58 protein-coding genes (2 of these 58 only partly in view) are annotated in these 55188 nt (G+C 66.2%); 31 read left to right on the forward strand and 27 right to left on the reverse strand.

The genetic code is table 11. The features are described from left to right. Positions 1 to 1620: the 5' portion of a 5-methyltetrahydropteroyltriglutamate--homocysteine S-methyltransferase gene (gene metE / locus THPRO_RS05625; protein ID WP_038093773.1), read on the reverse strand. Its footprint begins 669 nt before the window's first position; the window shows 1620 of its 2289 coding nt (coding positions 1–1620); its start codon is at positions 1618 to 1620; its stop codon lies beyond the left edge, outside the window. A gap of 101 nt (positions 1621 to 1721) precedes the next feature. On the opposite strand from metE, the gene THPRO_RS05630 reads away from it, so the two are divergent. The 4 genes from THPRO_RS05630 to THPRO_RS16610 all read left to right on the forward strand — a co-directional run bounded on the left by THPRO_RS05630 (position 1722) and on the right by THPRO_RS16610 (position 7936). Next, positions 1722 to 2618, forward strand: a complete 897-nt coding sequence (locus THPRO_RS05630; RefSeq protein WP_038093770.1) for a LysR family transcriptional regulator — start codon at positions 1722 to 1724, stop codon at positions 2616 to 2618. A 343-nt stretch (positions 2619 to 2961) separates the two neighbouring features. Then, complete coding sequence (locus THPRO_RS05635; protein WP_065089330.1) at positions 2962 to 5811, forward strand: ribonucleoside-diphosphate reductase subunit alpha; 2850 nt, start codon at positions 2962 to 2964, stop codon at positions 5809 to 5811. 73 nt (positions 5812 to 5884) lie between these two features. Next, positions 5885 to 7024, forward strand: a complete 1140-nt coding sequence (locus THPRO_RS05640; protein WP_065089331.1) for a ribonucleotide-diphosphate reductase subunit beta — start codon at positions 5885 to 5887, stop codon at positions 7022 to 7024. Positions 7025 to 7216: 192 nt separating this feature from the next. Further along, positions 7217 to 7936 carry a hypothetical protein gene (locus THPRO_RS16610; RefSeq protein ID WP_145930705.1) on the forward strand — a complete coding sequence of 240 codons (720 nt, stop codon included), beginning with the start codon at positions 7217 to 7219 and terminating at the stop codon, positions 7934 to 7936. 766 nt (positions 7937 to 8702) lie between these two features. Here THPRO_RS16610 and THPRO_RS05645 read toward each other — a convergent pair. Beyond that, positions 8703 to 9170 (reverse strand): nuclear transport factor 2 family protein, encoded by a 468-nt coding sequence (locus tag THPRO_RS05645; protein WP_038088640.1) that lies wholly within the window; start codon positions 9168 to 9170, stop codon positions 8703 to 8705. Positions 9171 to 9247: 77 nt separating this feature from the next. Here THPRO_RS05645 and THPRO_RS05650 point away from each other — a divergent pair, with 77 nt between their 5' ends. Beyond that, positions 9248 to 9814: a TetR/AcrR family transcriptional regulator gene (locus THPRO_RS05650; RefSeq protein ID WP_038088262.1), complete on the forward strand. Its 567-nt coding sequence runs from the start codon at positions 9248 to 9250 to the stop codon at positions 9812 to 9814. Between the two features lie 306 nt (positions 9815 to 10120). Here THPRO_RS05650 and yjjJ read toward each other — a convergent pair whose 3' ends face one another. Further along, entirely contained in the window at positions 10121 to 11473 is a 1353-nt protein-coding gene (yjjJ, locus tag THPRO_RS05655) for a type II toxin-antitoxin system HipA family toxin YjjJ (protein WP_038088265.1), read from the reverse strand. A gap of 484 nt (positions 11474 to 11957) precedes the next feature. Continuing rightward, the gene (locus THPRO_RS05660; RefSeq protein WP_065089332.1) at positions 11958 to 12200 is read right to left on the reverse strand and encodes an SHOCT domain-containing protein; all 243 of its coding nucleotides are present in this window, start codon (positions 12198 to 12200) and stop codon (positions 11958 to 11960) included. A 175-nt stretch (positions 12201 to 12375) separates the two neighbouring features. Here THPRO_RS05660 and THPRO_RS05665 point away from each other — a divergent pair, with 175 nt between their 5' ends. Further along, positions 12376 to 12687 carry a DUF2288 domain-containing protein gene (locus THPRO_RS05665; RefSeq protein WP_065089333.1) on the forward strand — a complete coding sequence of 104 codons (312 nt, stop codon included), beginning with the start codon at positions 12376 to 12378 and terminating at the stop codon, positions 12685 to 12687. Positions 12688 to 12720: 33 nt separating this feature from the next. Here the strand turns inward: THPRO_RS05665 and THPRO_RS05670 are convergent, their stop codons facing one another. Both THPRO_RS05670 and THPRO_RS05675 read right to left on the reverse strand, forming a co-directional pair. Beyond that, complete coding sequence (locus THPRO_RS05670) at positions 12721 to 13401, reverse strand: class I SAM-dependent methyltransferase (RefSeq protein ID WP_065089334.1); 681 nt, start codon at positions 13399 to 13401, stop codon at positions 12721 to 12723. A gap of 131 nt (positions 13402 to 13532) precedes the next feature. Then, a complete protein-coding gene (locus THPRO_RS05675) occupies positions 13533 to 14483 on the reverse strand; it encodes a permease (RefSeq protein WP_052064158.1) in 951 nt (316 codons plus the stop codon). 158 nt (positions 14484 to 14641) lie between these two features. Between THPRO_RS05675 and THPRO_RS05680 the strand changes: the two genes are divergently transcribed. Next, positions 14642 to 15175: a hypothetical protein gene (locus THPRO_RS05680; RefSeq protein ID WP_038088271.1), complete on the forward strand. Its 534-nt coding sequence runs from the start codon at positions 14642 to 14644 to the stop codon at positions 15173 to 15175. 313 nt (positions 15176 to 15488) lie between these two features. Beyond that, positions 15489 to 16514 (forward strand): substrate-binding domain-containing protein, encoded by a 1026-nt coding sequence (locus THPRO_RS05685; RefSeq protein WP_082954463.1) that lies wholly within the window; start codon positions 15489 to 15491, stop codon positions 16512 to 16514. Between the two features lie 125 nt (positions 16515 to 16639). On the opposite strand, the gene THPRO_RS05690 is transcribed toward THPRO_RS05685, so the two are convergent. After that, positions 16640 to 16984: a DUF3579 domain-containing protein gene (locus tag THPRO_RS05690; RefSeq protein WP_082954464.1), complete on the reverse strand. Its 345-nt coding sequence runs from the start codon at positions 16982 to 16984 to the stop codon at positions 16640 to 16642. A 392-nt stretch (positions 16985 to 17376) separates the two neighbouring features. Here THPRO_RS05690 and THPRO_RS05695 point away from each other — a divergent pair, with 392 nt between their 5' ends. From THPRO_RS05695 to THPRO_RS05705, 3 genes are all read left to right on the forward strand, one after another. Then, positions 17377 to 18489 (forward strand): GGDEF domain-containing protein, encoded by a 1113-nt coding sequence (locus THPRO_RS05695; protein WP_065089335.1) that lies wholly within the window; start codon positions 17377 to 17379, stop codon positions 18487 to 18489. Positions 18490 to 18612: 123 nt separating this feature from the next. After that, positions 18613 to 19287, forward strand: coding sequence for a phosphoribosyltransferase (locus THPRO_RS05700; protein ID WP_065089336.1), 675 nt, complete (start codon positions 18613 to 18615; stop codon positions 19285 to 19287). A gap of 91 nt (positions 19288 to 19378) precedes the next feature. After that, complete coding sequence (locus tag THPRO_RS05705; protein ID WP_145930706.1) at positions 19379 to 19609, forward strand: hypothetical protein; 231 nt, start codon at positions 19379 to 19381, stop codon at positions 19607 to 19609. A 36-nt stretch (positions 19610 to 19645) separates the two neighbouring features. On the opposite strand, the gene THPRO_RS05710 is transcribed toward THPRO_RS05705, so the two are convergent. Both THPRO_RS05710 and THPRO_RS05715 read right to left on the reverse strand, forming a co-directional pair. After that, complete coding sequence (locus THPRO_RS05710) at positions 19646 to 20530, reverse strand: polysaccharide deacetylase family protein (RefSeq protein WP_038088288.1); 885 nt, start codon at positions 20528 to 20530, stop codon at positions 19646 to 19648. A 60-nt stretch (positions 20531 to 20590) separates the two neighbouring features. Further along, positions 20591 to 22066, reverse strand: a complete 1476-nt coding sequence (locus THPRO_RS05715) for an NCS1 family nucleobase:cation symporter-1 (protein ID WP_201786943.1) — start codon at positions 22064 to 22066, stop codon at positions 20591 to 20593. A gap of 291 nt (positions 22067 to 22357) precedes the next feature. Here THPRO_RS05715 and THPRO_RS05720 point away from each other — a divergent pair, with 291 nt between their 5' ends. Continuing rightward, on the forward strand, positions 22358 to 23653 hold the full coding sequence (locus THPRO_RS05720; RefSeq protein WP_065089337.1) for a GGDEF domain-containing protein: 1296 nt from the start codon (positions 22358 to 22360) through the stop codon (positions 23651 to 23653). 107 nt (positions 23654 to 23760) lie between these two features. Next, positions 23761 to 24453 carry an esterase gene (gene ypfH, locus THPRO_RS05725; protein WP_065089338.1) on the forward strand — a complete coding sequence of 231 codons (693 nt, stop codon included), beginning with the start codon at positions 23761 to 23763 and terminating at the stop codon, positions 24451 to 24453. Between the two features lie 20 nt (positions 24454 to 24473). Here ypfH and THPRO_RS05730 read toward each other — a convergent pair whose 3' ends face one another. The 3 genes from THPRO_RS05730 to THPRO_RS05740 form a co-directional block, all read right to left on the reverse strand. Continuing rightward, positions 24474 to 25217, reverse strand: coding sequence for an amino acid ABC transporter ATP-binding protein (locus tag THPRO_RS05730; protein WP_038088297.1), 744 nt, complete (start codon positions 25215 to 25217; stop codon positions 24474 to 24476). A gap of 23 nt (positions 25218 to 25240) precedes the next feature. Beyond that, positions 25241 to 26347 carry an amino acid ABC transporter permease gene (locus tag THPRO_RS05735; RefSeq protein ID WP_052064162.1) on the reverse strand — a complete coding sequence of 369 codons (1107 nt, stop codon included), beginning with the start codon at positions 26345 to 26347 and terminating at the stop codon, positions 25241 to 25243. Positions 26348 to 26502: 155 nt separating this feature from the next. Continuing rightward, on the reverse strand, positions 26503 to 27372 hold the full coding sequence (locus tag THPRO_RS05740) for an ABC transporter substrate-binding protein (protein ID WP_201786944.1): 870 nt from the start codon (positions 27370 to 27372) through the stop codon (positions 26503 to 26505). A gap of 368 nt (positions 27373 to 27740) precedes the next feature. Here THPRO_RS05740 and lgt point away from each other — a divergent pair, with 368 nt between their 5' ends. The 5 genes from lgt to THPRO_RS05765 all read left to right on the forward strand — a co-directional run bounded on the left by lgt (position 27741) and on the right by THPRO_RS05765 (position 30909). Continuing rightward, positions 27741 to 28607, forward strand: a complete 867-nt coding sequence (gene lgt, locus THPRO_RS05745; protein WP_038088655.1) for a prolipoprotein diacylglyceryl transferase — start codon at positions 27741 to 27743, stop codon at positions 28605 to 28607. Positions 28608 to 28683: 76 nt separating this feature from the next. Next, entirely contained in the window at positions 28684 to 29172 is a 489-nt protein-coding gene (locus THPRO_RS05750) for a GAF domain-containing protein (protein WP_038088300.1), read from the forward strand. Further along, positions 29169 to 29498, forward strand: coding sequence for a cupin domain-containing protein (locus tag THPRO_RS05755; RefSeq protein WP_038088303.1), 330 nt, complete (start codon positions 29169 to 29171; stop codon positions 29496 to 29498). The genes THPRO_RS05750 and THPRO_RS05755 overlap by 4 nt, the downstream gene beginning before the upstream one ends. A 5-nt stretch (positions 29499 to 29503) precedes the next feature. After that, entirely contained in the window at positions 29504 to 30265 is a 762-nt protein-coding gene (locus tag THPRO_RS05760; protein WP_038088306.1) for a sulfite exporter TauE/SafE family protein, read from the forward strand. A 71-nt stretch (positions 30266 to 30336) separates the two neighbouring features. Further along, positions 30337 to 30909: a TetR/AcrR family transcriptional regulator gene (locus THPRO_RS05765; RefSeq protein ID WP_065089339.1), complete on the forward strand. Its 573-nt coding sequence runs from the start codon at positions 30337 to 30339 to the stop codon at positions 30907 to 30909. A gap of 227 nt (positions 30910 to 31136) precedes the next feature. Here the strand turns inward: THPRO_RS05765 and THPRO_RS05770 are convergent, their stop codons facing one another. Continuing rightward, positions 31137 to 31616 (reverse strand): GNAT family N-acetyltransferase, encoded by a 480-nt coding sequence (locus tag THPRO_RS05770; RefSeq protein ID WP_236717256.1) that lies wholly within the window; start codon positions 31614 to 31616, stop codon positions 31137 to 31139. Between the two features lie 158 nt (positions 31617 to 31774). Between THPRO_RS05770 and THPRO_RS05775 the strand changes: the two genes are divergently transcribed. Continuing rightward, on the forward strand, positions 31775 to 32770 hold the full coding sequence (locus THPRO_RS05775; RefSeq protein WP_038088660.1) for an LLM class flavin-dependent oxidoreductase: 996 nt from the start codon (positions 31775 to 31777) through the stop codon (positions 32768 to 32770). Between the two features lie 9 nt (positions 32771 to 32779). Here the strand turns inward: THPRO_RS05775 and THPRO_RS05780 are convergent, their stop codons facing one another. Beyond that, a complete protein-coding gene (locus THPRO_RS05780; RefSeq protein WP_038088310.1) occupies positions 32780 to 33232 on the reverse strand; it encodes an arsenate reductase ArsC in 453 nt (150 codons plus the stop codon). A 102-nt stretch (positions 33233 to 33334) separates the two neighbouring features. Here THPRO_RS05780 and THPRO_RS05785 point away from each other — a divergent pair, with 102 nt between their 5' ends. From THPRO_RS05785 to THPRO_RS05795, 3 genes are all read left to right on the forward strand, one after another. After that, the gene (locus tag THPRO_RS05785) at positions 33335 to 33790 is read left to right on the forward strand and encodes an ArsI/CadI family heavy metal resistance metalloenzyme (protein WP_038088314.1); all 456 of its coding nucleotides are present in this window, start codon (positions 33335 to 33337) and stop codon (positions 33788 to 33790) included. Between the two features lie 126 nt (positions 33791 to 33916). Then, entirely contained in the window at positions 33917 to 34249 is a 333-nt protein-coding gene (locus THPRO_RS05790) for a hypothetical protein (RefSeq protein ID WP_038088317.1), read from the forward strand. A gap of 79 nt (positions 34250 to 34328) precedes the next feature. Beyond that, positions 34329 to 35210 carry a Dyp-type peroxidase gene (locus THPRO_RS05795; protein WP_065089340.1) on the forward strand — a complete coding sequence of 294 codons (882 nt, stop codon included), beginning with the start codon at positions 34329 to 34331 and terminating at the stop codon, positions 35208 to 35210. Positions 35211 to 35220: 10 nt separating this feature from the next. Here THPRO_RS05795 and THPRO_RS05800 read toward each other — a convergent pair whose 3' ends face one another. Continuing rightward, positions 35221 to 36786, reverse strand: a complete 1566-nt coding sequence (locus tag THPRO_RS05800) for a gamma-glutamyltransferase family protein (protein WP_038088320.1) — start codon at positions 36784 to 36786, stop codon at positions 35221 to 35223. A 58-nt stretch (positions 36787 to 36844) separates the two neighbouring features. Continuing rightward, positions 36845 to 38149, reverse strand: coding sequence for an ABC transporter substrate-binding protein (locus THPRO_RS05805; RefSeq protein ID WP_038088322.1), 1305 nt, complete (start codon positions 38147 to 38149; stop codon positions 36845 to 36847). A 310-nt stretch (positions 38150 to 38459) separates the two neighbouring features. On the opposite strand from THPRO_RS05805, the gene THPRO_RS05810 reads away from it, so the two are divergent. The 3 genes from THPRO_RS05810 to THPRO_RS05820 all read left to right on the forward strand — a co-directional run bounded on the left by THPRO_RS05810 (position 38460) and on the right by THPRO_RS05820 (position 43493). Beyond that, positions 38460 to 39671, forward strand: a complete 1212-nt coding sequence (locus tag THPRO_RS05810; RefSeq protein WP_161489934.1) for a GGDEF domain-containing protein — start codon at positions 38460 to 38462, stop codon at positions 39669 to 39671. 130 nt (positions 39672 to 39801) lie between these two features. After that, the gene (locus THPRO_RS05815) at positions 39802 to 40389 is read left to right on the forward strand and encodes an acetate uptake transporter (RefSeq protein WP_038088331.1); all 588 of its coding nucleotides are present in this window, start codon (positions 39802 to 39804) and stop codon (positions 40387 to 40389) included. A gap of 134 nt (positions 40390 to 40523) precedes the next feature. Continuing rightward, positions 40524 to 43493, forward strand: coding sequence for a bifunctional diguanylate cyclase/phosphodiesterase (locus THPRO_RS05820; RefSeq protein WP_065089342.1), 2970 nt, complete (start codon positions 40524 to 40526; stop codon positions 43491 to 43493). Between the two features lies 1 nt (position 43494). On the opposite strand, the gene THPRO_RS05825 is transcribed toward THPRO_RS05820, so the two are convergent. Beyond that, complete coding sequence (locus tag THPRO_RS05825) at positions 43495 to 44664, reverse strand: MalY/PatB family protein (RefSeq protein WP_065089343.1); 1170 nt, start codon at positions 44662 to 44664, stop codon at positions 43495 to 43497. 159 nt (positions 44665 to 44823) lie between these two features. Between THPRO_RS05825 and THPRO_RS16950 the strand changes: the two genes are divergently transcribed. Both THPRO_RS16950 and THPRO_RS05830 read left to right on the forward strand, forming a co-directional pair. Further along, positions 44824 to 44997, forward strand: coding sequence for a hypothetical protein (locus THPRO_RS16950; protein WP_161489935.1), 174 nt, complete (start codon positions 44824 to 44826; stop codon positions 44995 to 44997). 8 nt (positions 44998 to 45005) lie between these two features. After that, entirely contained in the window at positions 45006 to 45545 is a 540-nt protein-coding gene (locus tag THPRO_RS05830; protein WP_038088342.1) for a GNAT family N-acetyltransferase, read from the forward strand. Here THPRO_RS05830 and THPRO_RS05835 read toward each other — a convergent pair. The 3 genes from THPRO_RS05835 to THPRO_RS05845 form a co-directional block, all read right to left on the reverse strand. Beyond that, on the reverse strand, positions 45515 to 46246 hold the full coding sequence (locus tag THPRO_RS05835; RefSeq protein WP_038088345.1) for a class I SAM-dependent methyltransferase: 732 nt from the start codon (positions 46244 to 46246) through the stop codon (positions 45515 to 45517). The two genes, THPRO_RS05830 and THPRO_RS05835, sit on opposite strands and share 31 nt — an antisense overlap. Before the next feature lie 3 nt (positions 46247 to 46249). Further along, on the reverse strand, positions 46250 to 47446 hold the full coding sequence (locus THPRO_RS05840) for a DUF3419 family protein (protein ID WP_236717257.1): 1197 nt from the start codon (positions 47444 to 47446) through the stop codon (positions 46250 to 46252). Between the two features lie 114 nt (positions 47447 to 47560). After that, on the reverse strand, positions 47561 to 47818 hold the full coding sequence (locus THPRO_RS05845) for a hypothetical protein (protein ID WP_038088348.1): 258 nt from the start codon (positions 47816 to 47818) through the stop codon (positions 47561 to 47563). Between the two features lie 115 nt (positions 47819 to 47933). On the opposite strand from THPRO_RS05845, the gene THPRO_RS05850 reads away from it, so the two are divergent. Further along, complete coding sequence (locus THPRO_RS05850; RefSeq protein WP_038088351.1) at positions 47934 to 48986, forward strand: AI-2E family transporter; 1053 nt, start codon at positions 47934 to 47936, stop codon at positions 48984 to 48986. Between the two features lie 25 nt (positions 48987 to 49011). On the opposite strand, the gene THPRO_RS05855 is transcribed toward THPRO_RS05850, so the two are convergent. The 7 genes from THPRO_RS05855 to THPRO_RS05885 all read right to left on the reverse strand — a co-directional run bounded on the left by THPRO_RS05855 (position 49012) and on the right by THPRO_RS05885 (position 54126). After that, positions 49012 to 49644, reverse strand: coding sequence for a YbhB/YbcL family Raf kinase inhibitor-like protein (locus THPRO_RS05855; RefSeq protein WP_038088354.1), 633 nt, complete (start codon positions 49642 to 49644; stop codon positions 49012 to 49014). Then, positions 49644 to 50507, reverse strand: a complete 864-nt coding sequence (locus THPRO_RS05860) for a RibD family protein (RefSeq protein WP_082954467.1) — start codon at positions 50505 to 50507, stop codon at positions 49644 to 49646. The genes THPRO_RS05855 and THPRO_RS05860 overlap by 1 nt, the downstream gene beginning before the upstream one ends. 22 nt (positions 50508 to 50529) lie before the next feature. Further along, complete coding sequence (locus tag THPRO_RS05865; protein ID WP_038088358.1) at positions 50530 to 51111, reverse strand: hypothetical protein; 582 nt, start codon at positions 51109 to 51111, stop codon at positions 50530 to 50532. 121 nt (positions 51112 to 51232) lie between these two features. Then, positions 51233 to 52567, reverse strand: a complete 1335-nt coding sequence (locus THPRO_RS05870; protein WP_065089344.1) for an ATP-binding protein — start codon at positions 52565 to 52567, stop codon at positions 51233 to 51235. Next, positions 52554 to 53249, reverse strand: a complete 696-nt coding sequence (locus THPRO_RS05875; RefSeq protein WP_038088667.1) for a response regulator transcription factor — start codon at positions 53247 to 53249, stop codon at positions 52554 to 52556. Before THPRO_RS05875 ends, THPRO_RS05870 begins: the two co-directional genes overlap by 14 nt. A gap of 10 nt (positions 53250 to 53259) precedes the next feature. Beyond that, positions 53260 to 53547: a PepSY domain-containing protein gene (locus THPRO_RS05880; RefSeq protein ID WP_065089345.1), complete on the reverse strand. Its 288-nt coding sequence runs from the start codon at positions 53545 to 53547 to the stop codon at positions 53260 to 53262. Between the two features lie 27 nt (positions 53548 to 53574). Further along, entirely contained in the window at positions 53575 to 54126 is a 552-nt protein-coding gene (locus THPRO_RS05885; protein WP_052064166.1) for a glycine zipper 2TM domain-containing protein, read from the reverse strand. Between the two features lie 76 nt (positions 54127 to 54202). On the opposite strand from THPRO_RS05885, the gene THPRO_RS05890 reads away from it, so the two are divergent. The 3 genes from THPRO_RS05890 to THPRO_RS05900 form a co-directional block, all read left to right on the forward strand. After that, positions 54203 to 54727: a hypothetical protein gene (locus THPRO_RS05890; RefSeq protein WP_065089346.1), complete on the forward strand. Its 525-nt coding sequence runs from the start codon at positions 54203 to 54205 to the stop codon at positions 54725 to 54727. Positions 54728 to 54798: 71 nt separating this feature from the next. Continuing rightward, positions 54799 to 55122 carry a DUF4156 domain-containing protein gene (locus THPRO_RS05895; RefSeq protein WP_038088367.1) on the forward strand — a complete coding sequence of 108 codons (324 nt, stop codon included), beginning with the start codon at positions 54799 to 54801 and terminating at the stop codon, positions 55120 to 55122. A gap of 15 nt (positions 55123 to 55137) precedes the next feature. Further along, positions 55138 to 55188, forward strand: partial view of a DsbA family oxidoreductase gene (locus tag THPRO_RS05900; RefSeq protein ID WP_038088369.1) — the 5' portion only. It continues 594 nt past the right edge of the window; 51 of the gene's 645 nt are visible here — the first part of the coding sequence; it begins with the start codon at positions 55138 to 55140; the stop codon falls past the right edge of the window.

The raw sequence follows: 55188 nt of genomic DNA on the forward strand, positions 1-55188 counted from the left end.
CACGCTCCAGTCCACGGTCATCGGCCGCGGACGGCTCACGTCGCCCCAGATCACCGGCGGCTTCACGCAGCGCGAGCCATAGGATTGCACCCAGCCGTGCGCGGTCGCGGCGAAGCCGTCCAGGCGCTCGCCGAAATACTCCACCATGTCGGTGCGTTCCGGCTCGCCGTGCACCAGCACGTCCAGCCCATAGGCTTCCTGGGCGCGGATCACATGCTCGATCTCGGTACGCAGAAAGGCTTCATAACCGGCCTCGTCGAGGCGTCCGGCACGCCAGTCGCGGCGCGCCGTACGGATTTCGTCGGTCTGCGGGAAAGAGCCGATGGTCGTGGTCGGCAGCGGCGGCAGATGCAGCTTCTCGTGCTGCACCTGCGCACGCGCCTCGTAGAGGCTGGCGCGGCGCGCCGCATCGGGCGGCAGTGCGGCCAGCCGCGCCGCGACATCGGCGCGGTGCACGCGGGCGGAAGCGCGGCGCGCCGCCAAGGCGGCACTCGCCGCGGTCAGCGCCTCGCCGCCTTCGCCGGCCAGCGCCTGACGCAGCGCCACCACCTCGTCGAGCTTCTGGCGCGCGAAGGCCATCCACGCGCGCAGCTCGGGGTCGAGACCGCTCTCCTGCGACAGATCGACCGGCACGTGCAGCAGCGAGCAGGACGGCGCCAGCCACAGGCGATCCGCGCCGAGGCGCTCGGCCAGCGGCGCCAGGCGCTCGCACAATACGGCAAGGTCGGCACGCCACGGGCTGCGCCCGTCGATCACGCCGGCGGACAGTACCTTGTAGCCGGGCAGCCGGTCCGCCGCTAGCGCCAGTTCGTCCGCGCGCACCGCATCGAGGTGCAAGCCGTCGACCGGCAGGCCGCAGGCCAGCGCCAGATTCTCCGCCAGCGGGCCGAAATAGGTCGCCAGCAGACGCTTCGGGCCGCGCCCCTGCAGCCGGTTGTAGGCGGCCTCGCAGGCCGTGCGCCACGTCGGCGGCAGGTCCAGCGCCAGCGCCGGCTCGTCGATCTGCACCCAGTCGACGCCCAGGGCGCCCAGACGGTACAGAATCTGCCCGTACACCGGCAGCAGGTTGTCCAGCAGCGCGAGCCGGTCGTCGACGCCGCCCTTCATCTTGCCGAGCCACAGGTAGCTGATCGGCCCCAGAATCACCGGCTTGACGCGGTAGCCCTGGGCCTGCGCCGCCACCACCTCGTCGAACAGCCCCTCGCTGGCGATGCGGAACGCCTGATCGGGCGCGAACTCGGGGACGATGTAGTGGTAATTGGTGTCGAACCACTTGGTCATCTCGCAGGCGTCGGCCGGCGCGCCGCTCGGTGCACGCCCCCGCGCCATGCGGAAATAGGTATCGAGGTCGACCGGCTCGTCCGACGCGCCGAAGCGCGGCGGCACGCAGCCGAGCAGCGCGCTCATGTCCAGCACGTGGTCGTAGAGCGAGAAATCGCCCACCGGGATCAGGTCGAGGCCGGCATCGGCCTGGTCGCGCCAGCGTGCGTCGCGCACCGCCCGCGCCTCGGCGAGCAGCGCCTCGCGGTCGATGCGCCCGGCCCAGTAGGCCTCCAGCGCACGCTTGAGCTCGCGCCGCGGGCCGATCCTCGGGTAACCCAGGTTATGTACCGTCGTCATACGCCTCATCCTCGATCCGGTTGCGGAAAAACGGCAGTGTGCCCGGCGCAAAACATGAGTACAATTTCTAATATTTCACGTAAACATGAATTTATTTCATCATGAACCTCGAACTCAAGCATCTGCGCACCCTGCTCGCCCTGCACCGCACCGGCACCCTCGCCGCTGCGGCCGAGCGCCTCCATCTGACCCAGTCCGCACTCTCGCATCAGCTACGCGGGCTGGAGGAAACGCTGGGCGGGCCGCTGTTCGTGCGCAAGAGCCGCCCGCTGCGCCTGACCCGGATCGGCGAACGCCTGCTCGCCTCGGCCGTGCGCATCACGCGCGAGCTGGACGAGCTGACGCGCGACCTCAGTCAGTTCGCCGACGGCGGCGGCCGCCTGCATATCGCCATCGAGTGCCACAGCTGCTTCGCCTGGCTGACGCCGGCGATGGAGCGCTACCGCGAGGATTGGCCCGCCGTGGAGATGGATCTGACCCTCGCGCACAGCTTCGCGCCGCTGGCCGCGCTGATGCGCGACGAGGTCGATCTGGTGGTGACCTCGGACCCGGAGCCGCGCGCGGGCCTCGCCTACCACCGCCTGTTCGACTACGCCATGCGCCTGGTGGTGGCGCCCCAGCATCCGCTGGCGCAGCGCCCCTGGGTGAATCCCGAAGATCTGGCCGGCGAGACCCTGATCACCTACCCGGTGGCGCCGCAACGGCTCGACGTGTTCACCCGTTTTCTCGATCCCGCCGGCATCGCACCGGCGGCGGTGCGCACCTCCGAGCTGAGCGAAATGATCCTGCAGCTGGTGGCCAGCGGCCGCGGCGTGAGCGCGCTGCCGGACTGGGCCCTGCGCGACGTGCCCGCCGGCCGCCGGCTGGTCACGCTGCCGCTGGGACGGGAGGGGCTGCAATGCACGCTTTACGCCGGCATTCGCGAGTGCGATGCCGCGCGCCCTTATGTGCGCGACTTCGTCGAGGTGACGCGGCGGCTGGCGGGCGGCGTCGCGTAATCCGACGAACGGCGGGCCGCCGGCACGTCCCCGGTGCGACCGGCGGCCAAAAAGGTGCGTGGCGGGTGCCATACGCGCGGGGCCGAACCGCGCCGGGCCAGGCTCTGGGACGCCTGCGGACGCGCCGCGATCAGCGGTTTCGCACCCGCATTCGGCCTCGCCGCGCGCACCGTCGCGGTGCCCGCGCGGACGCATTCATGCACAGTTCTTGCACAGCTCATCCACAGGGCTATCCACAGCATCTTGTGTCATTGACCTGCCACAATCCACATCCTATAGTATCTCAATCGACTGGCACCACCGCCCGTCCACACACCGATTCCGCGCCACCCAGGGGGAACGCATGCGTACCGAAAGCCAGACAACGCCCGCCCAGGCCGCCCTTGCCGCCGAGGGCTACAGCGACGCCGCGCCCGCGCGCGCCGAAGCCGCCGGTCAGTACCGGGTGATCCGCCGCAACGGCAAGCAGACGCATTTCGACGCGGACAAGATCAAGGTCGCCATGACCAAGGCCTTCCTCGCCGTCGAGGGCGGCAGCGCGGCCGCCTCCAGCCGCATCCACGAGACCGTGAACGCCCTCACCCGCCAGATCGCCGAGGGCCTGTTCCGACGCATGCCCGACGGCGGCACCGTGCACATCGAGGACATCCAGGATTACGTCGAGCTGGCGCTGATGCGCGCCGGCGAACACAAGGTCGCCCGTGCCTACGTGCTCTACCGCGAGCAGCAGGCGGCCAAGCGCGCCGCCGAGACCGCCGCCAAGCAGGCCGCGCAGCCCGAGGCCGGCGGCGACGTGCCGCAGGTGACCCTGGCCGACGGCAGCCGCGCCCCGCTCGACGCCGCCCGCCTGCAGGCGCTGGTGGACGAGGCCTGCGAAGGGCTGGCCGACGTCGACCCCGCGCGCGTGCTCAAGGACACCCTGCGCGGCCTGTACGACGGCATCAAGGCGCAGGACGTGGGTCAGACCCTGACCATGAGCGCGCGCACGCTCATCGACAAGGACCCGAACTACAGCCTGGTCGCCGCCCGCCTGCTGCTCGACACCCTGCGCAGCGAGGCGCTGGGCTTCCTCTCCGGGCTCGCCGAGACCGCGACCCAGGCCGAGATGGCCGAGCGCTACCCCGAATACTTCGCCGCCTACGTGCACCGCGCCGTCGAGCTGGAACTGCTCGACGAAGAACTGACCCGCTACGACCTCGCCCGCCTGGGCGCCGCGCTCAGACCCGAGCGCGACCGGCTGTTCACCTACCTCGGTCTGCAGACCCTGTACGACCGCTACTTCATCCACAGCCAGGGCCAGCGCTTCGAGCTGCCGCAGGCCTTCTTCATGCGCGTCGCCATGGGTCTTGCGATCAACGAGGTGGACCGCGAGGCCAAGGCCGTCGAGTTCTACGAACTGCTCTCCTCGCTCGACTTCATGAGCTCGACCCCGACCCTGTTCAACGCCGGCACCCTGCGCCCGCAGCTCTCCAGCTGCTACCTCACCACCGTGCCCGACGACCTCGACGGCATCTTCGCCGCGGTCAAGGACAACGCCCTGCTGTCCAAGTTCGCCGGCGGCCTCGGCAACGACTGGACCCGCGTGCGCGGCCTCGGCGCCCACATCAAGGGCACCAACGGCAAGAGCCAGGGCGTCGTGCCCTTCCTCAAGGTCGCCAACGACACCGCCGTGGCGGTCAACCAGGGCGGCAAGCGCAAGGGCGCGGTGTGCGCCTACCTCGAAACCTGGCACGTCGACATCGAGGAATTCCTCGAACTGCGCAAGAACACCGGCGACGAGCGCCGCCGCACGCACGACATGAACACCGCCAACTGGATTCCMGACCTGTTCATGAAGCGCGTCGCCGAGGAAGGCGAGTGGACGCTGTTCTCGCCCAACGAGGTACCCGACCTACACGACCTCGTCGGCACCGCCTTCGAGGCCCGCTACGCCGAATACGAGGCCAAGGCCGCGCGCGGCGAGATCAAGGTCTTCCGCAAGGTCAAGGCCGTCGACCTGTGGCGCAAGATGCTGTCCATGCTGTTCGAGACCGGCCATCCCTGGATCGCCTTCAAGGACCCCTGCAACCTGCGCTCGCCGCAGCAGCACGTCGGCGTCGTGCACAGCTCCAACCTGTGCACCGAGATCACCCTCAACACCTCCGACGACGAGATCGCCGTGTGCAACCTCGGCAGCGTCAACCTCGCCCAGCACGTCACCGAGCAGGGCCTGGACACCGCCAAGCTCGCGCGCACCATCAAGACCGCGATGCGCATGCTCGACAACGTCATCGACTACAACTACTACAGCGTGCCCCAGGCGCGCCGCGCCAACCTGCGCCACCGCCCGGTGGGCTTAGGGCTCATGGGCTTCCAGGACGCCCTGTATAAGCTCCGCCTGCCCTACGCCAGCGAGGCCGCGGTCGAGTTCGCCGACCGCTCCATGGAGGCCGTGTCCTACTACGCCATCGAGGCCTCCACCGAGCTGGCCGCCGAGCGCGGCGCCTACAAGACCTTCGACGGATCGCTGTGGAGCCGCGGCGTCCTGCCCATCGACTCGCTGAACCTGCTGGAGGAAACCCGCGGCCAGTACATCCAGGTCGACAAATCCAGCACCCTCGACTGGGACGGCCTGCGCGAGCGCGTCAAGGCCCAGGGCATGCGCAACTCCAACACCATGGCCATCGCCCCGACCGCGACCATCTCCAACATCTGCGGCGTGTCGCAGTCGATCGAGCCGACCTACCAGAACCTGTTCGTCAAATCCAACCTCTCGGGCGAGTTCACCGTGATCAACCCCCACCTCGTCGCCGACCTCAAGTCGCGCCGGCTGTGGGACGAGGTCATGGTCAACGACCTCAAGTACTACGACGGCTCCGTGAGCGCCATCGACCGCGTGCCGGACGACCTCAAGGCCCTCTACGCCACTGCCTTCGAGATCGACGCGCGCTGGCTGGTCGAGGCCGCCTCGCGCCGCCAGAAATGGCTCGACCAGGCCCAGTCGCTCAACCTCTACATGGCCGAGCCCTCCGGCAAGAAGCTGGACAACCTCTACAAGCTCGCCTGGGTGCGCGGCCTCAAGACCACCTACTACCTGCGCTCGCTCGGCGCCACCCACATGGAAAAGGCGGCCACCCGCAGCGCGCCCGCCGCCGCGGAGGAAGCCCCCAAGGTCTGCTCGATACTCGATCCTGAGTGCGAGGCCTGCCAGTAACGCCGCAGGCCGGGCGGCGGCCTCCGCCGCCGCCCCCGCCCATCGAGCCCACCGATCGCAAGAGGTACGCAACATGTTGAACTGGGAAGACCCCCTCGCCACCCGCCCCGCCGCTCCCGCACAGCCGCAGGCGGGCAACGCCGAAGCGCGCGCCGACGAGGCCGCCAAGGCCCCGGCGCCCGCGCGCGCCGAGGCCGAGGAACTGTCCGCCAAGCCGGTCAATCCCGATGACAAGCGCGTCGTCAACGGCCTCACCGACGTCAACCAGCTCGCGCCGTTCAAGTACCCCTGGGCGTGGAACTACTTCCTCAACGCCAACAAGAACCACTGGACGCCACTCGACATCAACATGGCCTCCGACGTGCACGACTACTTCCACAAGCTCACCCTGGAAGAACGCCACGTCTACGAGAACGTGCTCGCCTACCTGACCACCTCCGACATCCTGGCCATGCGCAACATCGGCCTCGCGGTGATGGAAAAGATGTCCGCGCCCGAGCTGCAGATCTACCAGGCCCGCCAGGTCTACGAGGAATCCCTGCACACCTGGACCTACCAGCACTGCATCGAAACCATCGGCCTCGACCAGGGCGAGATCTACAACCGCTACCGCGTGGTCCCCGAGATCCACGCCAAGATCCGCATCGCCAACCGCCGACTCGACTCCGTCCTGCGTCCCGACATCGACCTCAAGGACCGCGACGAACTGATGAACTTCCTCATGGCGTACATCTTCTTCGCCGCCGTGTTCGAAGGCAGCTGGTTCTACAACGGCTTCACCCCCATCTTCGCCCTGCAACGCCGCGGCCTGATGAAGGGCACCGCCGAACAGCTGCAATACATCATGCGCGACGAAGTCATGCACGCCAGCTTCGGCATCCGCGTGGCCAAGCAGATCATGCTGGAGGAAAACATCCGCCCCGATCCCAAGGCCATCCGCGAGATGTGGGACGAGGCCGAGGCCGCCGAAAGCGGCTACGCCCGCTACCTCCTGCCCGACCCGATCCTCGGCTACACCGCCGAGATGCACAGCGACCAGTTCCGCTTCGTCGCCAACCGCCGCGCCAAGCAGCTCGGCCTCGAAGAACCCTTCCCGGGGGCGGAGAATGCGATCGAGTGGCTGGATGAGCAGGCGAACTTGCGGAAGGAGAAGAATTTCTTCGAGACGCGGGTGACGGAGTATCAGACGGGAGGGGCGTTGAGCTGGGATTGATTGCTTAAAGCAAAGTTCTCAAGTGGCCGAGAACATCAACACCCCCCTAGCCCACTTATTAAACCATCCAAAGCCACCGATTTTCCCGGTGGCTTTTTTGTGCGACCCCCCCCCAAAGAACAAAACACACGATATGACAAACAGATCAATAACCACATAAACAAACACAAATTGGACCAAGAATTATCTAGAATGAAAAATTCTGAAAATTTAATTCTTAAATTAGCTAGTTACACCTTCAGCATCATCGGCACCTATCTAATGCTCGCCGTGAGCGTTTCTCCGCATGACGCCGCATCTAATTTAGCAGCGTGGCTACACGCTCTTGGCATCACACGCATACCAGCATCCTTACAACACTTTTCTATCGACACATGGACGTTCTGGTTTGGAGCACTTATAGCGACTCCAGGTCTACTCTCCCTTTTTAGCCTAATAATCAAGAAATATTCTTCATCAAAAAACTCTCAACTATGTATTTTCCATGAGCCAAAACCACCTTATGAAACAATCGAGCCGACCAAGGGGCATATACGTAGTACAGTTAATATTGGAATAAAAAACACAAGCATTAATAACCTCTCAAATTGGTCATTGTATGTTGACGAAGTAACTCCATATCAGCCATTAATCGGTGGCCTTCCATTGTTAATAAAAGAAGGGCACAGCCTTCGCTACGACGAACCAGAAACCATTATCAACTTAGCAGAATACTGGGATCATATAGACAAATACAGGTTCAGCGCACCTATATCAGGATTCGCTGAAACCTTAAATTATATGGACGCGAGCACACCACGCACGATTGTAATACGCCTCAAAGCAGGGCACCACGAAAAGCGTTCCACATACAAAATATGGGTTGATAACACGAAAACGCTTCATCTCAAATATCTCGGAGACCCACAGTAAACGAGAACTAACACCCCATATTTCAGGATAAAATTCCACAACATTTCGATAACACGCCGGGGATAGGCCAAGTCAAGAATTCATACCCACTCCGCAAAACGCCGAATCAACTCTTGCATTACTGCATTGCCAAACGCAAACGCGCCATTCCGGGCGCGAATCGGCCTTTTCATAGTTGATCTGGCACAGCGACGCGCCCGACCCGATTTCTTTGTTCGCCCAAAGAAACCGGGGAAAGAAATGCGCCCGAAACGCCTTGACCCTGCGGGCAAACCTCGCCCGCACACGCCGCCGAGGGGCACAGCAGGCATTCGCCGTCCGGGCGAAGCCTGCACGGGCAGCATCCTGCCGCCCGACCCCACGTCGGCGCGCACGGACGAGGCAAGGCGTAACGGGAAATAAAAAGCATAGGCGAAGCCGCTTCGCGTTCGTGACGCGCTTCGCTTGTCGGTTTTCCATCCCCTTATCGCCTTGCCTCGCGAGGATGCGTCTGGACGGGGTCGGCCCGGAGGACCCGGGCCGAGCAGCCCGCGCCCGGACGGCGCTTGGCTGCGGCCCCGGCCAGACGGATTCACGCGAGGTCGCCCGTAGGGTCAAGGCGGTCCGGGGCGAATTTCTTTGGTGACTTTCTTTGTTCGTCCAAAGAAAGTCACTCGCACGCCCGCGCCAAAACCAATCAAGAACACCGTTGCTCAAGGCGTGTGAAACCTCACCACCAATAATCAAGCTGATAGAGATCCACCCAATCGAAGCAGAGAAAGTCATTCTACAAACCGAGATCGCTCAATCCCGGATGATTATCCGGCCGCCTCCCAAGGGACCAATGAAATTTCCGCGCCGTCGCCTCGATAGGCAAATCGTTGATGCTGGCAAATCGATACTGCATCAAGCCTTCCTGGTTGAATTCCCAGTTTTCATTGCCGTATGAGCGATACCATTGGCCGGCGTCGTCATGCCACTCATAGGCGAACCGGACCGCGATCCTGTTGTTGTCGAAACTCCACAATTCCTTGATCAGTCGATAATCGAGTTCGCGCGCCCATTTACGCCTCAAAAACTGACGCACGCTTTCTCGCCCCACCGGGAATTCAACACGATTCCGCCAGCAGGTATTTTCCGTGTATACCATCGCCACGCGCTCAGGATCGCACGAATTCCAGGCATCCTCTGCCATGCGCACCTTCAAGGTGGCCGTATCGGCTGTGAATGGCGGACAAGGGGGTTTGCTGTGCATGGCGTGCTCCCGGTAGTAGACAGGTCTGTCCACTACCGAGGCCATACGATGTAGACAGACCTGTCTACAATAAGGACATGACACGCGATAAGCACATACCCGCCAAGGAGCGCATCCTTCTGGCTGCGCACGATCTCTTCTATCGGCAGGGCATTCGCGCGACCGGCATAGACCGGATCATCGCCGACTCCGGCGTGACCAAGGTGACGCTCTACCGCCATTTCCCGAGCAAGAACGAACTGGTACGCGCGTTCCTGGATTATCGGCACACGCGCTGGATGGAATGGTTCAAAAGTACGATCAAGCGCCACGGCCAGAACATCGACGCACTTGTGCCGACCTTGATGGACTGGTTTCAGGGCGAGGATTTTCGCGGCTGCGCATTCATCAACACGGTAGGCGAACTGGCAACCGATTTCCCGGAAGTCGTCGACCTCGCACGTCGACACAAAGAGGCCATGACCGCCGCGATTTTCGACCTGTTGCCAGCCATGCACAACCGAGACCTGATCGCCCATGCACTCGGCATCGCGGTCGACGGCGCTATTGTCAGAGTGCAATACGGACAACGCCCGGAAGACACAGCAAACGCCCTGACCGAAATCATCCGCGCGCTGACGCCTGAGCGCCCATCTGCGAAATAGGATCTCTCGCTGGCTTGAGTCGTCCGCAGGGTCAAGGCGGTTCGGGGCGCGTTTCTTTCACCCCTTTCTTTGCGCGAACAAAGAAAGGGGTTCGCACGCCCGCACCGAAACTAGTCAAGAGCGCCGTTGCTTAAGGCGTGTGAAATAGGCCCGCCGCTTCCTACTGGCTGCGAAAGAAATCGCTCAAAGCGTGTGAAACCATTCCGCCATTCCCGCTGAATTTCCGCTGACCTGACGAGAAACCGCCAAATAATGCCGGGGGGCAACTATCGGGCAAACCCCGAAGGGCCGAGGCGCAGGGATGCGCTACACCCCCTGACTCAACCGGGCAATCCTGCTCCCCCCCACTTCGACATGTCGCTCCAATGCGGCGAGACACGGCATGAACCGCTCGCTGAATGCGTCGCCGACAAGCCGCAACCTCTCCAGATATTGCCGTGCGACTTCCAGCGCGCGCCCCCAGGTTTCGTTATCGACCGAAGGCGTGATATGCGGCTCTGCCAGCGATTCGGGCAGAGCGCCGCCGCTTCTTGGCGCAAAGCCCATGGGCAGCATGTCGTAGGCAGGCGCGAGGGTGTAGGGCCTCCCATGATCGCCGTGGAACGAGAGATTTCCGAAGTGCATGTCCGTGTTGCCGATGAGCGTGCCGAAGGCGTGCAGGAAGGCCGCTTCGCCATGGGCTTGGGCCTGCACATGCCCGGCTTGCGCCAGGCGCTGCACGATTACGGGCCATTCGCCGGAACCGGCTCCCACGAACTCGGCATCGAGCGCGGCCAGGGAGATCAGGGCATGACGCCCCATCTCGCCCTCGCGGTCGAAGCGCTCGGTTTCCAGGAATCTTTGCCCGCCATGATCGAACAGACGCGTCGCCACGGCGGCGATACCGGCGGCGCGCAAGGTCTCGGCCGCGACGTGCTCGGCCAGCAGCAGATCTTGCCAGCGCTCGGCGATCGGGTTGTCCTCGGCTACCGAGAACTTGACGAGCACGTGCCGTGGGCCGACGTCCGTCATCGCGTAGGCAGCAAACTTGGGCTGCTCGCCACCCGCCGATGAACCCGGCTGATCGCCGCGCGTGGCGGCCTCGGCCAAGCGCACATAGGCCTCGCCACGGTCGACAGGGGGGATGGGAGCCGGCAGAGCCCCTTCCAGGAAGCGCTGGCGCGCGCGATCGCCCAGCAGGAGGTTGCCGACCGCGTTTTCGCCATGCCTCAGCAGCGCACGCAGGACTTGCGTGTCGTTCCACTCGTTCGGGTTCGCCGGCAGATCCAGATCGTCCGCATGCCGGCGCGCATACGCGCGTCCGAGGAATCCCTGCGGACGCATGTCCAGCAACCACCAGGGCAGACCCTCGAAGTGCTGCGCGGCGCCGTCTTCCTGGCGCATGACGAAACCATCGGGGTGAACGGGGATCAGCCGCCCGAGCAGCCGCAATCCCCCTGCGGCATCGACCCGGTACACGGGCACGTCACCCAGGCCGCGAGAGGCGTCCCGAAGAGCGTAATGAATAGACGGCCCCGCCCCGATACGCACGACCTCATCGCCCAGGCCGGCGATGGCACGGGAAACGGTGGGCTGGCTCAGGCCCGTCGAATCAACGAGTTGACGGGCCCTCATCGCCCCGCGGGCCAGTTGCTCGCGGATGATCGTGCCGTTGCTCATGGTGTACGGATCATGGCGTGAACAACTAGATGAATAGATACATGAATAGTTATTCTATGGGGCCCACAGAGCGGGTTCAAGCAGTATCGCGAGACAGATGCCTCACCGGTCCGACTCACCGGATACGTGTTCGCAGCGGCAGCGCCTTCCCTGCCCCCCCCGATGACCACCCACCCTTCATCAGAACAGGCACGAATCGGCATCATTGCAGTCCGCAGCGCGGCGGAGACGATCGTCGCTTATGTCTTTGCTGCCCCTTATCGCCTTGCCTCGCGGGGCTGCGCGTGATCTCACGCAGCCCGGATCAGCGGTGTTGACGCGGCCCGTACAGGGTCAAGGTCGTCCGAGTCGCGTACGGTCTCCCCCTTGGTTGCACGGACCGCGAAAACGCCTGGGCGATCTTGCGCGTCGGCCCGGCAGGAATAAGGCACGGCATACGCCAAGCAAGCCAATCGCCCACGGACGGATTCGCGGGCGGCGGGCGTCACCTGAGGTCTTCTCGCCGCTGGAGGTATTCCTCGCGGTCGATCTCGCCGCGCGCGTAACGCTCGTCAAGGATATCCTGCGCGCTATTGCCGGAGCGCGCATGCGGCGTGTGCGCGGCCCGGCCGCCCAGCAGCCATTTGGCGATGGCGACCACCAGCACGATCAGCGCTCCCCAGACCAGCACCATCATCAGCCCGCCCCACAGGCCAAAGCCCCCCATACCCCAACCGTATTCGCTCATCGGTCCCCACATGGCATCCCCCTTGTCGACCCGGCAACAGGCGCCGGCCCATGACGCCTGGTTGTCCGGCGTTCCCGGAATCACCCTAGACCCTGTAGTCGCTACAAGGTCAAGCCCGCGCTCGTCGCCCGAGCGCCGGCAGACCATGCCGTTCCTATCCTTTACAATGTCCCCAATGAACGACGACACACAGGCATTGCGTGCACGCCTCAACGCCGAGACCGGCAAGATCGCATGGGCGGAGCTGGAGCGTCACTTCGCGCGCGGCACGGTGGTGAAGGTTAACGCGGCGCTGGATCTGGTCGATGTCGCTGCCTGCGTGGTGTGCGACGACAGCGAGGCAGTCCGCGGCTGGATGGCGGGCGGCGCGCTGGCGCGCGCGACGGATGCCGACGCGCGCCTCTGGGGGCAGCGCCAGCCGGTATTCTGGGCGGTGGTCGCCGCGCCGTGGGTGCTGGTGCAGGAGATCGAACACCGCGACGATTGAGCCGGGGACGCGCCCGAAGCGCCGGGGCGGGCGTTACGCCGTGCGTCTTTCCAGGACCCACACCTCGGATGCGACCAGAAACGGCGCCGCGATCCTGCGGTGGGCGACCTGCCAGCGATGGCGATCGATGAACGGGTTGAGGTCGATGGCGCGGCAGCCGCCGACCAGCGCCGGACGCCGGTTGAACAACGCGGTCCAGGCCCCGGAGACGACGCGCGACGGCACGCTGGCACCCCGGTGCAGGCTCGCCAGGCAGACCTTGCCCTGTGCGCTCAGGCAGCGGTGGGCCTCCTCGAAGAACTGCGCGACATCCGCCTCCGCGAGCAGATCGAGCGCGAAAACCGAAACGATGCGGTCCGCTTCCTGGTCGAGCAGCGGAAACCGCAAAGGCACCCCGGACGGCACCACCTGGGCCTGCCTGGCATGCGGGGCCAGGCGCTTCTGCGTCAGCGCGATCATGACCGGGCTGGCGTCGCAGCCGAGATACTGCGCGCCGGGCGGCAGATACTGGTCGAACAGGCGCGCGGCGAAGCGACCCGTGCCGCAGCCGAACTCGAACACGCTTTGCGCGTCCTCGAAATCGGCGTGCGCGATCAGGTCGTTGACCGACGGCATCCCGTGGAACCCCAGCAGGTCCAGCCTCGGCCCCAGCCGATCGTAGCAGTCGCTTACGGCAGACGGGCTTAGCGCCTGCCCCCTGACTCTCTCCGGCATGCCTTCCCCCCGATGCGGGTTTTCGCGTCGTGCTGATGGTACGAATCCGGCTCGCCCGACGCCCGGTATGCGCCGGCCGCAGCACGGTGGCGAGGCCTGGCCCCGGCGCCGCACCGGCACCCGTCTTCGGGTCAGCGCGCGCTCACCTGATTCAGCACCGCCGCCAGCGCCAGCGAGCTCGCCAGCACGCCCGCGGCGTAGACCGCCGCGGCGCGCAGCCCCATGAGCCTGCAGACGGGACCGAGCGTGGCGATATTGGTGCCGACGCCGGCCACCAGCAGCAGCATGGCATTGCCCGAAGCCAGCCCCTTGCTTTGCAGGGCGTGGATCCACGGCAGCGAGCCCAGGCTGTCCGTATACAGAATGCTGGCGATCATGGCCAGCACGAGCAGGCTGAGCGGGCCCGTGGCGGCGCCGAAGTGCGCAACCCAGCCGATGGGCATGAAGTCCTTGACCACGGCGCCCAGGAGGGCACCCGCGACGATCCAGGGCGCCAGCTCCCTCAGCAGCGCCCACGCGATGCCCAGGGCCTCCTTGAATTTCAGCACCGGCGAAGTGAAGTCGAACCACGCGCCGCCCCGCCGGGTATCGGGGGCATCGCAGGCCGTTCCGCAGCCACAGGCGGGCACGGCCGGTTCGGCGGCCGGCATGTCCGCCGCCGCGCGGTCGCGCGTGCACACGTCCACCGCCACCCCGGTCACGAAGGCGATCATGACCGCCGACAACGACACGGACAGGGCAAATCGCCAGCCCAGAAACACGAACAGCGCCACGAGCGCATACCAGTTGAACCAGGGCGTGGCGATCAGAAAAGCACTTGCCGGCCCGCGCCGCCCCGTGGCGCGGTACAGTTCGACGGCCGTCGGGATCGCGGTGCAGCAGCAAAGCGGCGTTGCGAAACCGGCCACGGCGGCAGCGGCATTCGACCGCAACACGCCGCCGCCGACCAACTGCCGCAGCGCGTCGGTGCGCATCACGGCCTGAAGCAGGCCGGCAAAGAAGAATCCCAGCACCGCGATCTCGGCGAACTGCCAAAGATAGCGTGCCGCGGTCAACGCAAAGTCTTGCAGGGCGAGCGTCATGTCGCTGTCTTTAACACCCGGCTCCGCACACCGTCAAATAGCCGCATGGAACGCACCATAAACCGCGCGCGCCAGAATGCGGCAGCCAGGGGCCGGCCACTTGCCGACCGACCCCCCAAAGTCCATTCTTTGAATGCGTGAATTGTCCCGGGGGCGCGATGCCACGCATAGGCCTGCTGGCGTGTTTACTGGGTACCTGGCTTACGGGTTGCGTGCCCAATGCCACCCAATACTACCGCCCCTCGGTCGAAGGCGGCCGACAGCTGACCACGGGGCACTGCGTGCCGCTGCCGAGGGCCGTGGTGTTTCAGGTCGGCCCGTTGCCGGTGCGGGCGCTGCTGAGCGCAGGCGCCCGCACCACCTACGTGGACCTTCGCCTGGGCGACCGCGCCGATCTGCCCGACGCCGCCGCGGCAAGCTGGCAAAGCTACCATTTCACCGCCGACCGTTTCCTGATGCGCGACCTCGCGCGAGACACGCTCAGCGGCCCCCTGACGCGTTTCACGTCCTCCCCGGACGTGACCGAGACCAGCACCCAGCCTCGCTGGGTGGAAATCCGCATACCGAAGCCGCTCCCCGCACGCTTCGAGTTCATCAGCCCACCCATCATGGTCGACGGCCAGTCCCTGCCGTTCCCTGTGATCCGCTTCGAAAAAACGCTGTGGATGGGCATCAGTCCGTTCAACTGTTGAGGTGCTCGTGTACGCGTGGTTACACGACACATCGTCGCTCATTTCACATGCAATCAACAATCAAAGCCCTGGCGCTTCGGTCCATGCCATCTTGTTGGGCCAATAACAAACTGTGATTCCGCCACAGGCAAGGCGTTGTCATATAGATTTTCCATGGTTAGCACCATCGGGAGAATGAATTGAATGATTCATTGAAACACCTTACATGCCAAACCTGTTACACCAACCATGTTTATGCAAGTATAAATTCACGCGAACCACGCGTGATTGCAACTGCTTATAACAAAATCATATATTGACGGGAGGAAGCGAAATGAATCGTCTCTACAGTTGGCCTCTATCGATTTTTGCAGCTTCATTGCTGCTGGGTACGGCGGGCCTGGCGCATGCCCAAAAAAAAGAGCACGGAGAATCCATTCATCGTGATTCGGTATATAACAATTCGCGTTACATGCAGGATTTCCCGACGCATCTTTTGATGGTTCAGCCACCATGGAACAAACCCATTTACAACGGCACCGAATTGACCGTACCTGGGCTACAGAACGTGCCCGACATCCATGGCGACGTGAACAATCCTCAGTTGGTCGTATATTTCGCTGGCAATCAGTACATGCTGGTCAATCAACTGATGCGAGATTTCATGAAGGCCTATCCGCAATACAAACGCGTGGTTGCCTTTACTTTGCCGCCAGGAAGACTGATCACCGCCATCAAGCGCGGTAACGGCATATTGATCGGCAATATGCATGTCAATCTCAAGCCAGACATTCTGACCGCCGGACATGGCAGTATCATGCATCTTCAAAACACGATGCACTGGTTCTCAAAGGTAGAGGTCTATGCGAAAAACAAACTTGCCATCATGGTGTACGAAGGCAATCCTCAGCACGTCAAAGGCATGCTAAGTCTTGCCCGACCCGAGCTGCAGCTTTGCATGCCCAATCCCGAATGGGAGGGAATCGCCAAACATGCAATTATACCGGCACTCAAAAAAACCGGTGGTGAATCATTGGTCAATGTCGTTTACAGAGAGAAAGTCAAAAACGGCACGACCTTCCTGACACATATTCACCATCGACAAACCCCGGTACGAATCATGGAGCATAAATGCTCGGCGGGCGTCGTCTGGTATACGGAGGCCTATTTCCACTCCAGGATCGCGCATCATCCGACTGCCATCATCAATGTACCCGAAAAAGACAATAAAGTTGTGGCCTACACAGCCGGGATGATGAAGCACGCGCCCGACCCAAAGGCAGCGCGAGACTTCATGAAATTCATGGTAGGCATAACGGCTCAAAAGCTCTATCGTAAATACGGATTTATGGCGCCATGACGACATGAAATTTTCTTTGCGGGGCGTTGCTACGCCCCGTTTTTGGGCAACTGCGTTATACGTTATCAGACAGGGGTATGCAGTGGCTCGTATCTTGAGATACTGGCCAGTAGAGCCGCTACGGCTCAGGAAGCCGCCTGTCCAGGCGTGCGCGGCGCATCGTACTCGATCGCGGCGCCGCCGTCGTGGGCATACAGCTCCAGCCCATTCGAGCGGATGAAATCGATCACCAGGCGATAAGCGTAGGGATTGGCCTGTTCGAGCGCATCGAAATCGACCTCGACGCAATGGCCGTATTGTTCGGTGTAGGCCGGACGCAGGTAGTCCGCGTAGACCAGGCGCCGGTCGCGCGCGTCGAAGGCGGCGGCGGCGTCGCTGAGCATTTCGGACCACGCCGACGGCCTGAATTTTGCGCCGTGGCGATAACCTGAAATAATCGCCTGCCCATGAAAAGGCGTGTGGTCTTTCATCCGATCGCCACCTCGCTAGCCGCGATATCTAAACATTAAGAGGCCTGCGTACGGGCAAAGTTTCGCGCCGGGACCCATACACCGACAAACGGTTCGCACCTGCGCCGCTGGGCCGGCAGGCGTCGCGCCGCACCGCGTTGCAGCCGGTCGAGCGGGTTTGGCGATCATTGCCTACAATGGATATCGGATTCGCCCGCCGTGGGAGACGGTCGAACCAGACAGGCGTGTTCGGCCCGGCCGACGGTTCAATATAGAAACGACTCGATCGAACCCATCCCGATGATGACAGGCGATATCGCTATGCCGCGCCGGCATGCGGCTTTGACGGCCGTTTCCGCGGGCGCATTCGCGTCCCCGGCCGGCGACCTGGTACCCACGGGGACAAAGCGCGCATGAGCCAGCAGCAGGCGAACCCTTGGGACAGCTCGCAGCTGGTCGCAGAGCAGCTCAAGCGCGGTGTGTTGACGATCATTCTGGTGCTGGCCTGGCTGGCCTCGCTGTTCGCCTGGGGCATTATGGAATGGCAGGGCACGGTGTCCACCGTCCTGCGCGTGGTGTTCGCGCTGAACGTCATCTTCCACCCGACGATGTTCGCGATCGTCTGGCGCCGCCTGCTGCCGTTGAGATTCGTCGAGCTGTCCTGCCTGGTCTTCGCCACCCTGATCTGCGCAGGATGCATGGCCCTGCATCTGTACTCGCCGACCTACGGCGCGGACATCGATCTGCGACCGCTGTATCTGTGGATACCCGTGCTCTATGTCTTCGCCTTCGTGATCGGCGACCACAAGAGCGGCCTGCGCCTGTCGCTGGCGATCCTCGCCCTGTACGTCGGCATCAGCCTGCCTTATCTGCTGACGCCGCCGCAGCCGGCAACGAATTTCACCATCCAGCTGCTCGTGGTTTCGGGCGTGCTGATCAGCGCGCTGCATTTTTTCGCCGGATACCAGGGCCGCTTCCAGCGCGCCCAGCTGACCATGGACGAGCTGACCCAGCTCGCCCACACCGACGTGCTCACGCAACTGCCCAATCGGCGGCGCACGATGTCGATGATCGAAACCGAGCTGACCCGTTTCAGCCGCTACGGGCACACCTTTTCCCTGATCCTGCTCGACATTGACCATTTCAAGGCCATCAACGACCAGTTCGGCCATCATGTCGGCGACCAGACCATCGCCGCGCTGGCCATGCGGGTGCACGACGTGCTGCGCACCACCGACGCCATCGGCCGTTGGGGCGGCGAGGAGTTCGTCATTCTACTGCCGGAAACGACGCTGGATGAAGCCAAACACAAGGCGGACACCCTGTGCGCGCATATCGCCGCGCGGCCTCTGGTCGGCAATCACACGACGACCATCAGCTGCGGCGTCGCCGGCATCGAGTCCGCCGACACCCTCGATACCCTGCTGCAGCGCGCCGACAACGCGATGTACGCCGCCAAGGCCGCCGGCCGCAACCGCGCCGTGATCAGCCGGACATCGAACGCCGGAGTCGCCGCCGCGGAATGAACGGCCTGTCGCGTGTATTCAGGACGTTGATCCGAATCAAGGCAGCCTCGCTCCCGCCCGGCTATGTTCGCCACATGGCCAACCGCCACTTCCGCCGATGCGATTCGCACGGGAAGGCAGCGCATGCCCACGTACTTCGAAAACCGCCGCGACGCCGGACGGCAGCTGGCCGCCATGCTGGGCGACAGCCTGACGGCCGAAGACAAAAGCCCGCTCGTGCTGGCCTTGCCACGGGGCGGCGTGCCGGTGGCTTACGAAATTGCCTGCGCCCTCGATGCGCCCCTGGACGTGATGGTCGTGCGCAAGCTCGGCGTGCCGCAGTACCCCGAGCTGGCCATGGGGGCCATTGCCTCGGGGGGCGTGCGCACGATGAACGAGGCTGTCGTGCAAGATCTCGGCATCGACCCGCAGGCGGTCGAGACCGTGGATCGGCACGCGCGTCAGGCACTCGAAGCCCGCGAAAGGCTGTATCGGGGCACGCGGGGGGCCATGCCGCTGCGTGACCGGACGATCATCGTCGTGGACGACGGCCTCGCGACGGGCGCCAGCCTGCGCGCGGCGCTGCAGGCCGTCCGCGCCGGTCGTCCGGCGCGTGTCGTCGTGGCGCTGCCGGTGGCGCCGGCCGGCGCACGCGCGGACTTCGCGACGCTTGCGGACCGGTTCGTCTGCCTGCATGAACCCGAGGATTTCCTGTCGGTGGGCGAATACTACGTCGACTTCGCGCAGACCGACGACCACACGGTGCGGACCCTGCTCTCGCGCAGGACGGCGCGTGCATCCGAACCGCCCGCGCATTGATCTCGGCAGCGTCTCCCTATATATTCCGATTTTCTTATATACTCGGCGCACGGCCATCATTGCCGGCCTCGCCACGGAGATGGAGACGCGCATGTCGGATTCCCTCGACGCCAGCAATATCCTGAGAACCACGCTGCTGGCCAGAACGTCGGCCGGCCGGACCTTCAAGCTCGTCGTTTTCTGGATCTGCGCGATCGGCACCTTCGTGATCCCGCTCGGCATCCCCGTGCTCTATCTGCTCTGGCGACACGGCAACGCCATCGACAAGGCACAATCCCGGGTACCGCCAACGGCTCTCACCGCCGACACCAAATCGCTCTGACCCTCTCTCGGCGTCCGGGCGCCACACGGTCGCGCCTTATCTGACGCAGCCGCTCGCCAGACAATGTGCCGCCACCGCCCCCGGCGTCGTCAGCCAGGCCGAGGCGTCTTCCACGATGTGTCTCAACGCCCTGCGCAGATGCACCAGACGGTATGGCTGGCCGACGATGTAGGGATGCAGCGCGATGCCCATGACCAGCGGCTGCCCCGCGCTCTGCCTGAGCATTTCCTCGTAGTTGTCGATGATCATGTCGGCAAACTCGCCGGCACCCATCCTTCTGGCCGCGATCGCCGGGATATCGTTCACTTCCTGCGGATAAGGGACCGAAAGCAGCCGCCCGCCGCGCGTGTGCAGCCAGGTGGGCTGGTCGTCATGGCACCAGTTCAGCGTGTAGCGGTAACCGGCTTCCTGCAGCAGATCGGAGGTGACCGCGGTCTCGGAGATCCAGGGACTCAGCCAGCCCTGCGGCACGCGACCATCCTGTTCGCGGTGGATCGCGGTGACACGCCGGATCAGCTCGCGCTCCGTCGCCTCGTCCATGTCGTCCTGACGTTCCGAATTGGTGTAGGCGTGGGCGACGATCTCGTCGCCGCGGGCGCGGAAGGCGGGCACGATGTCCGGGCAGGTTTCGTACAGCGCGGCATTGACCAGCAGGGCCGAGGGCAGGTCGAGCGCATCGAGCATTTCCAGCATGCGCCAAATGCCGACACGGTTGCCGTATTCGCGCCAGGCGTAGTTCGCCACGTCCGGCTGCGGCGCCGCGAAGCCGAGGGCGGCACCCAGACCCTCGCCGTAGGCGAAGGTTTCGACGTTGATCGCGAGATACACGGCGAGTCGACGCCCGCCCGGCCAGTCGTAGGGTTCGCGGTCGAGAATCGAGGTGTAGGCGAGCCGCCCGTTCGGGGGCAGTGTCTGATACATATCGGGACGCGTTCCTTGGGCTTGGCCCGGCCCCGGCGGGCACGCCGCCGGAGCCGGGTTTCATTCGGGTTCCGGCGCCAACTCGGGCGCGCGAGCGGGCAGCCCCGCCGCGCGGCCGAAAATCCAGTACAGCCCGCCGCCCGCCAGCACGCCGATGAACCAGGAGAAATCGGCCATGGCCGAAAGCTCTGGCACGAAGAACCCCACGATGGCGAGCGCGCCGGCAATCCCCATCGCGTAGAAACCGGCGGGGTTGATGCCGTAACGGCCATGCAGCGTTTCGGAGTAACGGTAGAGGGCGTCGACGTCGTACTGCTGCCCGTGCAGCACGAAGTAATCGACCAGCATGATGCCGGTCACCGGCCCGAGCAGACCGGCGATGATCTCCAGCGCGTGGAAGATGGTGGTGGCGTTCTGGAACCAGTACCAGGGCACATAGAGCAGACCGGCGAACAGCACCAGCATCGCGGCGCGGTTGAAGTTCAAGCGGCGCGGGAACAGGTTCACCAGATCGTAGGCCGCGGGCATGATGTTGGCCGCGACGTTGACCGACAGCGTGGCCAGGATGATGGTCAGCCCGCCCAGCACGGTGACCACCGGGTTGTCGATCGCGAGCAGCAACTTGACCGGGTCCCAGATCGGTTTGCCGAAGGCGATGATCGTGGCCGAGGTCACGATCACGCTCATCAGGGTGAACACGATCGCGGTGATCGGCAAGCCGATGAGCTGGCCCAGGACCTGATCGCGCTGCGAGCGCACGAAGCGGGACAGGTCCGGAATGTTGACGGCGAAGGTGGACCAGATGCCGATCATCCCGGTCACGCCGATCGCGAAGGTGAGCGCGCCGTCGGTGCCGTGCAGCTTCGAGGGCTGACTGAAGATCGGCCCCAGACCATGCGCCACGTGCAGTCCCCAGAACGTGGCGATCACCCCGACCAGGATCACCAGCGGTCCTGCGATCAGCTCGAAGTTGCGGATGCGGTGCACGCCGTGACTCACCACCAGGGCATGCAGCATGAGGAACAGCCCCATCGACAGCCAGCCGTTCGCCGGCATGCCCAGAAAACCGGCGTTGAAGTGCGCCCACGGCGTCCACAGCGTGGACAGGATCGCATTGATCGCCTGGCTGCCGGCATACACTTGCACGGCGTACCAGAACATCGCCACCACGCCGCGGATCACCACCGGCACGTTGGCGCCGAAAGGGCCGAACGGCGAACGCACCAGGACGCAGAACGGCACGCCGTGTCGCGTGCCCGCCTTGGCGTTGAACCACATCGCCAGGAACAGCATGAAATAGGCTACGGCAACGGCGGCGATGGCCTGCATCGCGCTCATGCCCATGCTGATGAGCCCGGCCGCGGCCTCGTAGGCGACGACGTTGTGGACCATGCCCATCCACACCGTGGACATGTTCAGCCACGACCAGTTGCGCAGCGAACCGTCGACCGGTGCGAGATCGGCGTTGTAGAGCCTGGGATGGTACCCGCGGCTTTCGGGAGGCATCGCGCCTTCCCCGGATGGCAGTACAGACATGGCTCCGTCCTCGATGTCGACATTCACAGCGGCAACCCACAGGCAGGATCGATGCCAGCCGGCTCCACCGCGACGAAGTCATGGCAAACCTTTAATTTGCCGGACATATCCTAGCCGGAGGCGGACACGCGGCCCGGCCGGCCGCGGGCTGCCGCACAGACAGGAAGCATGGATGCGCGCCCATGCACCACAACGCAGCGCCGGCATCGCGGTCGCTGGCCGCGCCGCTTTCGCACGGGCCGCCAAAATCCGTAGAATCGTCCTGGCAATCATTCGCGAAACCTATTGCCCATGAAGATGAGCGCCGGCCTGACCCTTGAACACCTGCTCCGCCGGCTGTCGGTCGGCCAGCGCATCGCGATCATGCTCGCGCTGTTGCTGCTGCCGATGGCGGCGCTGAGCGTGGTCAGCCTGGACGTGCTGGAGCATCAGGAGCTCGATTTCCGCCAGTCGGTGCAGGAATCGATCAACGCCCTGCTCCCACTGGCGACGCTGGAGCACTATCTGGAACGGGCCCAGGTCGACGAACTGGAGGCCGAGACCGACACCTCCGCACCCAATTTCACGGCCCTGACCCACAACATCGATCGCAGTTTCTCCACCATCGAAACCACCGATGACGGACCGGATCTGCCGGCGGGCCTGATCACCCAGGCACAACGCGCATGGCGGGATGCACGTCCGGCGGTGCAACGTCTGGTGGAGCGCATCCGCCCGCTGCGCATCGGCGACCCACGGCTCTCCGATGCGTTGTCGCGCAAGGATATTCAGCAGGCCATCCACGACGTCAGCCTGGCGCGCCTGCATCTGGCGGCGGTCATCAAGGCGCGCTACACGCATGCCATCGCGCTGCGCCATCGCGAGCTGCGCTGGCTGATCTGGAGCTGGGTGGTCACGCTGTCGGTCGCCACCGTGCTCATCGGCCTGTTCCTGGCCTCCATCCTGCGCCCGATCAAGGCGCTGGAGACGGCCGCCCGGCGCCTCGGCGCGGGCGAGAGCGGGGTGCGCGTCGATATGCGTGGCCGCGACGAACTGACCGAGGTGGCGGAACGGTTCAACGAAATGTCCGAGAACTGGGAGACCACGCGGCAGGCGCTGATCACCGAAACCGCCATGGACCCGCTGACCGGCGTGCTCAACCGCCGGGGCATTCTCGCGGCGCTGGCGGCGGCCTTGAACGCGCACCGCATGCGCGATCAAGGCCTGAGCGTGTTCATGATGGATCTCGACCGCTTCAAGCACATCAACGACACCCAGGGACATAGCGCAGGCGATCGCGCGCTGGTGTGGGTGGCCGGGAAAATGCGCGAATGCCTGCGCGACAGCGACCACCTGGGACGCTACGGCGGCGACGAATTCCTCGCGATCCTGCCCGGCACCGGCGCGTCGCAGGCGCAGGCCATCGCCCAGCGCATGCAGCGCGCGATCCACGACGGTGCCAGCACCGACCCGAGCCTGCCCCTGGTCAGCATCGGCATCGCCACGGCGCCCGACGACGGTTGGGATGCCGACACCCTGATCGGCGCCGCCGATGCGGTCCTTTATACCTGCAAGCAACGCGGGCGCGAACCCGAGCCCCCGAGTTGAAGACGCCGGCCCGGGACCGCGCCGATGGCTGCGAGGCTAGACTATGACAGCAATCGCGGAACCGCACCCGTCCGTTGCCCACGGTCCATGAACAAGGGGAACGCCCCATGCCGCTCGCCGAATCCATCGTCGTTGCCCGACCGCAAGGCCACCCAGGTCAGCTGATGCTGCTGTTTCACGGCCTCGGCGCCACGCCGAACGACATGCTGCCGCTTGGCCAACGTCTGGCCGAGGCCTATCCGCACGCCTGCATCGTCAGCGTGCGCGCTCCGGACCCCGGCGATTTCGGTTTCGGTTTTCAGTGGTTTTCGGCACGAGAACTCGACGACGCGCGCCGCAGTTCGCGCGTGGCCACCGCCCTGCCCGCCTTTGCCGACACCGTGCGCGAATGGCGATCGCGCACCGATTGCGGAGCGGAGGAGACCGCCCTGATCGGGTTTTCGCAAGGCGCCACCATGGCGCTGGAATGCGCCCGCGCGGAGCCCGAACTGGCGGCGCGGGTGGCTTCCATCGGCGGGCGTTTCGCCACGCTGCCCGACGAGGCCGACGAACGCACCACCTGGTATCTGCTGCACGGCAAGGACGATCCGGTGGTCCACTACCGTCAGACCGTGACCGCCGCCGAACGGCTGGTCGCGCTCGGCGGCGACGTGGTGGCCGACGTACTGCCCTTCGTGGGACACGAGATCAACGACGCGCTGGCGTCGCTGCTGATCGAACGTCTCTCGAGCCATGTGCCGAGACGCACTTGGCGCGAAGCACTGCGCGAGGACACGCCGGTCGGGCCGGCGCGCGGTTGAGTATTGCGTCTTCGGGCGTCCTAGAGCCGTCCTGCCTCGATGATGCGCTTGAGGAAGGCGCGCGTGCGCTCCTGCTGCGGATCGCCGAAGATCTGCTCCGGCGGGCCTTCCTCGTAGACCACGCCTTCCTGCAGAAAACAGACCTTGCTCGCCACCTCGCGCGCAAAGCTCATCTCGTGGGTGGCAAGCAGCATGGTCATGCCCTGCTCGGCGAGGTCGCGCACGATGTTGAGCACCTCAGACACCAGCTCGGGGTCGAGCGCGGAAGTGATCTCGTCGAGCAGCAGCACCATGGGATCCATGACCAGCGCACGCACGATGGCGACGCGCTGCTGCTGGCCGCCGGACAGGCGGTCGGGGTAAGCGCCGGCCTTGGCCTCCAGGCCGATGCGCTTGAGCAGCGTCATGGCGCGCGACTCTGCCTCGGCACGGTCCATGCCGAGCACCTGGATCGGCGCCAAGGTAACGTTCTGCAGCACAGTCATGTGCGGAAACAGATTGAAGCTCTGGAACACGATGCCGATGTCGCGGCGCAGGGCATTGAGATCGACGCCGGGGCCGGAGATGCGGTCGCCCTTGAGTCGGATCTCGCCGCCGCTGATGGGTTCGAGACCGTTGAGGCAGCGCAGCAGTGTGGACTTGCCGCAGCCCGAAGGGCCGATCAGGCAGACAACCTGATGTTCCTCGACGTCGAGGCGGATGCCGTTGAGTATCTGCAGGTCGCCGTAGCGTTTGACGACCTCGCGCATTTCGAGAAAGGACATGGTTTAGGCACTCATGGTCGAAGTCAGCCGCGGCGCTGCTTGTCGCGCTCGATCAGGCGATCCACGGCGCGCGCCTGCGGAATGGTGATGAGCACGAACAGAAACGCGACGGTGGTGACCGCGGAGAGGTTGAAGTCGTTGCTGGCGATGATCTTGGCCTGATTGAAGGCGTCAATGGCCCCGATCACGCTGACCAGCGCGGTGTCCTTCTGCAGGCTGATGAAGTTGTTGAGCAGCGGCGGGATCATGCGTCGCACCGCCTGCGGCACGACCACGAAGCGCAGGGTCTTGAAATAGGACAGGCCCAGCGAACGGGCCGCGGAAATCTGGCTCGGGTGGATGCTGTCGATGCCCGCGCGGTAGACCTCGGCATTGTAGGCGCCGTAGGTCAGCGACAACGAGATGATCGCCAGCCACACCAGCGGCAGGTTGCTCAGAAATTCCAGCCCGGTGAGCGGCAGGCCGAAGCCGACCAGATACAGGGTGATGATCGCCGGCAGGCCGCGGAAACCGTCGATGTAGGCAATGGCCAGCAGCCGGATGGGGCGGCCCGCCTTGCCGGGCGCGAAACGCGCCACCGCCACCACCAGCGCCCAGACCAGCACGATGGCCTCCGCGGCGGTGAAGATCAGCACGTTGAGCCAGAAGGCCTTGAGCACCAGCCAGAACGAGCTGACCATCAATGAAGTATCGAAGAAGGTACGCCCCACGGCCTCGTCGTTGGCGAGGATGAATAGAATCAGCATCAACACGATGACCAGCGCGGCGGCATAGCCGAAGGTCACCCAACTCCAGTCGCGCGCCTCCGAACCCGCCACGCGTGCGCCGACCACATCCCCGCTGCGTAATTTTGCGGTGGCGGCGAAGGCGCGCCTCAGGCCGCGCGAGGCGGGGAAAAACAGCGCCAGAGGCACGAGCGCAACGGCGACAAGCAGCGCGTCGGTGAAACCGCCGGCCAGCCCGACCTTGAGCAGCACGCCGTGAATGAACCCCGCCACCCACCAGGTGGCGGCAACCATGAGCACGGCCGTCGCGCCGGCCGCGACCGCGAAACGGCGCTGATCCTTCGGTATCGCGCTGCGCTGCGTCGGATGCGGAGCCGCAGGATCGCCGTCGATAAGCGTTGTCATTGCGTCATTCCTGTCTGGGCATGGGGCCACTACCGCGCGCCCCATACGGAAAACGTCCGCACCGGCTTGCCGCCGGCCCGGACGTGTGTGGATGCGACAGCTTCCGGATACCCATAAACGGCCCGGCCGGCGCAGGCGCCGGCCGGGTCATCGGATTACGGAAGCTTCCAGGTGGGGATGCTGTTGGGCGAAGCACCCCAGGCCGCGGCCAGATACTTGTCGCCAAGCTTCTTGAGGGTTCCGTCCTTGATCAGGGACTCGATGATGGTGTTCATCATCTGCTGGTTCTTCGAACCCTTGGGATACAGCGCGCCATAGGTCTCACCCGTATCGTACTGCCCGACCACGACCAGTCGGCCATGGCTCTTGCCCTGCTGCGCGAGCACGATCGAGGTATCGGTGACGGCCACCTGAATCTGATGCGCGGCCAGCGCGGTGAACAGTCCGGCCTCGCCGCTGAACTGACGCGCGGGCTTCATGGGCTTGATCTTGTCGGTCACGAAGGACGCGCCGGTGGAGCCGCCTTCCACGCCGATCAGCTTGTCGCGGATGTTCTCGGGCGTGACATGCTCGCCCTTGCGCACCAGCACGCCCATGGTGGACTCGAAATAAGGTACCGAGAAATCGACGACCTTCTTGCGCTTGTCGGTGATCGAGATTTCCGACAGGGCGAGGTCGAAGTTCTTGGTCTGGCCGGCGACCAGGCCGTCCCACGCCACGTTCTTGACCTTGACCTTAGGGATACCGGCACGATAGGCGATGTTCGCGGCCATGCAGTATTCGTAGCCGCTCTTGATGGTGTCCGGGGAATTGCCGTTCCACCAGCCCGGCGCCGGCATGTTGACCTCAACGGTCAGCTGGCCCGGAATCACGGGCTTGAAGGGATGCGAGGCCCACTTGCCCGTCACCTTGCACTCGCCGTAATGCGCGTCGGCGGCGGAAGCGGCCTGTACGGTCCCCGCCATCAAAGCTGCCGCGGTCATACCCGCCCCCAGTACCAACAAGCGACTCAGCCGATTGATCATTCGATTTCTCCTCGTAAGAAAAACTGTTGCCCCACGCGTCCGGCGCTCTCTCGTACCGCCCTTTCGACGGCCCCCATGATTGCCGAGCGCCACGACCGGCGGACATGCGTCACCCGGCGCCCCCTGTCCGTCACTGGCAGACGGATCACGACGGCATCCCAAACGGGCGCCCCTTATAAAGCAAAATACAAGCCAAGCCAAGGGTTGCCGCCTGGGCCGCGAGGGCGATAAGTATGTGGCATCGGCGGCCCAAGGCAAAGCCATACGCGCACATTATTGGTGCGCGTATGCGCGCGTGCGCACCCGGCGCGAACGCCCTGGGCAGCGCGGCGGGGAACTATCGCCCGGTGCGCCGGTCGGATTCGAGCATGCTTGGCCTGCCTTACGATCGTCTCGTCTACCCCAATCCGCTGAACATCGATCCCGTCGCGTTCAGCCTGGGACCGCTGCAGGTGCACTGGTACGCCTTCGCCTACCTGGTCGCCTTCGGCCTTTATCTCCTGCTGGCCATGCGCCGCGCCGGCAAGCCGGGCCGCGCCCTGTCCCGCAAACAGGCCGTGGAGGCCCTGATCCACGGAGAACTCGGCGCCTACCTCGGCGGCCGCATCGGGTACGTACTGTTCTACAACCTGCCGCTTTATCTCGCCCACCCGCTGCAGATCTTCGCCGTCTGGGACGGCGGCATGAGCTTTCACGGCGGTCTGATCGGCGTCATCATCGCGCTCGCCTGGCTGGCGCGGCAGGAGCGCCTGCCGCTGCTCGCGGTCACCGATTTCGTGGCTCCGCTGATACCGCTCGGCCTCGCCGCCGGGCGCGTCGGCAATTTCATCAACGGCAACCTATTCGGACGGGCGTGCCATCACGGCTTTGCCTGGTGCGCCTACTTCCCGCACGGCGGCGATGTCCTGCGCTATCCCTCGCAGCTGTTCGAGGCGATCGGCGAGGGGCTGGTGTTGTTCGCCATCCTGTGGGTGTTTTCCGCCCGCCGCCGCCCAACCGGCGCCGTCTCGGCACTTTTCCTGCTGGCCTACGGCCTGATCCGCTTCACGCTGGAGTTCTGGCGCCAGCCCGATCCGCAGCTCGGCTTCGTCGCCTTCGGCTGGATGACCATGGGACAGGTGCTGTCGGTGCCGATGATCGCGGGCGGCGCCATCATGCTCTACGAAACCCTGCGCGCACCGCGCCGGACGCCTGCGCCGACGGGCCACTCGGTGGCCGCACACGAACGGGGCTGAGCACCGCCGCACGGCCTCATGCCACCGCCGCCGCGGCGGCGTAGAATCTCCCTGCCGACTTCCTGCGTCCGCCAACATGCACTCGACCGCCGAAATATCCGCCTGCTACGCCAACCTGCTCGTCCAGGCCCGCGCGCTGTTCGCCGGCGAATCCGACCTCATCGCCAACGCGGCAAACCTTGCCGCCCTGGTCTTCGGCGGCCTGCCTGGGCTGAACTGGGCCGGACTATACCGCTTCGACGGCGCGCAGCTGCTGCTCGGCCCGTTCCAGGGCCGGCCCGCCTGCGCGCGCATCGCGCTCGGCCGCGGGGTGTGCGGCAGCGCCGCGATGGAGCGGCGAACCCAGATGATCGCGGACGTGCACGCGTTTCCGGGCCACATCGCCTGCGATGCCGCCTCGCGCTCGGAAATCGTGGTGCCGCTGATCGATGCCGACGGCCGGCTGCTCGGCGTCTGGGACGTGGACAGCCCGCTGCATGCCCGCTTCGGCGAAGCCGACCGCATCGGCATGGAAGCCCTGTGTGCGGCCCTGGTCGAGGCCGCACGGAGCGGCGCCGGCGCATGACGACGCGCAACCTGCTGAGCGACCTGCCCGGCGACGCCGACGCCGAGGCCTTCGAACGCCTGGCGGGCACCGAAGCCGTGCGCATCGAGCGTATCGTCTCGCGCGGGCACCGCTCGCCTGCGTCCGGCTGGTACGAGCAGGCGCAGGCCGAATGGGTCGCCCTGCTGCAGGGCGAGGCGATGCTCGTATTCGAGGACGGCGAGCGCCTGCACCTGCGCGTCGGCGATTGGGTCGACATTCCCGCGCGCAGGCGCCATCGCGTCGAATGGACCGCAGCGGACGCCGCGAGCGTCTGGCTCGCCGTCCACTACCCGGCCGACGACTGACGCCGATGCCGCATCTCGCCTGGTTCGCCGGCCTCGATGCCGCACACGTCGCACTGCTGCTGGCGGCCAGCTTCGCCGGCTCGCTGATGACCGCCTCGCTCGGCGTCGGTGGCGGCGCCTTCCTGCTGGGCATCATGGCCGGCCTGGTACCGCCGCTGGCGCTGATACCCGTGCACGGCCTCGTACAGATGGGATCGAACGCCGGCCGGGCGTGGATGACGCGGCGGCATGCCTCCACGCGTGTCGTCGGCCTTTTCACCCTCGGCGGGCTGATCGCCGCGCCGGCGACCGTGCTGCTGCTGGGCAGACTCTCGCCGCATTGGATACCGCTGTTCGTCGGCTTTTTCATCCTCGCCCTGACCTGGCTGCCGTTACCGCATTTCGCGCAGCGCACCGGCCCGCTGTGGTTGATCGTCGGCGGACTGGTCACCACCCTGATCACCGTACTGGCCGGCGCCACCGGCCCGCTGGTCTCGGCCTGGCTCGGCCGCGATCAGGGCGACCGCTGGCACTACACCGCCAACTTCTCCAGCTGCATGACCCTGCAGCATGCACTCAAGCTGATCGCCTTCGCGCTCGCCGGCTTCGCCTTCCTGCCTTGGCTGCCGCTGCTCGCGCTGATGATCGGCTGCGGCTACCTCGGCACCCTGACCGGGCTGAAGCTCCTCGGCCGCCTGCGCGATGTCCATTTCAAGCCGCTGTTCCGTATCGTCATGACCCTGCTCGCCCTGCGCGTGATCTGGGTCTGGAGCGGCATTCACCTGTAGCGCGTACGCACGGCTTGACATCGCACTCCGCCGCGGAAATTATGTTGGTCAAACAACCTATAACTGCCGCCATGTCCGCACGCAACACACGCAAACGCGATCTCATCCTCGCCGAAGGCGAGGCGCTGATCTATCGCCAGGGCTTTCGCCGCACCACGCTCGCCGACATCGCCCATGCCGCCAAGGTCGCGCTCGGCAACATTTACTACTACTTCAAGACCAAGGACGAACTGCTCGAAGCCATCAGCGCGCGACGCGTCGAGGCCTTCGCCGAGCGTTGTCGGGAATGGGAGACGCGCGCACCGGACCCGCGCCAACGGCTGCAGGCCTACCTGGAAATGCCTGCCGAGCGCATCGACGAGTTGACCGCGCACGGCTGCCCGATCGGCAGCCTGGCTCAGGAATTCATCAAGGAAGGCCGCACGACGCCTGTCGGCCATGCCGTGATGAATGCGCAGATGGAATGGGTGGAACGGCAATTCCAGGCGCTCGGCAGACACTGCCCGCATGAGGACGCCGCGCACCTGATCGGCGCGGTCCAGGGCGCCATCCTGATGGCCGCTTCGTTGAACGAGCCGGCCCTGCTGCAGCACGAACTCGACCATCTTCACGCCTGGCTGCAGGCACTGACGACCGATGACTGAGCGGCCGACCCGGCCACCCGTTTTTTTCGGGCCAGAATATTAGCCTGGTTAGCCAACAAGCACGTTCTTGGATACCCGCGCCACCCTACCCGACCTCGACCGCCAGTTGACCGAGCTGCGCGAGGATGCGGCTGGCCTCACCGCGCGCGGCGCCTGGCGACCCACAAAAAGCGACTCCTAGAGCACGCCACCCCATCGGGTGAACAGGCCCTCGGCAATAAAAAACACTAGAGCCGTAAACCGAGGATCGCGAGGCTGCGGCGCACGCCGTCGAGCTCGGCCACGTCGGGCAGCAGCCCCCAGCGCACGAAGCCCTGGCGCTCGAACAGGGCAAGGCTCGCGGCATTGTGCGCGAACACGAAGGCGAGCAGCGCGTCCAGCTCAAGCGAGGGCGCCAAGGTCAGCGCCTCGGCGAGCAGGGTGCGGCCGTGACCTCGGCCCTGGTGGGCAGGATCGAGATAGAGGCCGATCTCGGCCGTGCGGCTGTACGCGGGTCTGCCGTAGAAATCGCGGAAACTGAGCCAGCCGACGACGCGCCCCTCCGCCTCCAGTACCCGCAACGGGCGCTTCGGCCCGTGCGCCGCAAACCAGGCCTCGCGGCTTTGCACGCTGACGGGTTCGGTGTCCGCTGTTGCCATGCGACCGGGAATGGCCGCATTGTAGATTTCGACGATTCTCGGCAGGTCCTGCCGCGTTGCGGTTCTCATCCGCGCCATCCGCAAATGCCCGGTCCGGTCGGGCGACAGCCGCCAGCATAGCAAACGCGGCGACCGGCGGAGCGCGGGAATAACCCTGCGCGCGACGGCTTGATACGCGGCCCATCACGGGCTTTATCATGTCGCATCGCCACCGCCGGACGCTGCCTGTGAAACCCGCGCTTTCCGTACTCGATCTCGCCCCGGTCCCCAGCGGTACGCCGGCCTGCGCAGCATTGCACCGCAGCGTCGCCCTGGCGCGCCATGCCGAACGCCTCGGCTATGTGCGCCACTGGTTCGCGGAACATCACGGCATGCCCAGCGTGGCGAGTTCCGCGCCGGAAATCCTGATCGCACAGGTGGCTGCCGCCACCGCGCGCATCCGCGTCGGCTCGGGCGGCATCATGCTGCCCAACCATGCACCGCTGAAGGTGGCCGAGGCCTTTCATACCCTGAACGCGCTGCATCCCGGCCGCATCGACCTCGGCATCGGCCGCGCGCCGGGCTCGGACCCCAGGGTCACCCGCACCCTGCGCGCCTTCGACGGCGGGCAATTCCCCGCGCTGCTCGCCGAGCTGCTGACGCTCTCGCGCGGCGACGCGCCGCCGGGCCACCCCCTGCACGGCATCCGCGTGATGCCGGACGACGCGCACCTGCCGCCGATCTGGCTGCTCGGCTCCAGCGGTGCCAGCGCCAGCATGGCCGCAGAGGCCGGCATGGGCTACGCCTTCGCCAGCCACTTCAGCCATACGCCGGCGGCACCGGCCATGCTCGCCTACCGGGAGCGCTTCCAGCCCTCGGCCGACTTCCCGCACCCGCACGCGGTGCTCTGCGTGGCGGCGGTCTGCGCGGACACGCCGGAGCGCGCCCATTTTCTCGCCGGCACCCTGGACCTGATGTGGCTACGGCTGCGCCGAGGCGAATTCCTGCCTCTGCCCAGCCCGGAAGAGGCGCAGGCCTATCCCTACACCGAAACCGAGCGCGCCCAGGTGGCCCACTACCGCGAGCTGACCGTGGTCGGCACGCCCGAGGCGGTCGCCCGGGCAATACGCCGCAAGGCCGAGGAGGCGCGGGCCGACGAGATCATGCTGACCTGCAATCTGCACGGCCACGACGCGCGCCTGCGCAGCTACGCGCTGATCGCCGAGGCCTTCGGCGCGGCCTGAGCGCGGCGTTCAGACCGAACGCGCCGCCTGCCGCCGAGCCAGTCCCTGCTGGGCGGCGACCCACAGCCGGATACGCTCGCGCAATTCGTCGCGCACGCGGCGGAAACGGTCGTGCGGCAACTGCCCCTCGACCGTTTCCGCGGGGTCGTCGAAGCGCCAGTGGATGCGCTCGCTGTCGCCGGGGAAGGTCGGGCAGCGATCGCGCGCGCGGTCGCACACCGTGATGATGTAGTCGAAACGCTCGCTTGCGAACAGGCTCAGCGACTTGCTGGAATGGCCCGCCAGATCAAGCCCGGACTCGGCCATCACGGCATAGGTCAGCGGATGTATGCCGGTCGGCTCGCTGCCCGCGCTGTACACCTCGAACCGCGCGCCGCCCAGATGTCGGAGGAAGGCCTCCGCCATCTGCGAACGGCAGGCATTGCCGCTACACAGGAACAACACACGCACCGTCTCGCTCATCACACCCTCCGAGGGGCTTGCCAGAAATATACGCAAGGTAGTATATATGTTCTAACGAATATATGAAGACGCCATCGCGTCGCCATCCCACGGGAGATCAGCATGAGTCGCTTCCATCTGCATATCGCCGTCGACGACCTCGACCGCAACATCGCCTTCTACACCGCCGTGTTCGGCGCCGATCCCACCGTCGTCAAGCCGGATTACGCCAAGTGGCAGCTTGAGGATCCGCGCATCAACTTCGCGATCTCCGCGCGCGGCGCCAAGCCCGGCGTGGACCACGTCGGCCTGCAAAGCGAGGACGAGGCCGAATTGGCCGCCATCCGCGCCCGGCTGGAAGCCGCCGGCGTGGCCGGCGTGGCGCAAGAAAACACCAGCTGCTGCTACGCGCGCTCGGACAAGTACTGGGTGCAGGATCCGCAGGGCATCGCCTGGGAAACCTTCCACTCGCTGGGCAGCATCCCGCTGTTCAGCGAAGAGGACGCTGCCGGCGCGCGGCAGCAGGACGCCGCCTGTTGCCCTCCGGCCGCGGCACCGGCAGGCAACTGCTGCGGCTGAGTCGACAGCGCGCGGAACCTTCGCCGCATGAAGGGCGTGTTACAGGGTGAATGCGAAGCGGTCTGGCGCTGTGTTAATCTGAACGGCGCGGCGCAGACCGCCCGCCCTCACCCTTGAGGCGCCACCATGAATCGAGCGACCACACAATCCGTTCTCACGCTGCTGGGCAGCGGCCTGCTGCTGGGCCTGTTCGCGGTGCCGGTCGCCGCCACCGCGGACGACGCCGCTGCGTTGCGCGTGCCGATCACGGTGGTGCCGCCCGATCAGCCGCTGGTGCCGCATATCGACCAGCTCATCGTGACGCCCGGCGGCGATGTCGACCGGCTGGACACGCATCCCGGCGAACACGGGATGGCGCGCGCCGAACGCGAGATCGGCGAAATCGAATCGGCCGTCAAGGAAGCCGCCGAAGAGTCGCAGGAGCTCCAGGAAGAAGCGCGCGACATCGACAACGACTGACGCGCGTCAAGCAGGGACCGCCCTTCCCCGGCCCCGGACTGCTAACCTATCGTCTCCACGCCCGCCAGACGGAGACACCATGCCCCAGGAACAGCCCGGCATCCTCGCCCCGCTTCCCGCATTCGCAAGACAGCTCTTTTTCGAACTCAACGACGCCGAACTGGCCGGCGATTACCTGCCCCGTCTCGCCGAAATCGCCGACGGAGACCGTGTGGTGGTCGGCGTGGGCGCGTCGCTGACCGGCGCACTCGGCGCCCATGTGGCGGGCCTGGACTGCTTCCCCGCGCTGGCGGGTCCCGGCGTCGATATTCCCTCGACGCCCACCGCGCTGTGGTGCTGGCTGCGCGGCGGCGAGCCGGGCGAGCTGTTCCACCGCGGCCGCGCCCTCGAGGCGCTGCTCGCGCCCGCCTTCACGCTGACCCAGGCGGTGGGGTTGTTCCGCTACGGCAGCGGCCTCGACCTGACCGGCTACGAGGACGGCACCGAAAACCCCGAGGGCGACGAGGCCCGCGAGGCCGCAATCGTCGGCGGGACCGGCGATCCGCTGGCCGGCTCCAGCTTCGTCGCCGTGCAGCAGTGGCTGCACGATTTCGAGCATTTCGAGTCGCTGGCGCCGTCGGCGCAAGACGACATGATCGGGCGCCGCCGCAGCGACAACGAGGAGCTGGACGACGCCCCGTCGAGTGCTCACGTCAAACGCACCGCGCAGGAGGACTTCGAGCCTCCAGCCTTCATGTTCCGCCGATCGATGCCCTGGACCGAGGGCGATGCCGGAGGCTTGATGTTCGTCGCCTTCGGCCGCTCGTTCTATGCCTTCGACGCCGCCATGCGACGCATGGCGGGTCTGGAAGACGGCGTGGCCGACGCGCTGTTCGCTTTTTCGCGGCCGTTGACCGGCGCCTATTTCTGGTGCCCGCCGCTGCGCGACGGGCGTCTGGATCTCGCTGCCCTCGGCCTGTGAGGCGGGGCGTTCAACAACCCTGGGCGAGGCCGTCGGCGCGGCTGTCACTGCCGGCCACGTAACCTCCGCCGGGGTTGCGCAGCACCGCCTGTCCGCGCCCGAAACCGCTGAGCTCGGCCTGCACCGCAAGGCGATGGCCGCGCGCGGCCAGCGCGGCCATCGCCGCCTGCGTCCAGCGCGGCTCCACGGCCACCTCCAGCCCCTTGAGCCAGCGCCAGCGCGGCGTGTCCAGCGCGCGCTGCGGATCCATACCGCGCACGGCGAGATTGAGCAGGAACTGCAACTGCCCCTGCGGCTGCATGAAACCGCCCATCACGCCGAAGGGGCCAAGCGGCGCGCCTTCGCGAGTGAGAAAACCCGGAATGATGGTGTTGTAGGGCCGCGCGCCGGCGCGCGGCGCATTCGGATGCCCCGGGCGCGGGTCGAAGCAGGCCGCGCGGTTGTTGAGGGCGATGCCGGTACCCGGCGGACACACGAAGGCGCCGAAACCCATGTAGTTCGACTGGATCAGGCTGATCATCTGGCCGTTGGCGTCGGCGGCCGAGAGATACACCGTGCCGGCGCCGATCGAGCGCCCCAGCTCGACTTCGGACGCCTCGGGGCCGATCCGCCCGGCCAGCTCCGCGATCTGCACCGGATCGAGGCAGGCCAGCGCCGCCGCGCGCGCTTCGGGGCCGTCGGCGATGAAGGCCAGTGCCGCGCGGTAGGCCTGCTTGATCGCCTCGATGCCGTCATGCTGCAGACGCACTGGGTCGGGATCGTCGCCGAGGCGGTCGACGATGGCCGCCGCCATCAGCGTGACCACGCCCTGGGTCGGCGGCGGCAGTCCCCATAGCTGGTGACCGAAGACCGGAACGCCCAGCGGCGCCACCCATTCGACCTCGACCGCCGCCAGATCCTCCAGGGCGAGATCGCCGCCGGTTTCGGACGCATGGCGGGCAATGGCCTCGCCGATGTCGCCGCCGTAGAGCGCCTCCATGCGGCTGTCCGCCAATCGCCTGAGGGTGCGCGCCTGATCGAGGTTGCGATACCAGACGCCGGCCTGCGGTTCGAAACCGGCCGGCAGGAAGCTGTCGGCAAACGCGCGCATTTCCGCGCGCGTGCCCTCGGCGGCGAGCGCGCGGGCCGTCATGCGCCACAGATGCGACACCACGGGCGACAGCGGGAAACCGTGTTCGGCGTAATCCGCCGCCGGACGCAGCAGTTCGTCCAGCGGCAGACGGCCGTAACGCTCCGACAGCGCGCGCCAGCCGGCCGGAGCCGCCGGCGCGGTGACCGATGCCCAGCCGCGGTCGCTGCGGCCGGGCGCGAGCAGCCGCGCGGGATCCAGCCGCGCCGGGGCGGCGCCGCCCGCGATCACACCCTGCAGGCGGCCATCCTCCCAGATTAGCGCCATCAGGTCGGAACCGATGCCGTTGGAGGTGGGTTCGACCACCGTGAGCGCCGCCGCCGCCGCGATCGCTGCGTCGACGGCGGAACCGCCCCGACGCAGCATTTCGAGCCCGGCCTCGGTCGCCAGCGGCTGCGAGGTGGCCACCGCGCCACGCGGCGCGTAGATGGGATTGCGGTCGGTCATGCGCTGCCTCTGCGAAACGATCTCGAACCGAACAACGGGCGCTGGCGCTCGGGATGCATCAGCTGCCGCCGTGCGCGTCGATCCGCTTGACCACGCCGAGCACCTGCGAGGCGTTCATCTGGCGCGCGGGCACCAAGTGGCCGGCATCGATGCGCGATATCAGCATCGGCGTGGTGACGTCGCCGTAGCGGTCGAGCATCAGGTCGCCGGTGGCGCCGAGATAATGCACCTTGCCGCCCGCCGCGGCCACCTTGAGGCCGTGCGCCAGGCTGGCACGCGTCGGGTAGACGTCGGTCCCGCCCGGCCGGGTGATGCTGCGCGCCGCCGCGAACAGCCGCGCGGGCGTGGCGTGCTCGCCGGCTTCGGCCAGCGACAGCAGCGTGATCACCATGGCGTCGAAAGCGTTGTTGTCGTAGGAAATCCTCGGCGCATGACCGTAGGCGTGCCGGTAGGCGTCGACGAACTCGCGGTAGCTCGGGGTGTGCATGTTGGCCTGCTCGTCCACCGCCCACCCGCCGAGCAGCTGGCCACCGCTGTCGTCGACGAAATGCTGAGTGGCGATCGAGTCGGCCAGCATGGCCTGATGCGGACCGCCCTTCTGCAGCCACTCGCGCAGGATCACCTGCGAGCCCTCGGGATGGCCCAGCAGCACCAGCGCCTGCGGCCCGCCGGACAGGGCCTTGTCGACCACGGCGTCGTAACTCGGCTGGTCGGCGTTGTAGGGCACGACGTGCAGGACGTCGATGTCAAGGCGCCTCAGGCTGGCAGCGACGATCTTCGCGTAGGTGGTACCGAAGGCGTTGTTCACGTAGATCACGCTCACCCGCCGCCAGTGAGCGAGATCGTGCGCGACATAGGCCGTGACCGGCCCCTCGTCGCCCACCGACATGACGGTGCGCATGAAGGCATCGTGGGTCAGCCCCTTGCGCGCCAGCACGGTGAAGGACGAGGAGGCCGCGGTCGGCGACACCAGCATCACGCCGGCCGGCTCGGACACGCTGCGCAGCACCGCGATGGTGGTGCCGCTGGAATTGCTGCCGACGATCGCGCGCACGCGGTCGATGTCGATCATGCGCTTGGCGGCGTCGACCGCCACCGCCGGATCGGTCTGCGAGTCGGCGGTCACCACCTTCACCCGGCAGCCGCGCACGCCGCCGGCGGCATTCACCAGATCCGCGCCGAGGTGCGCCGCACGCGCCGTCCCCTGGCCCTGATCGCCCATCGAACCGCTGAGCGCGAACAGCTCGCCGATACCGAGCGTGCAGGACGCCCACGCCGGCATAGCCGCCGCCCACAACAGCACCAATCCGCCCAGCCGGACCGCCCATCGCCGCTTGCCTTCTCCCGCGTGCCGCCGTGCCATCGCCCACCTCCACTGAATACCGGAACGGCAGTTGCGCTAGCAGCATTCGGACCAACCCGCGAGCCCCACCAAACCGCGGCGGCGCGAAGCAGGCGCGCCTCCGGCGCACCAGGACGAGGCAATCCTGCCAGGCGCGCACCGAGGTGCGGCACGTCGCACCAGAATAAGCGTTTCGAATTGGTTCCGCGGCCGATCAGCCACCACAATCAACAGTGCGACATGGCCGCCGCCCGCTGCCGGACGAACCGCCCATAACCCATAAGACACCATGAGCCGACCGCCCGCTCAGGCTGACCAGAATCCTACCGCCATGCCGCGTAACGATGCTCCCCAGCATGCCGACGTCTCCACCGCACCCGCGGCCATGCGTCCGGTCAGCCTGCGCTTCGAATCCTCGCTGCTGGAGCAGGCCTACCATCATTTCTATACCCAGTGGCTGCGCGGTCAGGCGCGCATCGCCATCGGCATCGGGATCTTCCTGTTCATCCTGGACGGCCTGATCGACCTGACCCTCTCCCAGGCCGACCTGAGCCGGGTCTGGACGCTGCGGCTGATCCTCGTGTTGATCGGTCTCGTCGGTCTCGGCTACACCTACACGCATCGTTTCGAACGCCACAACCAGGTGCCGATGGCCCTGCTCAGCCTGATCGGCGCCGGCGGCCTGATCGCCATTCAACTGAGCCTGGGTTCGGGCGAGGCCATCCGCTACTTTCCTAGCCTGATGCTGACCACCTTCTGGGCCTACCTGTTTCTCGGCCTGCGCTTCACCAGCGCGCTCGCCACCGGCGTGGCGATATTCATCATCTACAACCTCTCGCAGCGCTTTCAGCATCTCCCCGACATCCTGCTGCTGGATCAGAACTACGATCTGCTGGCCGCCAACGTCATTGCCGCATTTGCCGCCTATTTCTCCGAACGCCAGCGACGCACCCTGTTCCACCAGCGTTGCCTGATCGACCAGGAACGCCAGGTGCACCTGCAGCATGCGATGGAGGACGAACTGACCCGGCTGCCGAACCGCCGTCACCTGGAACAGAGCCTGGAGCGCCTGCTCGGCGAGGAAGGCATGCAGGCGCATGCCGGGCTGTTCGTCGATATCGACCATTTCAAACCCGTCAACGACCGCTACGGCCACGAGGTCGGCGATGCCGCGCTGCGCATCATCGCGCAGCGCATCCGCCAGGCCACGCGCGACAGCGACATCGTCTGCCGCCTGGGCGGCGACGAGTTCTTCGTGATCCTGATGGACGTCGAGGGCACCGACGCCGCCCAGCGGGTCGCGGACAAGCTTCTGTCCTCGCTGCAGCAGCCGCTGACGATCGACGCGCCCGACGGCGAGCGCGTACGCTGCACCATCAGCGCCAGCCTGGGCATCATCACCTTCCCCTTCGAGGATGCCACCCCATCGACCATCCTCAGCCGCGCGGATCGCGCCATGTACCGCGCCAAGGCCGCGGGGCGCAACGGCTACGCGCTCTTCGACCCGCAGCTGGATCTCCAGGGCAGATCGTCCAACGCCTGAAACACAACCCGAAGCTGGACATCGCCGTCCAGTCCCGGAGAATAGTGGGGGGCTCAAACGAATCGCCCTCCATACGGCCCCGCGCCGGACACACACCACAACAAGACAGCACTCAGCGAGGAGTGATCACATGCAAACCCAAGACACCATCAAGATCGCCGATACCACGGCCAATCCGGCTCCGCTGGGGCTGATGGCCTTCGGCATGACCACCGTCCTGCTCAATCTGCACAACGCGGGCTTCATCGCGCTGGACACCATGATTCTCGCCATGGGCATTTTCTACGGCGGCATCGCCCAGGTCATCGCCGGCCTGATGGAATGGAAAAAGCGCAACACCTTCGGCACCGTGGCCTTCACTTCCTACGGCTTCTTCTGGCTCACCCTGGTCGCCTTGATCGTGATGCCCAAGATGAACGTCGGCGTGGCGGCCACCGGCGCCCAGGATCTGGGGGCCTACCTGCTCATGTGGGGGCTGTTCACCGCCATCCTGTTCGTACCGACGTTGCGCATCAACCGCGCCCTGCAGGTGGTGTTCGCCACCCTGACCGTACTGTTCGTGCTGCTCGCCGCGGCCGAATTCACCGGCAACAAGGCCATCGCCACCTTCGCCGGCTATGAGGGTATTTTCTGCGGTCTGTCGGCCATGTACGCCGGCATGGCACAGATATGGAACGAGATCTTCGGCCGCGAAGTGGCGCCGATCGGCGCCGTCTGAGCGCTTCGCCCCGATCGCCATCGCCCCCGGTCATTTGCCGGGGGCGATTGGACAGGGCTTTTCCACCCGTCTATTAAACTAAGGGATAGCTCAGACTTATTCTAAATGACCCATCATCGAGACGTCCGCCAGGGATGAGCGTCGCACGACACCGATTCGTCAGCCTGAGAACGCAGCTCCTCGGACTGCTTCTGCTCGCCGTCCTGCCCGGACTCGCCGCCCTCGTCGTGCTGTCTCACCTGAATCGGGAGTCGAACCGCGACACCGCGATCCGCGAAGGCGAGCACCTGGCCGAGATGGTCGGCTGGGGTCAGAGCCAGGCGCTGCGCACCGCCCTCGACGAACTCCACCATCTCGCCGATCTCTATCGCCTGGTGCCCACCGGCGAGCCCGAGGCGTGCAATCGGTTGATGCGGCAGTTCATCAATCAGCACCCGAGCTATCTCAATGCCGGACTGATTGCGCCCAACGGGCGTATCGTCTGCAGCGCGCTGCCCTTCAAGCCCGACACCGACCTCAGCGACCGCAGCTACTTCAGGCAAGCCATGGCCGGCGACGGCCCGGGCGTGGGCGAATACCAGGTAGGGCGCCTGACCGGCCAGCCCAGCCTTAACATCGGGTTGCCGATCCGCAACCTGCGCAAGCTATCCACGGGCGTACTCTACCTGGCCGTCAGCCTCGACTGGTTCGCGCAGGCCGTGCGCAATCCCGCCCTGCCGGCCGGCGCCTACGTGGCCATGATCGACCAAAGCGGGCACATACTCACCCGCTACCCGCAGGCCGCGAGCGCCATCGGCACGCGTTTCCCGCTGCATGCGGTCTTCAGCGCCCCCAAGGCCGATTCGGTGGACAATGCCACCGAATACCGGATCGCGCGCGGCGAACGATGGATCTACATACACAACCCCCTGTCCATCGGCCAGGGGCAATCCCCGATCTACACCATCGTCGCCATCCCGGCGCAACAGATCGACGGGCCGATCGACCGGCAGTTCCAGCTCACGCTTGCCATCGTGCTCGCCTCAAGCCTGCTGGTGCTGCTGCTCGCCTGGTTCGGCGCGCGGCGCATGGTCCTCAAGCCCTTGCAACGCCTTACCCAGGCCGCCACCCTGATCGGCCGGGGGCAACACGGCGATTTCGACTGGCCCGACAACCGCAACGAATTCGGCACGCTCGGCCGCGCATTCCGACAGATGGACCAGGAACTCGCCGCACGCGATACGGAAATCAAGCATGCGCAGCGGGCCCTGAAGACCCTCGGCGAGGCCAACCGCTCCCTGATCAAGGCCGTGGACGAAACGAGTTTTCTGCAACGGATGTGCGAGATTGCCGTAGCCGAGGGCGGCTATATCGCCGCCTGGATCGGCCTGGCCCGCTCCGACGGCGCCATCGAGCTGGTGGCCGGCCACACGCAGCCCGGCACCGAAATCGACCAGCTGCCGACGCGGATCGCGCTACGCTGGGACGACACGCTCCACGGCCGCGGCCCGGTCGGGCAGACGATCCGCAGCGGCCGGCCGCGCGTGTTCCGCCCTGACGAGGACGATCCGGCCTTCGCGGCCTGGCGCGCCCTGCTGGGCGAAGCCGGCGTGCGCCTTTCGGTCGCCCTGCCCCTGATTCTCCAGGAAGGCGTGGCCGGCGTGTTGATCATCCACAACCGCGAGCCGCATGCCTTTCAACCGCGGGAAGTCGGCACCCTGAGCGAACTCGCCGCCGACATCGGTTTCGGCATCACCGGCCTACGCCTCAAGCAACGGCATCGCGAGGCCAGACGGGCCATACGCGAGGCTTCGCGCTACGACCCGGTGACCGGCACGCTCAGCCGCTCGTCCTTCTACCGCCGCTTCTCGCAATGGGTGCGCCGTCGCCACAAGCAGGAGCAACTGCTGGCCGTGGTGATCGTCAATGTCTGCCAGTTCGGCGCCGTGAACGTGGCCTTCGGCTACGAGCAGGGCGACCACATCCTCGCGGAGATCGGCATGCGGCTGCAATCGCTCGAGCCCGAACCGCTGGCGGTGGGGCGCTGGGGCGGCGCCGAATTCGCCCTGCTGATCGAGGTGGCTCAGCAACATGCGCTGGACGATATCGTCGAGCACCTCAGCCGCGCGCTGGATCCGCCCGTCACCACGGCCCAGATCGAGCTCAAGGCCGAGACTTGCATCGGCCTGTCGGTTTACCCGGCCCACGGCGAACAGGTCGGGCAGCTGCTCACGCGCGCGCGCGCCGCCATGGAACGCGCGCGCGGCCTGGGCACGCGTTATGCCGTCCACGAGGGTTCGCCCGAACGCGAGGCCACCCGACATCTGCAGATACTCACCCACCTGCGCACCGCCCTGGACGACGACCAGCTTTCCCTGCACTACCAGCCCAAGATCGATCTCGCCAGCGGCCGGGTCAGCGGCGTGGAAGCGCTCATGCGCTGGCAGCACCCGGAATGGGGCAATGTCCGGCCCGACGAATTCATCCCGCTGACCGAACAGACGCGGCTGATTCAGCCGCTCACCGAATGGACGCTGCAGCAGGCCCTGCGCGATCGCCGCTTCATGCTGCAACGGGGTATTGACGTCCCCATTGCCGTCAATCTTTCGTCCGGTCTGCTGCGCAGCCGCGAAATCGTGCGCATGGTGGCGCAAGTGCTGTCCGAGCCGCCCGGCAACGGCTGGCTGCAGCTGGAACTGACCGAAACGGCCATGATGGAGGACCCCGAGCGCAGCCTGCAGATTCTGCGCGAGCTGGTCGAACTGGGCGCCCCGATTCATGTCGACGACTTCGGTGCCGGCTATTCCTCGCTCGGCTATCTGCAACGCCTGCCGGTGGACACCATCAAGATAGACCGCGTACTGATCCAGCATGTCGACCGCGACGCCCGCAGCGCCGCCCTCACCGGCGCCGCGGCCGAATTCGCCCACGTGCTCGGCCTCAAGGTCATCGCCGAAGGCGTCGAAACCGCGACCCTTTACCGCCAGCTCGCCGACCTCGGCTGCGACGCCGTACAAGGCTATTTCATCGCCCGCCCGATGCCGCGCACCGATTTCATCGACTGGTTCGAACGCCAGGGCGGCCGCTTCGCGCCGCCGGCGGATGCGGATACCGATACGGGCTGAATCAGCCGCCGAAGACGCGCTGCAGACGCAAAAGCGCCTCCTCCAGCACCGCCCGCGACGTGGCGAAATTCAGGCGCATGTAGCCCTCGCCGCCCGGACCGAAGTCGGTGCCCGGGTTCAGCCCCAGCCGTGCGACCTGCACCATGCGCCGCTGCAGCACGGCATCGTCCAACCCGAGTCGGCGACAATCCAGCCAGGCCAGATAGCCGAATTCCGGCGGGCGGTAACCCACGGAGGGGACGACCTCGGCCAGCCGCTGCCCCAGCCAATCGGCGGTCTCGGCCAGATAGGACACCAGTTCGCGCAGCCAGGCGTCGCCCTCGCGCCAGGCCGCTTCCGCGGCCACCAGCGCGAACAGATTCGCTTCCGCAAGACCGCCGATGCGCAGCGCCTGCTCGAAACGTTCGCGCAGGGCGATATCGGCCGTGACCGCAACGGCCAGTTCCAGACCGGCGATGTTGAAGCTCTTGCCCGCGGACAGCAGCGTGATCACGCCGGCCTCGGCGCCTGGCAGGCTGCCGAAGGGCCGGTGCCGGGCGGACGCATGATAGGACAGATCGCCGTGCACCTCGTCGCTGACCACGATCACGCCATGGCGTCGTGCGAGCGCGAACAGGCGGCTCAGCTCCTCCTGGGTCCACACTCGCCCGACCGGATTGTGCGGCGAACACAGCAGCAGCATGCGTGCCTGCGGCATCAGGCTTTCGAGCTGCGGCCAGTCGATCCGGTAGCCTTCCGGCGTTTCCAGCAGCGGGCTGGCCAGCAGCCGCCGGCCATGCGCCTCCACTGCGCCGATCAGGTGCGGATAGACCGGCGTCATGACGACCACGCCCTCATCGGGCGCCGTCAGCGCGCGGACCGCCGCGTAAAGCGCCGGTACCACGCCGCGCAGGATGCTGACGTGGTTTTCATCCACGTGCCAGCCGTGCCAGCGCGCGTACCAGCCGCACACGGCCCGCTTGAGTTCGGCATTGAAAAACGGATAACCGTAAACCGGATGCGCGGCGCGCGCCTGAATCGCCTGCGACACGCAGGCCGGTGCGGGAAAATCCATGTCCGCCACCCACAGGGGCAGGACATCGGCGCCGAACCGTGCCTTGCGTCCGTCCCATTTCAGGGATGCGGTGCCCAGACGTTCGGGCGTGATCGTGGGATCGAAGCCATTGCGCATGCCGTCTCCTTCGCTTGCTGGACCGATGGGATCGATGGCCGGCACCCAGATCTGGGTTCGGCAGCGGTCAGCATATCATCCGCATGCGGCGATGCCGGACACGCATGCGCTATCATGCCCAGCCCGGGCCGCATGCGGCCGCACACGACGGAATCCTCAATGACCCAGCGCGCCTTCGCCATCCTGTTCGCATCCGCCTTGCTGCTGCTCCTGCAGGGGTGCAGCCAACTTCCGCCGCTGCACTACGGCGCCGAGGCGGGAGATGGCGCGAAACCCATCTGTATCGAACACATGCGCGGCGCGTGCCCGCTCGATAGCCGTCCGGCCAACTGAGCACGGCGATGACGGCTTGGCGGATCCGGCCGCTGCAGGCGGGCGACGAATCCGCGCTCTGGGAAATGATCCTGGATGTCGCGCAGGCCGGCGAAAGCTACCCCTACGCCCCTGACATCACGCGCGCCGAGGGCCTGCGCCAGTGGTGCGAACTGCCGCTCGAAACCCATGTCGCCGTGGCGGGCGAACGCGTGCTCGGCGGCTATTACATCAAGGCCAACCAGGGCGGCCCCGGTGGACACGTATGCAATTGCGGCTACCTGGTTGCCTCGCAGGCGCGCGGCCGGGGCGTGGCCACCGCGCTGCACGCGCACTCGCTTGAAACGGCGAAACGGCTGGGCTTCCTCGCCATGCAGTACAACCTGGTGGTGTCGACCAACACGGTCGCGGTGAGGCTCTGGCAGAAGCTCGGCTTCGCGATCGTCGGCACGCTGCCGCGCGCCTTCCGGCACCGAACGCTGGGGCTGGTGGATGCCTACGTGATGTACCGCTGGCTCGGCGACGACGCGCCCGCCGATCAGCCGGGCTTGCGCCCGACGAACAGGTAATAGGGCACGCGCAGGCCCGGGAGGTACGGCACGGGTGCACGTCGCTCTTCGATCCGGAGCACGTCCAAACGGCCCATCAGATAGGGCAGATGGTCGGGGCTCGGCCGCACGCCGTCATGGCCGAACCAGGCCGGCCAGAAATGTCGTGCCAGCGCACCGTGACGCACCAGCCCCGGCGCAGGATGCGGCCGCGAGACATAGAAATCCACCACGCCGAGCACCCCGCCCGGCTTGAGCAGGCGCAGGGCGTTGTCCACCGCCTCGAACCAGTCCGGTATCATGGTCAGGGCATAGGCGAAATAGGCCGCATCCATCGGACGCTCCGGCCGATAGCGCGTGGCATCGGCTTCGCGCACCCGCACCTGGTCGTGCCCGGCCCAGCGCCGACGAGCCTGGGCAAGCAGCGGCGCGCACACGTCCACCAGTTCCGCGACTTCGAGCGAATCGACACGGCCGCTCAAATAGCCCAGATTGCGGCCGGTCCCGGCCCCCAGCTCGATCAGCCGTCCGCCCGCGGCCGGCAGCTGCGCCGCCACTGCCGATAGCAGGTCGTCCCGGCCATGCAGCAGACGTTCGCGAAATCCGTCGTAGCGGCTTGCCTGGGGCCCGTAGAAACGATCAAGACGTTCGGCATGGGTCGCGCCGCCCGGCTGGCCACGCAGCAGCGTCCACAGCACGCGGGCATCGTCGCGCAGGTTCATCGATCAGGCCGCGTGCTGGGCGATGTGGAAGCCGGCATAGGTATGCACGCGATCATGCGCCTGCAGTTCCGCGGCCAGTTCGCGCTCGAAGCGGAAACGCTCGTGCAGCCCGCCGATGCCCGGAATATGCAGCGTCTGCAGGTAGCCCGGCTGTGCGTGGGCACTGCGGAAGATCAGGCGGGCATCGGGCGTGGCGCGCGCCATGATGGCCTGCCATTCCTCCACCAGGGCCTGGGGGTGGTACACGCTCATCCAGTCCATGTGATCGAGTAGCACGAAGCGCGAGAGGCGCTCGTCGGTCTCGCGCAGAAAACCGGTCACGGTGGTGGTGTGCGGTTGGATGCGGTCGGCCAGTCCGTCCTTGAGCGCGGCGAACCCCTCGGGCTTGAGGTATTCCGGGCAGCACTGCGGGGTATAGCGTCCGCGCAGATACAGCGACCAGAAATAGTTGTCGGCGACCGGCAGGCTGCAGAAGACGTATTCCACCGCCTCGCGGATGAAGCCTGCAATGCCGTTGTCGTGGCTGCGCACGACCTCCTCGCGCTGCGGATGCGGCACGCCCAGCAGGCTCATCGTGAAGGGTCGCGACAGCGCCCAGTTCATGCCGCGCCCCCAAAGCCGTGGGGCGACGTCGCGATCATAATGCTCGCGCTGCTCGTCGAGATCGCTGGCCGACAATACCCGTTCGACCGCATCGCGCAGGCCGGGACGAACCTTCATGTAGGCGCGAAAGCCTCGTGCCACCCAGCCGGAAAGCCCGAAATAGTAGAAACTGCCGCCGCGCCGGCCGGGCAGGAAGGCGGCGATGTGGCGGTCCCAGTAGCCCTGAGCGAAAGGCGACAGGTCGGCCCGCAGGGCGTCGTGGTAGAGCGCGCGTGCCTCGGCGTGGCGGCCGTCGCCGAACAGGGCGAAGAAATCGGCATGCGCCAGGCGGCGGATACCGGCGAGCTTGAGTTCGAGCAGCGCGGTCTGGCGCGGATTGGCATCCACGGCATGGATGCGCGCCGGCCCGCAGAGCGCGTAATCGAGCACGTTGCAGCCCGCGCTGGTGATCGCCAGCAGGCGGTCGTCGGGGCCGATGTGCAGGGCGCGCCGGTCGACCGCTGGATCCTCCCAGCAGGTGTTGTAGACCAAAGCGCGCGAATACAAGGCGTTGAACACACCCTGGTTGATGCGGTCGGCTAGGCGGGTACGGGTCACGGCGGCACCTGTTCGCAGTCGGCTGTCGTCGCGGCAACGCGACACAAGTCTGCGAGTCTAGTGACCGCCTGTGACAAGTCCATGACCCCGGCGGCGCCGGGGTCATGTCACGCCTCAGTGGCCGTGCTGGTGCAGGAAGTGCAAATCGCCGAGGTCGTGCAGTTCCAGCGTGCGCGGCGCGATGCGGCGGCTGGCGCCGTGCTCGAAGACCTCGCTGAGCACCACCTGATACGGCGGCTCGCCGCGGCCCGCCTTGAGCACGCCGAAATGGCGCACGCCGTCGACGAACAGCGACACCGGCTGGTCCGCGCCCCACTGCGAAAAGTTGTAGGTCACCTTGCGGGGATAGGCGAGTGCTTCTTCACGCGGCATGTTCGTGCTCCTGCTTTGTTGTATTAGGCATTGATGATGAACTTCATTCTGGGGATTGCCGCGACATCTGACAAGTGCCGGGACAAGCCCGGCGGCACAGGCGTAAGATCGCCGCATGACCAGCCTGCGCACCTTCGCCCTGCTCGGCAGCCTCTTCATCCTGGGGCTGACTTTCTACCTGATCGAAGGGGTTCTCGTACCCTTTGTGCTCGCCTGGGTGCTGGCCTATCTGCTGGTACCCTGGGTCGACCGACTGCAGGCACGCATGCCGCGGCTGCTCGCCATCGTGCTGGCCTTCCTGATGGTTTTCATAGGCATCGCCATCCTGCTGCTGGGGCTGATTCCCGCGCTGCAGGGACAGATCACGCGTTTTCTCGCCACGCTGCCCGCCTATGCCCACCACCTCAGCCTCACGCTCGACGCACTGGCCACGCGCCTGCATCTGCCGATCGCGCCCGGCGCCGTCGCCAACCATCTCGAACAACAGGTGCGCCATCTCGGCACTCACCTGCTCGAAGCGCCATCGGCCCTGCTCAACACCGCCACCGGCATGATCCGGCTCGCAGTACTGGTGGCGCTGGTACCCATCGTCAGCTTCTACCTGCTGCGTGACTGGCATCACCTGAGCGCCGGCATCGAGTCTTTTTTGAGCGCCCCGGCGCGCGCCAGCCTGAAGGCGTTTCTGCAGAGCAGCGACCGCGTGCTGCGCCGTTTCATTCACGGCCAGTTGTTGGTGATGCTGGCCATCGGCGTCGGCTATTCGCTCGGCTTCGGACTGACGGGCATCAATCTGGGTCTGGTGCTCGGCGTGCTGGCGGGCCTGGTCAGCGTGGTGCCCTTCGCGTCCTTCGTGCTCGGTGGCCTGCCTGCCTTGCTGCTGGCTATGCTGCAGTTCCACGACCTGACCCATCCGCTGATGATCCTCGGCACCATCGGACTGACCGAGTTCGTCGGCAATACCATTCTGACGCCGGTGCTGGTGGGGCGTTTCGTGCAGGTCCACCCCGCGGTGGTCCTGCTGTCGATCTTCGCCGGCGGGGCGCTCTACGGCATTCTCGGCATGCTGCTGGCGCTGCCGGTAGCGGCCAGCGTGTCGGCCTACTGGGGGCAGCGGATATCGGATCCGCAAGCGGCGGCGGCCGACGCGCAGCCTGCCGCCGACCCCTGATCGGGGCCGGCGGGACGACGCCGCCTCAGTCGAGCGACACGGCGGGATTGAGCGTGTAAAGCCCTACGATACGATCCTCGGCGAGTACATGGCCCTCGATCGCGGCGCGTACCTGCGCGCCGGTGAATTCGCCCTCCACCGGGCAGCGCGCCAGGTCCGTGGCGTACAGCACGAAGTAATAATGGTGAACGATCTCGTCGTTCCAGGGCGGACAGGGACCGTCGTAGCCGAAGTAACGACCGCCCAGCTGCGCATCTCCTTCCAGAAACCCCGTGTAGTCGTTGATCCCCTGGCGCGAACCTTCGGGACCGTTGGGGGTGCGCTTGCCACCCGGCGTGACGGCGGCGCTGCAGCTCGCCGCCGCGATACCGGGCAGATGCGGGTCGATATCGACCATCACCCAATGGAAAAAATCGACGCGTGGCAGCGATGCCGGCACCGTGCGCCCGGGCTGATTGACGTCGTCGGCGCGGCTCGGCACATCGGGGTCGTAGCACAGCAGCACCAGGCTGCGGGTACCCACCGGCACCCCCTCCCAGGCGATATGCGGATTGCGGTTGGTACCCAAGGCCATGCCGTCCCGGTCGTCGGGGATACCGAAGGCGAATTCGGGCGCGATCGGCGCCTGATCGACCAGACTGTCACTCACGAGCTTCATTATGGGGTCTCCTGCGTCAATGGGGTCGAATCACCCGGCTCTGCCGCCTGGTAGCAGCCGAACAGCTGCCCCCCCATGCCAGGCGCGGCCGGATCGTAATACAGACGATGCAACCTCAGGTCTAGCGGGGGTCTGAACGCTGCCCCCTCGATCAAAGTGGTCGGTGGTCCACCGCCCAACAGGCGGTGGACCTGGGTCAGGTAGAGCCGCGACAACACCCCGCGCGCAGCGAGCAGATGCAGCACCCGGGCACCGCCGACCGCATAAATCGCGCGCAGGCCGCGCGCGGCGAGCAGCGCGACCGCCGTTCCGGCCTCGACCTCATCTCGACCGGCCTCGACCACCTCCGCACCGGCCTGCCGCAGACGCTCGGCCGCCGGCGAGCGTGCGGCCGCGGCACCGGTCAATATCAACAGTCGTTCGGTTGGGATGTCGGCGGGGGGAATGAGGTCGAGACGGCGGCTTGCCACCACGATGCACGGCCAGGCCGGCAACCCGCGCTCGGCCCGCCAGTCCCGCAGCTCGGCATAGCGTGGCGCATGAAAGGCCGCGAACAAGTCCTGGGCGAGCCCGTTTATCCGGTCCCGCAGGTGGCGGCCGCCGACCAGAATGGCGTCGGCCTGCACGGCCAGCTCCTGGAACAGCCACCAATCCCTGGGATTGGCGATACCCGACGGCACGCCGCCCTCGCCGATGGCGATGCGTCCGTCGAGGCTGGCAACGAAATTGGCGTATACGAGAGGTGCGTGCCGCGCCGCGGCCTGCAGGTCGTGCGCAAGGTAAAGCCCCGCCAACGGGCGGGGCTCTGCCGATGGCCAGAGCGGCCAGATCGCGTCTTCGGGGGGGGTATCCCTCCCCTGCATGGGAGGAACGACTCCGCCGGGATCAGCCGCCTTGACCGCCGTGCATCTCAGCCAGACGTTTGCCGATAGCGTTGAGTTCGGCAATCATCGCCTTGGTCTTCGGATTGACTTTGCTCATAGCGGCAACGGTCTCCTCGCTCAGCTTCTTGCGCGCCGCCGCCACCTTGGGATCACTCACGGCCTTGTTTTCGGCCTGGATCAGGCCCGCCTGGATGGCGCGCGCCTTGGTGATCAACGTCTGACGCGTGGTGTTGTCGGTGTTCTTGTCCTGAATCTGCCGGCCCAGCTTGTTGAGCTCGTCGATCTTCGGCTGGGGATCGGTGCCCTGGCGCTTCATGGTGGCCACCAGCAGTTCTCGGAAATGCTTCTCCTGCTTGGCCAGCTCGGGCGACTTCTTGACCGCTTCCTGCTGCGTCTGGGCAAGCTCGGCGCGCAGCTGCATGAAGCGCTGCTCCATCTGCATCACCTTGTCGTTGGCCTCGGCGCCCGGCTTGGCGGTGGTCGTGTCGGCCGCCTGAGCGGTCGCGCCGAAACACAGCGCAGCCGCTACGGTGAGGGCGCCGGCCAGACCGGCAAAGGTGCGCTGTTTGCGACTGAATTTCATACCTGGATCTCCCTGCGGAGGTGTGTGGATGCGATACGGGGTGGGGCGCTCCGCGCCGACCACGTAGCGCGCCACACTAACAGCCACCACCCTGTGGCTGTCAAGCGCGATCCGCCCGAGTTCACGCATGCGGCAGCATGGCCCGTACCGAAGCACCGCCCAGGGGCGAACGCCCGATCTCGACCGTACCGCCATAGCCCCGCACGAGCTCCACCACCACCGCGAGGCCGATACCTTGCCCTTCCACCCGGGTATCCGCGCGCGCGCCCCTTTCGAGCAGCCGTCCTGCCTCGCCGGGCGCGAAACCCGGTCCGTCGTCGTCCACGCTCAGCACCAATGTCCCGGCCTCGCGGGCGAGCCGGACCGACACCTGCGTACGCGCCCATTTGCAGGCGTTGTCGAGCAAATTACCGGCCAGTTCGAGCAGATCGTTTTCGTCGATACGTCCGGTCATGTCCGACGCCAGATCGATGGCGATTTCCAGATTCCGGTCACGGTAGGCCCGCTGCAACGCGGATATCACCCGCTGCACGGACGGCGCGAGCGCCACCGGCGCCATCAATCCCAGCGCCGGCCCCGCGGTGGCCCGGTTAAGCTGATAGGCGACGATCTGATCCATGCGCCCGACCTGTTCGGCCACCCGACGCTCCGCTTCGCCGCTCAGGCCATCGCGGGCCGTCAGACCGCGCAGCACGGCCAGCGGCGTTTTCAGACTGTGGGCGAGATCGTCCAAGGCATGCCGATAACGCGTCTGGCGGGCCCGTTCGTGGGTCAGCAGGGTATTGAGGCCCGTCACCAGCGGCGCCAGTTCGGCCGGGTAGGCGCCGCCGAGCTGCGGGGACTCGCCGCGTTCCACCCTGCCCAATTCCCCGGACAGCTCGCGCAGGGGGCGCAGCCCCCAGTGCAGCAGGGCGACCAGTGCCAACAGCAGCAACACGGCCGCGGCGCTGAGCCAGAATGCCAGCGTGCGACGAAACTCGCTCAACTGGGCAAGATAAGACGCGGCCCGCTCGCCGACCACGAAGGTATAGCGGTGCCCGCCGCTATCGGGCGTCCAGCGCACGCCGAAGGCAAGCTGGAAACGATCATGACCGGGCGCGCGCCGACGGTCGAAACGCCACGCGCCCGGCGGAGACGACGGCACGCTGGCGGGAGGGACGAGCAACGAGGGCGAGGCCCACACCACCCGGCCCGCCGTGTCGGCAATCAGCGCGTAGAAGCCCGAGCCCGGCTGCTGCAGCCGTGGATCGCCGAGTTGCGGCAGCGACACCTGGACCGAGTGCGCATCGATGTCGGCTGCGCCCAGCAACGCATAGGTCATGCCTCGCAGCTTGGCCTCCTGCGCATGCAGGGCGGCAGCGGAAAAGGCGCGGTCCAGCGCGACGCCGGTCAGCACCACGAAGGCGGCGAGCACGACGCCGGCCGCCAGTACCAGCCGCGTCCTAAGCGAACGCATCCGGGGCGCGGCGAGGCAGGGTGAAGCGATAGCCCCGCCCGCGCAGGGTTTCGATCGGCTGCAGACGCTCGTCGGGATCGAGCTTGCGACGCAGACGACGGATGAACACTTCGATCACATTGCTGTCGCGCTCGTCGTCCTCGGCGTAGAGATGTTCGGTGAGCACGCTCTTGGACACGACCTCGCCGGCATGCAGCATCAGATATTCGAGCAGGCGGTATTCATAGGCGGTCAACTCGACGGCGGCGCCGTTCAGGGTCACGCGCTGGGTCTGCGGGTCTAGCATCACCGGTCCGCAGGCCAGTACGGATTGCGCCCAGCCGCTCGACCGGCGTAGCAGCGCGCGCACGCGGGCGAGCAGTTCCTCGGGATGGAAGGGCTTCACCAGATAGTCGTCGGCCCCGGCCTCCAGCCCCTCGACCTTGTCCTGCCAGCGCCCGCGCGCGGTCAGCACCAGCACCGGCACCTCGCGTCCTGCGGCGCGCAGCCCGCGGATCAGCGACAACCCGTCGAGCTCGGGCAGTCCCAGGTCGATCAACGCGAGATCGATGGGATATTCAGTGGCGAGATAAAGCCCTTCGCGACCGTCGACGGCCACATCCACCACCACCCCCTGCTCGGCCAGACGCGCAGCAATCTGGTCCCTCAGGTCCGGATCGTCTTCGACCAGCAGCACACGCATGTCGGCAACCTCAGCGCAACACGCGGCCGTCGCGGGCATCGACCACCACGACCCGGATCTGGCCGCCGACCAGCAGACGCACGCGATAACGCGCGCCAGGGCCCTCGCCCACTCTGTGCACCGCCAGCACACGGCCGCCCACCGCCGCCCGCGCGGCATGGGCGGCGTCGGCCGGCGAGATGAAACGTTCCGCCAACAACGGCGCCACCCCGGGCGGCAGGCGATAGGGCGTGCCGTCCGGGGCGGCGCACGCGGCGCCGGAAAAGGCGATTAGGGCACAGCAAAGCAGACGACGCATGCACACGGACTCCCTCGGGACTTGCGCTCAGTCTAACGGAGATGCGTCCCGATGTACGCGCAGGAAGCGCCCCGGGTGCTGGTGCATACGCGTGACGTAGAGGCGCCCATGGTAACGGTAGGTCACCCGATAGCCGCGGATCCGCTCGACCGTACGCAGGCTAGGCTGCGGATGGCAGACCGTCATCGGTCGTACCACCGTCGTCCGCCCATCGGCCAGACTATGGCCGATGGCGCCACCGATGATCGCCCCCGCCACCGTCGCGACCGGATTGCCGCCGTCGTCGCCGAGGCGGTTGCCGATGACCCCGCCGATCACTCCGCCGACCAGCGTGGCGCCCACCGGATCGGCGTGACGGTCGCGGCTGTAGGCCACCTGTTCCGTGGTACAGTGCCGCACCGTCGGGCCAGGCACCCGCATCACGCGCACGATCGGGCGAACCTTGACCACGCGCGCCAGCCGGACGCTATCGTGATCCCAGCGCTGATAGCCCCAGCGCCCATCAGCATGCGCCGCCAGCGGCAGCGCCATGCCGGCACCCAGAATCGCGGCAATCGCCCTTTTCAGTGAAGGTTTCATCGCGCTTACTCCTGTCCATTTGAGGATGACATGGCTAGGCTATGCGCGGCCGACTGAACAGCGACTGAACACCCTCATGATCGAAAGACTGCCCTATCCCACGCTGGAATACGCCATCGGCAGCCGCGCGGCGCTGGCCACGCTGTGCGAGGACGCCGGCACGCCGCTCGCCGATTTCCGCGTCGCCGACTATGTCAGCGATTACCGCGTGCGCCACCCGCGCGACGAGCAGGATCTCATCGGCGCCTGCGCCCGCGTGTTCTTCGAGGAGAACGCTCCCTTGCTGGCGCAGATCGACGGCCGCGAACACGAGCGCCCGTATGCGCTCGTGCTGTTCGCCACCTTCCTGGTGCTGGAATTCAACGCCTTCACGCCAGAGGCCCACTTCCTGGTGCTCGCGCCGACCCAGCCGGCGCGCGATGCGGATGCACCCTATGCCGGGCTGTGGGCCGCGCAACGCATGGACACCTTGCAGGCCACGGGCGACCCCGCCACTCTGTTCGGCGCGACCGACGCCCTGATCGCAGCCCTGCGCCGACCGCCCCCGGCACAGGCCGCGCCCCCGCCCCGGCGACGCTGGTGGCGACTGTTCGGACGTTAGGCGCTTCCGTGCAGGCGCGCACCGCTCTAGAATCCTGATCCACCGAAGCCCCTACCCGCCAAGGATCCCACATGAAAATCCGCCTGCTGCTGCTTTCCGCCCTGATCGCCACGCTGACCGCCGGCTGCACCTGGGTCAAGCTCACCCCGCAGGGCGAGGAAGCCCGCGTGCTCAAGCCGAATCAGGTTGCCAGCTGCAAACCCATGGGCACCACCACGGTCCAGGTGGCCGCCACCGTGCTCGGCGTGCCGCGCCCGCGCCGTGACGTGGAGCACGACCTGCAGGCCCTGGCCCGCAATGCCGTACAGAATGCCGGCGGCGACACCATCGTGCCCGAGGGTCAGCCGGTCGACGGCCGCCAGACCTTTGCCATGTACCGCTGCATCAATCCCTGATCCGGCAAACGGCGCGTGTCGGAAACGGAAACACCGGCCGACGGCGGCCGTCCGCTGATACAGGTC

It is taken from the genome of Acidihalobacter prosperus (assembly GCF_000754095.2).
Classification (GTDB): domain Bacteria; phylum Pseudomonadota; class Gammaproteobacteria; order DSM-5130; family Acidihalobacteraceae; genus Acidihalobacter; species Acidihalobacter prosperus.

Excerpts from the sequence above, each read along its gene's own strand:
- THPRO_RS05630 (WP_038093770.1), top strand. The coding sequence starts at position 1,722 with ATGAACCTCGAACTCAAGCATCTGCGCACCCTGCTCGCCCTGCACCGC.
- THPRO_RS05640 (WP_065089331.1), top strand. The coding sequence starts at position 5,885 with ATGTTGAACTGGGAAGACCCCCTCGCCACCCGCCCCGCCGCTCCCGCA.
- THPRO_RS16610 (WP_145930705.1), top strand. The coding sequence starts at position 7,217 with ATGAAAAATTCTGAAAATTTAATTCTTAAATTAGCTAGTTACACCTTC.
- THPRO_RS05645 (WP_038088640.1), bottom strand. The coding sequence starts at position 9,170 with ATGCACAGCAAACCCCCTTGTCCGCCATTCACAGCCGATACGGCCACC.
- THPRO_RS05650 (WP_038088262.1), top strand. The coding sequence starts at position 9,248 with ATGACACGCGATAAGCACATACCCGCCAAGGAGCGCATCCTTCTGGCT.
- yjjJ (WP_038088265.1), bottom strand. The coding sequence starts at position 11,473 with ATGAGCAACGGCACGATCATCCGCGAGCAACTGGCCCGCGGGGCGATG.
- THPRO_RS05660 (WP_065089332.1), bottom strand. The coding sequence starts at position 12,200 with ATGAGCGAATACGGTTGGGGTATGGGGGGCTTTGGCCTGTGGGGCGGG.
- THPRO_RS05665 (WP_065089333.1), top strand. The coding sequence starts at position 12,376 with ATGAACGACGACACACAGGCATTGCGTGCACGCCTCAACGCCGAGACC.
- THPRO_RS05670 (WP_065089334.1), bottom strand. The coding sequence starts at position 13,401 with ATGCCGGAGAGAGTCAGGGGGCAGGCGCTAAGCCCGTCTGCCGTAAGC.
- THPRO_RS05675 (WP_052064158.1), bottom strand. The coding sequence starts at position 14,483 with ATGACGCTCGCCCTGCAAGACTTTGCGTTGACCGCGGCACGCTATCTT.
- THPRO_RS05680 (WP_038088271.1), top strand. The coding sequence starts at position 14,642 with ATGCCACGCATAGGCCTGCTGGCGTGTTTACTGGGTACCTGGCTTACG.
- THPRO_RS05685 (WP_082954463.1), top strand. The coding sequence starts at position 15,489 with ATGAATCGTCTCTACAGTTGGCCTCTATCGATTTTTGCAGCTTCATTG.
- THPRO_RS05690 (WP_082954464.1), bottom strand. The coding sequence starts at position 16,984 with ATGAAAGACCACACGCCTTTTCATGGGCAGGCGATTATTTCAGGTTAT.
- THPRO_RS05695 (WP_065089335.1), top strand. The coding sequence starts at position 17,377 with ATGAGCCAGCAGCAGGCGAACCCTTGGGACAGCTCGCAGCTGGTCGCA.
- THPRO_RS05700 (WP_065089336.1), top strand. The coding sequence starts at position 18,613 with ATGCCCACGTACTTCGAAAACCGCCGCGACGCCGGACGGCAGCTGGCC.
- THPRO_RS05705 (WP_145930706.1), top strand. The coding sequence starts at position 19,379 with ATGTCGGATTCCCTCGACGCCAGCAATATCCTGAGAACCACGCTGCTG.
- THPRO_RS05710 (WP_038088288.1), bottom strand. The coding sequence starts at position 20,530 with ATGTATCAGACACTGCCCCCGAACGGGCGGCTCGCCTACACCTCGATT.
- THPRO_RS05715 (WP_201786943.1), bottom strand. The coding sequence starts at position 22,066 with ATGTCTGTACTGCCATCCGGGGAAGGCGCGATGCCTCCCGAAAGCCGC.
- THPRO_RS05720 (WP_065089337.1), top strand. The coding sequence starts at position 22,358 with ATGAAGATGAGCGCCGGCCTGACCCTTGAACACCTGCTCCGCCGGCTG.
- ypfH (WP_065089338.1), top strand. The coding sequence starts at position 23,761 with ATGCCGCTCGCCGAATCCATCGTCGTTGCCCGACCGCAAGGCCACCCA.
- THPRO_RS05730 (WP_038088297.1), bottom strand. The coding sequence starts at position 25,217 with ATGTCCTTTCTCGAAATGCGCGAGGTCGTCAAACGCTACGGCGACCTG.
- THPRO_RS05735 (WP_052064162.1), bottom strand. The coding sequence starts at position 26,347 with ATGACAACGCTTATCGACGGCGATCCTGCGGCTCCGCATCCGACGCAG.
- THPRO_RS05740 (WP_201786944.1), bottom strand. The coding sequence starts at position 27,372 with ATGATCAATCGGCTGAGTCGCTTGTTGGTACTGGGGGCGGGTATGACC.
- lgt (WP_038088655.1), top strand. The coding sequence starts at position 27,741 with ATGCTTGGCCTGCCTTACGATCGTCTCGTCTACCCCAATCCGCTGAAC.
- THPRO_RS05750 (WP_038088300.1), top strand. The coding sequence starts at position 28,684 with ATGCACTCGACCGCCGAAATATCCGCCTGCTACGCCAACCTGCTCGTC.
- THPRO_RS05755 (WP_038088303.1), top strand. The coding sequence starts at position 29,169 with ATGACGACGCGCAACCTGCTGAGCGACCTGCCCGGCGACGCCGACGCC.
- THPRO_RS05760 (WP_038088306.1), top strand. The coding sequence starts at position 29,504 with ATGCCGCATCTCGCCTGGTTCGCCGGCCTCGATGCCGCACACGTCGCA.
- THPRO_RS05765 (WP_065089339.1), top strand. The coding sequence starts at position 30,337 with ATGTCCGCACGCAACACACGCAAACGCGATCTCATCCTCGCCGAAGGC.
- THPRO_RS05770 (WP_236717256.1), bottom strand. The coding sequence starts at position 31,616 with ATGAGAACCGCAACGCGGCAGGACCTGCCGAGAATCGTCGAAATCTAC.
- THPRO_RS05780 (WP_038088310.1), bottom strand. The coding sequence starts at position 33,232 with ATGAGCGAGACGGTGCGTGTGTTGTTCCTGTGTAGCGGCAATGCCTGC.
- THPRO_RS05785 (WP_038088314.1), top strand. The coding sequence starts at position 33,335 with ATGAGTCGCTTCCATCTGCATATCGCCGTCGACGACCTCGACCGCAAC.
- THPRO_RS05790 (WP_038088317.1), top strand. The coding sequence starts at position 33,917 with ATGAATCGAGCGACCACACAATCCGTTCTCACGCTGCTGGGCAGCGGC.
- THPRO_RS05795 (WP_065089340.1), top strand. The coding sequence starts at position 34,329 with ATGCCCCAGGAACAGCCCGGCATCCTCGCCCCGCTTCCCGCATTCGCA.
- THPRO_RS05800 (WP_038088320.1), bottom strand. The coding sequence starts at position 36,786 with ATGACCGACCGCAATCCCATCTACGCGCCGCGTGGCGCGGTGGCCACC.
- THPRO_RS05805 (WP_038088322.1), bottom strand. The coding sequence starts at position 38,149 with ATGGCACGGCGGCACGCGGGAGAAGGCAAGCGGCGATGGGCGGTCCGG.
- THPRO_RS05810 (WP_161489934.1), top strand. The coding sequence starts at position 38,460 with ATGCCGCGTAACGATGCTCCCCAGCATGCCGACGTCTCCACCGCACCC.
- THPRO_RS05815 (WP_038088331.1), top strand. The coding sequence starts at position 39,802 with ATGCAAACCCAAGACACCATCAAGATCGCCGATACCACGGCCAATCCG.
- THPRO_RS05820 (WP_065089342.1), top strand. The coding sequence starts at position 40,524 with ATGAGCGTCGCACGACACCGATTCGTCAGCCTGAGAACGCAGCTCCTC.
- THPRO_RS05825 (WP_065089343.1), bottom strand. The coding sequence starts at position 44,664 with ATGCGCAATGGCTTCGATCCCACGATCACGCCCGAACGTCTGGGCACC.
- THPRO_RS16950 (WP_161489935.1), top strand. The coding sequence starts at position 44,824 with ATGACCCAGCGCGCCTTCGCCATCCTGTTCGCATCCGCCTTGCTGCTG.
- THPRO_RS05830 (WP_038088342.1), top strand. The coding sequence starts at position 45,006 with ATGACGGCTTGGCGGATCCGGCCGCTGCAGGCGGGCGACGAATCCGCG.
- THPRO_RS05835 (WP_038088345.1), bottom strand. The coding sequence starts at position 46,246 with ATGAACCTGCGCGACGATGCCCGCGTGCTGTGGACGCTGCTGCGTGGC.
- THPRO_RS05845 (WP_038088348.1), bottom strand. The coding sequence starts at position 47,818 with ATGCCGCGTGAAGAAGCACTCGCCTATCCCCGCAAGGTGACCTACAAC.
- THPRO_RS05850 (WP_038088351.1), top strand. The coding sequence starts at position 47,934 with ATGACCAGCCTGCGCACCTTCGCCCTGCTCGGCAGCCTCTTCATCCTG.
- THPRO_RS05855 (WP_038088354.1), bottom strand. The coding sequence starts at position 49,644 with ATGAAGCTCGTGAGTGACAGTCTGGTCGATCAGGCGCCGATCGCGCCC.
- THPRO_RS05860 (WP_082954467.1), bottom strand. The coding sequence starts at position 50,507 with ATGCAGGGGAGGGATACCCCCCCCGAAGACGCGATCTGGCCGCTCTGG.
- THPRO_RS05865 (WP_038088358.1), bottom strand. The coding sequence starts at position 51,111 with ATGAAATTCAGTCGCAAACAGCGCACCTTTGCCGGTCTGGCCGGCGCC.
- THPRO_RS05870 (WP_065089344.1), bottom strand. The coding sequence starts at position 52,567 with ATGCGTTCGCTTAGGACGCGGCTGGTACTGGCGGCCGGCGTCGTGCTC.
- THPRO_RS05875 (WP_038088667.1), bottom strand. The coding sequence starts at position 53,249 with ATGCGTGTGCTGCTGGTCGAAGACGATCCGGACCTGAGGGACCAGATT.
- THPRO_RS05880 (WP_065089345.1), bottom strand. The coding sequence starts at position 53,547 with ATGCGTCGTCTGCTTTGCTGTGCCCTAATCGCCTTTTCCGGCGCCGCG.
- THPRO_RS05885 (WP_052064166.1), bottom strand. The coding sequence starts at position 54,126 with ATGAAACCTTCACTGAAAAGGGCGATTGCCGCGATTCTGGGTGCCGGC.
- THPRO_RS05890 (WP_065089346.1), top strand. The coding sequence starts at position 54,203 with ATGATCGAAAGACTGCCCTATCCCACGCTGGAATACGCCATCGGCAGC.
- THPRO_RS05895 (WP_038088367.1), top strand. The coding sequence starts at position 54,799 with ATGAAAATCCGCCTGCTGCTGCTTTCCGCCCTGATCGCCACGCTGACC.